Below are 56,193 nucleotides of genomic sequence, written 5' to 3'. Positions count from 1 at the left end.
GCAGGGCATCGGATTGGCGAAATAAGCGAACGCGCGCCGGAACAGCCCCGGCGCGCGCCTTGTGACGTCAGGCCGCCGCGCGGTCCATGTCGCGCAGGGCTGAAAGCATGTGCTCGGCCACCCCGGCAGAGGAATCGGGGTTCTGACCGGTCACGATCCGGTCGTCGCGCACCGCGAAGCCGCAGAAATCCTCGACACCGGATTCGAACTCCGCGCCTTGTTCGCGCAGCGCATCTTCGAGCAGGTATGGCACGACATCGGAGAGGCCCGCGGCACGCTCTTCGGAATTGGTGAAGCCGTTGACGCGCCGCCCCTTGATCAGCGGTGTGCCATCGCTGCGCTTGGCCTCGATCAACCCGGCCGGACCGTGGCACACCGCACCCACAACGCCGCCGTTTTCATGCACTGTTGCAACCGCCTTGGCCACCGCAGGGGTCTGGCGCAGATCCCACATGGTGCCATGCCCGCCGGGCAGGAACACCGCGTCATAATGTGACGCATCAACCTTGCTCACGGCGGCGGTGGCGTTCAGAGCCTGCATGGCCTGTTTGTCCTGCATGAACCGTGTCACGGCTTCGGCGCGCGCGCTCGGGTCCTCGTCGGATGAAGGATCGGCCGGGGGTTGACCGCCAAGCGGACTGGCCAGATCGACCTTATAGCCCGCATCGCGGAACGCCCAATATGGCACAGCCATCTCCTCCCAGTAAAAGCCGGTCGGCGCGCCGTCCTCTCCCATTCGGTCGCAGGATGTGAGGATCATCAGTATGCGTGTCATCTTGAACACTCCTTTTCGGTTCGGTTGGTTGTGTGACACCCGGGACTAGCCGTGGGCGTGATCTGTGTTGCGTGGGTCCATCATGCCTGCCTTGACGCCGAGGCGGATCAGGATGACGTTGACCGGGTAGGCGGCGATCAGCCCGCAACTCAGCGAGACGATCATCGAGGACCAGAACAGAACCTGACCTGGTCCTGCACTGCCTGCGAGCGTCAGGTCTACGCCAATCGCCACGATCTCCATGATGGTGATGCTTGGGGTTTCCGAATAGACCGCATCACGCGCCGCCTGACCAAAACTCGTGCCCTCCTGCATGAGCGGGCCGACGGTCAGCGCGAAACCCGCCGCGTAGGCAAAGGCAAAGGTGATGAGCGCGGTCGCCACGGTTGGTGCCGCCAGCACACCGACCGCCAGCGTGAGACCCACGATCTCACCCAACCCGCAGCCGGAATAGCAATGCGCCACCGACCGCGCCGCGCGGCGCCATTGGCCATCGGTGGCGATCTCCTTGCGACCCGACCACCAGTAGACCGAGAGGCCCAGAGGCCCGGAATAAAAGACCGTGAGCGCCCAGACCCATTTCATCAATGGCATGAGATGCGCATTGCGCATCCTCAAGTCTCTGATCACGATGGCGAGGCTGGGCACCATCAGAAGGGCCCAGGCTACCAGAAACCAGGGGCTTTGCAGAAGAGTAACGAATTCTGTGTAACTCTGCTTCATGTCCCGTCACGTAAGCAGGCACGCAGGTCTTTAAACCCTTGGGCAGACGTGGGGCGGATATGCGCTGATCACGCTTTTACCGGATCATACGAAACGCCGCGCTGGCCCGGTCGCTACGGAATACCCCGCGCGGGGCGTCCGCGCGGGGGCCAAAGCCCGGCAGGCCGGGCAGGAGGAGGACCGGTACTCGCCTAGGATGAACGCGCGCTCAGAACCGATACTTCAACGGGGCTTGGAACGAGGCTGGTCAGCGCGGCTGGATCGCTTTGACCCGGCGTGTCCCGCTCCTGATACGCAACACTCCCCATGATCATAAGACCTCCCAGAAGAAGTAACCTGACGGTGTTCTTGACCCGCATGACCGCGCTCCTCTTGATCCTGGCGTCACAGACCTGCACGTGGCAGGTGAGACCAGATTGTGGTGGCGCGCGCGGACAGGCAATAACGCGGGGTTGATATTGGATAACACAGGGTCTTTTCGCCGCGGTGCAATAGTTTATCTATGCTTTAGGAGATTGCCGATGCGCCTTGTTTTCATGACCCTTCTTGCCTGTCTGGTCTGTGCCATGCCCGAAACACCCCATGCCGGCCCAGACGTGAGCGGCTATGCTCCGCCGCCGCTTGGCGAATACCGTTTCATCAGTGATCAGGTGATGGGCGGTGTGTCCGAAGGCGAGGCGCAGGTCGAACGGGAGGGCGGCGTGCCGTATCTGCATTTGACCGGCACAGTCAGCACCGCCAATCGCGGTGGCTTTTTGCAGGCGCGGGTCAAGCTTGACGCACCGATTCCGCAGGAGGCACGGGGCGTTGTGTTGCGTGTCAGGGGTACGGGCGGGCGATATTTCGTGCATTTGCGCACGCGCGGCACGCTATTGCCCTGGCAATACTATCAGGCTGGTTTCGAGACGACGTCCGACTGGCAGGAGGTTCGCATTCCCTTCACAGCCTTTGCCGCCTCGGGTGCGCTCTTGCGCGATACGCCTGACCCCACGAGCGTCACCAGCCTTGCGGCAGTGGCCTATGGACGGGATCACGTGGCGGATTTGTCGTTTCGGTGGGTTGGGCTGTATTGAGCGGCGTGTGCACGGCGGACCGTGCCGGCGTCAGGTGAATTGCTCGCGCAGCAGCCTTTCCTCCAGACCATGGCCCGGATCGAACAGGATTCGATGTGTGACGCGGGTTTCCGAGCGGATTTCCACCCAAAGCACATTTTCGACCCACCGGCTGTCGGCATCCGCCATGACCGGGCGCTTTTCGGGGTCGATCACATCGAACCGTACCTGCGCGGTTTTCGGCAAGAGCGCCCCACGCCAGCGGCGCGGACGAAAGGCCGCCACCGCCGTCAGCGCAAGCACGTCCGAACCGATTGGCAGGATCGGACCGTGGGCGCTGTTGTTATAGGCTGTCGATCCGGCCGGTGTGGCGACGAGCGCGCCGTCGCAGACCAGCTCTTCCAGCCTTAGACGCCCGTCGATGCTGATCCGCAGCTTGGCCGCCTGCGGGCCTGCGCGCAACAGCGACACCTCATTGATCGCCAGCGCCTCGTGGATCGTGCCGTCGGGGGATTCCGCCGTCATGCTCAGAGGGTTGATTACCTCTTCTTCTGCAGCCGTAAGCCGCTCCATCAGGTCGGTTTCGCTGTATTCATTCATCAGAAAGCCGACGGTGCCGCGGTTCATGCCGTAAACCGGTGCGCCCAGGCCCTGGGTGCGGTGCAATGTGTGCAGCATGAACCCGTCGCCGCCAAGCGCCACGATGACATCTGCGTTCTCTTCAGGCACATGCCCAAAGCGTGCAACAAGCGCCGCGCGGGCGGTTTGTGCGACGGGCATGTCGCTGGCGACAAAAGCGATCTTGCGGCTCATGCCAAAGTCCTGTTTCCCAAAGGCGATGCATTGGCGTGGATCGAACCACAATTCCCGCACCAAGACCAGCCGTGCCGGTCCTGCAATTGAATTCGTCGCTTTACATTCTTTCAAAACGGACGAGTTTCCTTTAGGAAATCGAAAATTCACCCTCTGCCGGAGTTGTTCACATGCCCCATGACGGAAATCAGCCTGTAGCGGATAAAGGCTTTTTCACTGAATCTCTCGCCTCTCGCGATCCCGATCTTTTCGGGGCGATCCGACAGGAGCTGGGTCGTCAGCGCGACGAGATCGAGCTGATCGCCTCCGAGAACATCGTCTCTGCCGCCGTGATGGAGGCGCAGGGCAGCGTGATGACCAACAAATACGCTGAAGGATACCCGGGTCGGCGCTACTACGGTGGCTGTCAATATGTCGATATCGCAGAAAACCTCGCCATCGAGCGGGCCTGTGAACTGTTTGGCTGCGGTTTCGCCAACGTGCAGCCCAATTCGGGCAGTCAGGCCAATCAGGGCGTGTTCACGGCCTTGCTGAAACCCGGCGATACCATTCTGGGCATGAGCCTTGATGCCGGTGGGCACTTGACCCATGGCGCGGCGCCGAACCAGTCAGGCAAGTGGTTCAACGCGGTGCAATACGGCGTGCGCCGCCAGGATAACCTGATCGACTATGATCAGGTGCAGTCACTCGCCACCGAGCATCAGCCCAAGCTGATTATCGCCGGTGGCTCGGCCATCCCGCGCCAGATCGACTTTGCCAAGATGCGGGAAATCGCTGACTCGGTCGGGGCTTACCTGCATGTGGACATGGCGCATTTCGCCGGTCTCGTGGCCGCGGGCGAGCATCCCAGCCCGTTCCCGCATGCGCATGTGGCGACCACCACGACACACAAGACGCTGCGCGGGCCGCGCGGCGGCATGATCCTGACGAATGACGAGGCGCTGGCCAAGAAATTCAACTCGGCGATCTTTCCCGGCATCCAGGGCGGGCCGCTGATGCATGTGATCGCGGCCAAGGCCGTGGCGTTTGGAGAGGCGCTGCGCCCCGAATTCAAGACGTATATCCAACAGGTTGTCAAAAATGCGCAGGCGCTGTCGGATCAACTGATCAAGGGCGGGCTGGATACGGTGACCCACGGCACCGATACCCATGTCGTTCTGGTTGATCTGCGTCCCAAGGGCGTCACCGGCAATATCGTCGACAAGGCACTGGGCCGCGCGCACATCACCTGCAACAAGAACGGCGTGCCGTTCGACCCGGAAAAACCCACTGTGACCAGTGGGATACGGCTTGGCAGCCCGGCGGGCACGACGCGTGGTTTCGGCGAGGCGGAGTTCCGTCAGATCGCGGACTGGATCATCGAGGTGGTCGATGGTCTGGCGGCGAATGGCGAAGAGGGCAACGCCGCGGTCGAGTCCAAGGTGAAGGCCGAGGTCGAGGCGCTCTGCGCGCGCTTCCCGCTTTATCCGAACCTCTGAACCGGATCATAGATGATAAAACCCCGCGCTGCCTCTGTGCTGCGCGGGGTTCTTTTTATCTCAACGTTGAATTGCAGGTTTCCTAGCCTGCGCCCTGCCAGCGGATGAGGGCATAGATCAACCCGCCCAAGACCATCAGGTTCAGCACGATGCCACCCAAGAGACGCAAGACTGCCGTCTTACGCGCCTCGCGCGGGTCCAGCGTGTCGAGATAGCGATGCATATCGGTGAAGGCATTGTTCACGCCCGACATATCCAGAACCCGGGCAAGTTTGGGATGGGCCATCCAGTCTTGCGCGCCGAGGATAATCTGACCGGCCCGGCGTTGGCGACGGGGCAGACGCCGCCCGGCGCGGCGCAACTGTCGCTCGAGCGTCGCACCGCGCAGGCGCATCCTGTCCGATAGTGCGGTTTGCAGTCGCACAACTTTCGCCTGAAACTCTTCTGTATCAATCACTTGGTCGCCCCTTTGGCCAGAGTGTAGCGGTCTGTTGCGGGTCGCTCAAGGGGGCTGGTCATTGATCCTGCGGGGCGATATTCAAGTCCTATGTTGAACCGGATCGAACATGGTGCACCGACTGACAGGCCCGGTCTAGTGATCGTTCACGGACTTTATGGCTCGGGTCGGAACTGGGGGGTGATCGCGAAACGCCTCGCGGACAGCCGTCATGTGGTTGCCGTGGATCAACGCAATCACGGGGCAAGTCTCTGGTTTGACACGCACTCCTACGAGGACATGGCCGCCGATCTGGCCGAGGTGATCGAGGATATCGGTGCCCCCTGCGACGTCCTGGGGCATTCGATGGGGGGCAAGGCGGCGATGGTGCTGGCGCTGACGCGGCCCGATCTGGTCAACAGCCTGATCGTGGCAGATATTGCGCCTGTCGCCTATGAGCACACCCAGATACAGTATATCGAGGCGATGAAAGCGGTGGATCTGTCGCGGGTCGAGCGGCGCTCTGACGCCGCCGAACAATTGCGCGAGACGGTGGACAACCCCGCGCTTGTCCCATTTTTCTTGCAGGCGATCGACGTGACCGAGAAACGCTGGTTGCTGAACCTCGACACGTTGGCGCGCGAGATGCCGAAGATCCTGAGCTTTCCCGAGATGTCAGAGTCTTATGACGGGCGCACCCTGTTCCTGAGCGGCGCGGAGTCGGACTATGTCGGGCGCGCGCATCGCGACCGGATCAAGGCGCTGTTCCCAGCGGCGCAATTCGCCAAAATCCCCGGCGCGGGCCATTGGCTGCATGCCGAGAAGCCGCGCGAATTCGAGGCGGCAGTGCGCACATGGCTTGAGGGCTGAGCGCGGTGATCAGCCGTCCTCGTAGAGCATTTTCGTCACCACCCATGTCACCGGAATGGCCGCGATAAAGCCGAGGGCGGCGGCGATCAGGATCGGGATCAGCGTGTCCTGTCCTATCACGAGAGCCGCGATGACGGCGGATCCCGCGATGGTGGAGCCGATGAAAAGATGCAGGATGAAACCAAGGCGCAGCATGGGGTTCTCCGGGTCTGAGGATCGTTGCGGCGATTATTAGGCGCGGTTTTCGGTGCGCGCCTTGATCTGGGTCACGATTGTCCGGATTTACAGGCGCGGGTCGCGCGGGCTATCCTTGTCGGATTGCTACATGCGGGAGACGCCCCATCACCGATAAACGCAGCCATGTGGACAAGGTCCTCGAACAGTCGCAATCGGCCTCGGCCCCGGCGCGGTCGCGGGTGGTTGCGTCGTGGCGGCGCTCGATGCTCACGCATGGGCTGGACCCCGCAGAGCGGCGCGCGCCCGAACGGGTGGAGGAGACCGAGTTGCGGCAGCGGCAGGCGGGGTTGGAGCAGTTCCTGCAAGTGGCCGCGCCGAAGCTGGATCAACTTTTCGGTCTGCTGGGACATTCGGGCTGTGCGGTGCTGCTGACCGATGCCGAGGGGGTTGTGCTCGATCAGCGCTGTGCCGAGGGAGATGCGTCGATCTTCGAGGATTGGGGGCTGTGGCAGGGGGCCGACTGGTCCGAGGCGGCAGAGGGCACCAACGGGATCGGCACCTGCATCGCCGAGGATCGCCGCGTCATCATCCATCGCGACGAGCATTTCCTGGCGCGCAACACCGCGATGAGCTGCATGGATGCGCCGATCTACGGGGCCGATGGCCGCATCATGGCGGCGCTCGACGTGTCCTCGGCGCGGTCGGATCAGACCGAGGCATTCAACCGGCTGATTGGCGCAATGGTGGCGCAGACCGCGCGGCAGATCGAGGCCGACAATTTCCGCGCCGCCTATCCGCGCGCCCGCATCCTCTATGCCGACCATGACGACAGCGAGGCGGCGATGCTGCTGGCGGTGGATGGCGACGATATCGTCGTGGGGGCCACACGTGCCGCGCGCAAGGCGTTCGGTCTGGGGCAGGCGGTGGCGATCCGACCGGTGCCCGCGAGCGATATTTTCGGCCGTGAGGACGGGCCACGCGGCTTTGAGAAAGCCGAGCGCGCGGCGGTGATTCGGGCGCTGGCACGGGCCGGGGGCAATGTCTCGGAGGCCGCGCGCGCGCTCGGGATCGGACGCGCGACGCTCTATCGGCGGATGAAACGGCTGGGTTTCAACGAAAGCATCGGCGACCTGTCTCAGGATTGAGACAGGTGCGCCCGCCCGTCCTCCGCGCATGGGGTGACGCGGGGTGGTGTGGTGCGCAGGGTAGCCTCATTCCCCGGCGGAGGACCGGGGACAACCGGAGGAAACCCAATGAACGAGATGACACAGGTGGCGGGCCAGCAGGGCGCGCCCTTCAAATCCCATTACGACAATTTCATCGGCGGCGCGTTCGTGCCCCCCGTGAACGGGCGCTATTTCGAGAATATCACGCCCATCACCGGCGCGGTCGTCTGCGAGGTGGCGCGCTCGGACGCGGCGGATGTGGAACTGGCGCTCGATGCCGCCCATGCCGCAAAGGACGCCTGGGGCCGGACCTCGGCCACCGAACGGTCGAACATCCTGCTCAAGATCGCCGATGTCATGGAGGCCAATCTTGAGATTATCGCGCAGGCCGAGACATGGGACAACGGCAAGCCCATCCGCGAGACGATGGCCGCCGATATTCCGCTGGCGGTTGACCATTTCCGCTATTTCGCAGGCGTTTTGCGCGGGCAGGAAGGCAGCATGTCCGAGATCGACCAGGATACGGTCGCCTATCACTTCCACGAGCCGCTTGGCGTCGTGGGGCAGATCATCCCGTGGAATTTCTCGATCCTGATGGCGGCGTGGAAGCTCGCGCCGGCGCTGGCGGCGGGCAATTGCATCGTGCTGAAACCGGCGGAACAGACGCCTGCCGCGATCATGGTTCTGGCCGAACTGATTGACGATCTGCTGCCTGCGGGCGTGCTCAACATCGTCAACGGCATGGGGGCCGAGGTGGGCGCGCCGCTCGCGAGATCGCCGCGCATCGCCAAAATCGCCTTTACCGGCTCGACCGAGACCGGGCGCAAGATCATGCAGGCCGCGACCGAGAACCTCATCCCCGTCACGCTGGAGCTGGGCGGCAAGTCGCCCAACATCTTCTTTTCCGACGTGATGGCGCAGGATGATGCCTTCCTCGACAAGGCGGTCGAGGGGTTCGTGCTTTTTGCCTTCAATCAGGGTGAGGTCTGCACCTGCCCGAGCCGCGCGCTTATTCAGGAGGATATCTACGAGGAATTCATCGCCCGCTGCATCGCGCGCGTTAAGGCGATCAAGCAGGGCGATCCGCGCGACCCCGAAACGATGGTGGGCGCACAAGCGAGCGCCGAGCAGCAGGACAAGATCATGTCCTACCTGACCATCGGTGTCGAAGAGGGGGCCGAGGTGCTGGTCGGCGGGCAGGCCGCGCGCTTCGACGGTGACCTCTCGGGCGGCTATTACGTGCAGCCCACGATTCTCAAGGGGCACAACAAGATGCGGGTGTTTCAGGAGGAAATCTTCGGCCCCGTCGTCAGCGTCACCACCTTCAAGGACGAGGCCGAGGCGCTCGCCATCGCCAATGACACGATGTACGGGCTTGGGGCCGGTGTCTGGACCCGCGACGGCAGCCGCGCCTACCGCTTTGGCCGCGCGATCGAGGCGGGGCGTGTCTGGGTCAACAACTATCACGCCTATCCGGCACATGCGGCCTTTGGCGGCTACAAGCAGTCTGGCGTCGGGCGCGAGAACCACAAGATGATGCTCGACCACTATCAGCAGACCAAGAACATGCTGGTCAGCTACAATCCCAACAAGCTCGGTTTTTTCTGAGGCTGTAAGCGTAACGAGTGCTGGCCGTCGGGGAAACCCGGCGGCCTTTTTCGTGGGGCGGCATGGGGGTTTGCGGGCCGTGCTGCGGGGCTATAAAGAAGACAAAGACAAATGGGAGAGACGCGACATGAAATGGCTGATGATCGGGCTTGTCGCCTGCACGGGTCTGGCTGCCTGCGAGACGGTGCAAGGTGCCGGGCGCGACCTGCAGAACGCAGGCCGCGCGGTGGAGCAGGCCGCAGAGTAAGCCGGTCTCAGACCTCGGGTTTCGAGGGATCTGGGATCAGGCCGCCTTCTTGGGTGTGATCGAAATTCGGGTCCTTGCGCTTGACCCGGCGGGAGATCAGATAGGCCAACGGCCATGCGGCAAGCGCGCCCACAGCGGCAGCGCCGCCAATGGCGGGCCAAGTGTAGTAGCCGAATGCCATAACGGTGATGACCAGCCCGCCTACGGTTACGGGCCCGGTGGCAAGGGTGAGATACAGACTCAGACGGTCCATGATGGTCCTCCTTTCGCTGTACCCTTAGACGTGGGAATGTAGGAGGGGCCGTGTCAAGGGGGGCGCTAGATGCGCTTCTTGACGAACTCCGTCAGGATCACGATGCGCTGGCCTTCGACGCGGCCTTCGATGTGGGCCGGATTGTCGGGAACAAGCGAGATGCCGCGTACCGCCGTGCCGCGCTTGGCGGTGAAACTGGCGCCTTTTACGGGCAGGTCCTTGATCAGCACCACGGTATCGCCCTGCATCAGCGGTACGCCGTTGCTGTCGCGATGGCCGCTATCACGGGCGATGTTCTCGACCCAGGCGCGGGTGTCGTCATCGAGCCAGAGCTGCCCCGCCAGATCGCGCGCCCAGTCGTGCTCTGAAAGGCGGTCCAGCATGCGCGCGGCGAGGACCTGCGTGGCGGCATTCTCGGACCACATCGCGGCGGCAAGACAGCGCCAGTGGTCGGGGTCGGGCGTACCCGTGATCTGGTCCGTACAGGTTCCACAGAGCGCGGCACTCGCCCCGTCCGGGCCGCCGGTCACGGGGGTGTCTGTCAGCGGGGCATCGGCAGAGCAAAGCGCACAGGTCATGGGAGAGATGTCCGGGATACGGGATGTGTTGCCACCGCTATAGGCGCAATGCAGCGGCGGGGGAAGGGGATAACCCACCTATGCGAGCGGTGCGGGATGGCGGTTTGGCAGCCATCCTAAAGGGGCGTTGGACATCCGTGACATCACGCCCCCAAACCCTCAATCATCCATCTTCAATGCCGAAATGAACGCCTCCTGCGGGATCTCCACCCGTCCGAACTGGCGCATCTTCTTCTTGCCGGCCTTCTGCTTTTCCAGCAGCTTCTTCTTCCGCGTGGCATCGCCGCCATAGCATTTCGCCGTCACGTCCTTGCGCAGCGCCGAGAGTGTCTCGCGGGCGATGACCTTGCCGCCGATGGCCGCCTGAATGGGGATCTTGAACATGTGGCGGGGGATCAGGTCTTTCAGTTTCTCGCACATCGCCCGCCCGCGCTGTTCGGCGCGGTCGCGGTGGACCATCATCGACAACGCATCGACCGGCTCGTCATTGACGAGGACCTGCATCTTCACGAGATTGTCGGCGCGGTAGCCTTCGAGCTGATAATCGAAGGATGCATAGCCCTTGGTCACCGATTTCAGCCGGTCGTAGAAGTCGAACACCACCTCGTTCAAGGGCAGGTCGTAGACCACCATCGCGCGGGCCCCGGCATAGGTCATATCAAGCTGAATGCCGCGCCGGTCCTGGCAAAGCTTGAGCACGTCGCCGAGATACTCGTCGGGCACCAGGATCGTCGCCTTGATGCGCGGCTCCTCGACATGGTCGACATGGCTGGGGTCGGGCATGTCGGCGGGGTTGTGCAATTCGCGTTCTTCGCCATCCTTCATGAAGAGGTGATATACGACCGAAGGCGCGGTGGTGATCAGTTCGATATCGTACTCGCGCTCGACCCGGTCGCGGATCACCTCAAGATGCAGTAGCCCCAGAAAGCCGCAGCGGAAGCCGAACCCGAGCGCGGCGGAACTTTCCATCTCGTAGCTGAAGGAGGCGTCGTTCAGCGCCAGTTTCTCGATCGCGTCGCGCAGGTCTTCGAACTGCGCGGAATCGACCGGGAAGAGGCCGCAGAACACCACCGGCACCGAGGGTTTGAAGCCCGGAAGCGCCTTGTCGCAGGGGCGTTTGACATGGGTGATTGTGTCGCCGACGCGGGTGTCGCGGACCTGCTTGATCGAGGCGGTGATGAAGCCGATCTCGCCCGGACCCAATTCATCGACCACGGTCATGGCCGGGCGGAACACGCCGATGCGCTCGACATTGTAGGTGGCATCGGTCTGGAGCATGCGAATCCGGTCGCCCTTTTTCATCACGCCGTCCATGATCCGCACCAGCACGACCACGCCAAGATAGAGGTCGTACTTGCTGTCCACCAGCATCGCCTTGAGCGGCGCGTCGCGGTCGCCTGCGGGCGGCGGAAGGTGGGCGATGATCGCCTCCAGCACCTCGCGGATGCCTTGGCCCGTCTTGGCTGAAACCGGTATCGCGCCCGAGGCGTCGATGCCGATCACCTCTTCGATCTGTTCCGCCACCCGGTCGAGATCCGAGGCGGGCAGGTCGATCTTGTTGAGCACCGGCACCAGCTCGTGACCCGCGTCGATCGCCTGATAGACATTGGCCAGCGTTTGCGCCTCGACACCCTGCGTGCTGTCGACCACCAGGAGCGAGCCCTCGACCGCGCGCATCGAGCGGCTGACCTCGTAGGAGAAATCCACGTGACCGGGCGTGTCGATCAGGTTGAGCACGTATTGCTGACCGTCGTCGGACGAATAGTCGATGCGGACGGTGTTGGCCTTGATGGTGATGCCGCGCTCGCGCTCGATATCCATACTGTCGAGCAACTGCTCTTTCATGTCCCGTTCGGCGACCGTGTCCGTCATCTGGATCAGCCGGTCGGCAAGGGTGGATTTACCGTGGTCGATATGCGCCACGATGGAGAAATTGCGGATGTGCGAGAGCGGTGTCATGGCTCTCGCATATGTATGGGAATGGGGGGTTGGTCAAGGTGGATTGCGGGAATGGGGCGCCTGAGCCGCATGGATTCCGCGCGCGTCGGAGGGGCGATATGTGATAGGCTCGGATCAGGCAGACAAGGAGGCGATCATGGCGGAGGTCAAGGCGGTGTCGGTGCGTGTCGAGGGCCGGGTGCAGGGAGTGAGCTTTCGCGCCTGGACGCAGGTCGAAGCGCAGGGGCGCGGGCTGTCTGGCTGGGTGCGCAACGCGGCCGATGGCTCTGTTCTGGCGCATCTGGAAGGGCCGGGCGCAGAGGTCGACGCGATGCTTGCGGCGCTGCACAAGGGCCCGCCTGCGGCGGTCGTGCGTGCGGTGACGGTGGATGACGCGGCACCCGAGGGCGCGTCGCATTTCGATATCCGGCGGTAACGGTGGGGAGTCGGGCGGTGGGTCAGTTTGGCCTGAACCCGACATACGCACCACCCGCGCGAAACGCACCGAAGGTGCCGCGCGATCGCAGGGCCGTCCCGCGGCCTGGCGATTTGATAGCTTGCGCAACGTGTTGAGTTCAGGATGACTTGGCTGGGATAAAGTGCGGGCATCAGCCGTTGCGTCGCCAGTCCCCGGCCCTGCGACCGCGCGGCACCTTCTGGCGGGGTGCTATGTCCGCTTCAGGCCAACACCTCCCTCGCCGCTCAGTCCCGCGTGCCTGAGAAACGCGCCTGCCAATCCTCGCGCTGATCATCGGCGATCTTGGAAAAGAGCACCTCGGGCACCTCGAAGGCATGGCCGGGGGCGAGGACACCAAGCTTGCCGGGCACGTCATCGGGCCAGTGGGTATCCTCGGTCTTTATCGCCGCCAGCATTGCGGCGGCGGCATCGGGAATGAACGGGGCCGAGAGCACCGCGTAAAGCCGGATGAGGTTGAGCGCGAGGCGAATCTGCATCGCGGCCTGTTCGGGGTCGGTCTTGAAGGTGGACCACGGCGCGGCCTCTTGCAGGTATTCGTTGCCCTCAACCCAGATCGCGCGCAGCGCGGTGGCGGATTTACGCACCTCCATCGCCTGCATGTGGCCCTCGTACTCGCGGATGCGGTTGGTGAGACGTGCGATCAGCGCTTCTTCCTGCGCGCCGTAAGCCCCGCCCTCGGGCACCTCTTCGCCGAATTTGGAACGGCAGAACTTGGTCACGCGGGAGACGAAATTGCCAAGGACATCGGCCAGATCCTTGTTCACCGAGGCCTGGAAATTCTCCCATGTGAACTCGGCATCCGAGCTTTCGGGCGCGTGGCTCAGCAGCCACCAGCGCCAGTAATCGGCGGGCAGGATTTCGAGCGCCTGATCCATGAACACGCCGCGCCCGCGCGAAGTGCTGAACTGGCCGCCATCGTAATTGAGGTAGTTGAACGACTTGATGTAATCCACCAGCTTCCAAGGCTCGGCTGAGCCGAGGATCGTGGCCGGAAAGCTGAGCGTGTGGAACGGCACGTTATCCTTGCCCATGAACTGGGTATAGGTGACGTCATCGGCGCCCTTGTCGGTGCGCCACCAGCGTTGCCAATCGGTGCCGTTGCCCGCTTCGACCCATTCCTGCGCGCAGGCGATGTATTCGATGGGGGCGTCGAACCAGACGTAGAACACCTTGCCCTCCATTCCGGGCCAGTCTTCGTCTCCACGCTTGACCGGAATGCCCCAGTCGAGATCACGGGTGATGCCGCGATCCTGTAGCCCGTCGCCATCATTGAGCCATTTCTTGGCGATTGAGGTGGTGAGGATCGGCCAGTTTGTCTTGCTATCGATCCAGGCTTCCAACTCGTCTTTCATCTGCGACTGGCAGAGATAGAGATGCTTGGTCTCGCGCATCTCCAGATCGGTCGCGCCCGAGATCACCGAGCGGGGGTTGATCAGATCGACGGGATCAAGCTGCTTGGTGCAATTGTCGCATTGATCGCCGCGCGCGGACTCGAAGCCGCAATTGGGGCAGGTGCCCTCGATGTAGCGGTCAGGCAGGTAGCGCCCGTCGGTGGGTGAATACATCTGGGTTTCCGAAACCTCGCGGATCAGCCCCTGTTCATGAAGGCGCTTCGCGAAATACTGGGTCAGGCGATGGTTCTGCGGGCTCGACGAGCGACCGAAATGATCGAAGCTCAGGCGGAAGCCGTCGGAAAGGCGCTTTTGCACCTGCCACATCTCGGCGCAATACTCGGCCACCGGCTGGCCTGCCTTTGCGGCGGCGAGTTCGGCTGGGGTGCCGTGCTCGTCGGTGGCGCAGAGGAACAGCACCTCATCGCCGCGCGCGCGGCAGTAGCGGGCGAAAAGATCCGCAGGAAGCTGCGAACCCACCAGATTGCCGAGATGCTTGATCCCGTTGATATAGGGAATCGCCGAGGTGATCAGATGACGTGCCATCGGGTGTGTCTGCCTTTGCCGGACCGCGTTCTTGCCCACGCGTTTACCTGTCTCGCGCCCAAAGGGCCAGAGGGCGCGCCCGGGCGTGCCGCATATTTGCGCAAGCCGGTGATTTGCCGGGTTAGGAGCCGCGAAACCGGTTTGACGCGCGCGCCCGGTCAGTGGTAGCGGCGCCGGCATACGGGCGGCGCGCGCCCGCAATGTCAGGCAAGAGGAAAGCCCGCCATGTTCAAGGTTCTGGGATCGGTCTGGGCGCTGTTGCTGGGCATGACACTGATCATGATCGGCAACGGCATGCAGGCCACGCTGATGGGTGTGCGCGGCGGCATCGAAGGTTTCGGCACGCTGCAACTGTCGGTCATCACCTCTGCCTATTTCCTTGGCTTCCTGGTGGGCAGCCGGGTGACGCCCGAGATGATCCGCCGGGTTGGGCATGTGCGGGTCTTTGCTGCGCTCGGGTCGTTCATCTCGGCGGGGCTGATTGCCTTTCCGGTGCTGACCGATCCATATAGCTGGACGGTGATCCGCATCCTGCTCGGGTTTTGCCTGTCGGGCGTGTATGTCACCGCCGAAAGCTGGCTTAACAATGCCGCGACCAACACCACCCGGGGCAAGATCCTGTCGGCCTATATGATCGCTCAGACCACTGGCATCATCGCGGCGCAAGGGCTGATGAACCTGGGTGAGGCGGCCGGATATTTCCTTTTTGTTGTGCCGTCGATCCTGGTGTCGCTGAGCTTTGCGCCGATCCTGTTATCGGCGACGCCGACGCCCGCCTTCGAGACCGACAAGCCGATGACCCTGCGTCGGCTTTATGAAAGCTCGCCGCTGGCCAGTGTCGGGATGCTGATCCTTGGCGGGATTTTCGCGGCGCAGTTCGGCATGGCCTCGGTCTATGGGGCCGAGGCGGGGCTGAGCGTGGGGCAGATCAGTGGATTCGTGGCGTCGATCTTTACCGGGGCGATGGTGTTTCAGGTGCCGGTGGGCTGGCTTTCGGACCGGCTGGACCGGCGGCTGCTGATCCTGGGCGTATCGGCGGTGGGCGCGGTCAGCACCGGGGTCGGCGCGTTTCTGGGGGTGGATTTCGAAACGCTGCTGGTGCTGGGCTTTGTCATTGGGGGCATGGCGTCGCCGCTTTATTCGCTGTTCATCGCCTATACCAACGATTTCCTCCAGATCGAGGACATGGCCGCCGCCTCGGGGGGGCTGGTCTTCGTCTACGGGATGGGGGCGATTGTCGGACCTGTGGCCACCGGGCAGTTGATGAACGTGGTCGGGCCGCACGGGTTCTGGCTGTTTCTTGCGGGGCTGTTCACGCTGATCGCGGTCTATGCGGCATGGCGGATGACGCGGCGGCCCTCGGTGCCGGTGGACGAGACCGGCGCCTATCTCGGGGTCAGCCCGACAGGCTCGCCGGTGGCGCTGGCCGCAGCACAGGAGTGGTATGTGGATACGGCCGAAGAGACCGCTGAGGACGAGGCGCGCGAGGTGTGAGGCGCGCGCCGGCAAGCGGCGAATGGCCGTCGCCGCGAACGATGGTCAGGGCCCGGACATCACCGTGATCTGCATCGCGATGGCGCAGGCGTAGAGGCCGAGCAGCGCCATGCTCTCGGCCCCGATCCGGGCCGGTCCGACGCGTTGGCGCAGGACCAGCCCCCCCAGCAGGACGGCGGTCATCAGGATGGCGGTGAGGTTCCAGAACTGGTCCCCTGCGCCTGCCGCATGGTAGAGCGAGCCATCGCGGAACGAGATATCCGCCGCGCTCAGGAACAGCGTGTCGAAGCTGTTGCCGCCGATGATCCCGCCGACCGCCAGTTGCAACGCGCCGCGCCGCACAGCGGCGACGGTGGTCACGAGTTCTGGAAAGGACGTCACCACGGCAGTCGCGAGGGCCCCGACCAGCGATTCTGACAATTCGAGGCGCCCGGTGAGTGTCCCGGCTGTCTTGGCGATGACCCATCCGGCGATGCCCATGATCAGCATGAGCAGGGCGAGGTCGAGGAAAAGCCGCCCTGTGCTTTTCCGGCGATCGGCTTCGGGCTCTGGTTCGGGCAGGTCCTCGCGTGTCTCGGCGGTGGATACGGGCTGCCACATTGGCTTTTCGCGCAGCGCGCGGGTGGCAATGAGCCCGCTGACATAGACAATCGGTATGATCAGCGAGACCGGATGAATGGCAAGAAACGTGGTCTCTGCCCAGTTTGATGCGAGCAGTGGCAGCGTCAGCAGCACGATCAGCGTGATCGACTGGAAAATATTGCCGAGATCGGCCGCAGCATGTTCCAGATTGGCCTTGCGATAGACCAGATCGGCGATGGCGAGAAAGGCGGTCTGGGCGGCAATGCCACCGATCCCGTTGGAATAGGCAAGCGACGCCTGCCCGTCGAGCGCGGCGGTGATCGACACGATGGTGCCGCTCAGGGACGTAGCCGCGCCTAGCAGAACAGCGCCGGCGAGGGCCTCGCCGATGCCGGTCCGGTCGGCCAGTCTGTCCACCAGCCGGGTGATGCGAAGGCCGGTGAACAGTACGATAACCGCCCCCAGCAGGAAGCCTGCGACCAGATATGGGGTCGACCAGCTGGCAAGCATCGGGCGCGGTCCTTTTCCGTCTCAAGCATGGGCGAGCCTGTCCGGCATTCTCGAAGCAGCCGGTTCCATGCTCAGCGTATCATCCTTGTGCATTGGCTTGAAGATCGTCGATGCGACGGGTGCGCCGTGAGGGAGGGCGGTGCGGATCAGATCAGGGTGCGTTCGCGGCTGATCATCGCCGCGTGCGCGCGATTGCGGGCACCCTGTCGGATCGCATGGACGAGATGCGCCGGGATTTCGACTGGCTGGTCAGCGACCGCATGATCGAACAGGCGGTGGACATGGCGCGTCTTGGCCAGAGCCATGACAGCATCGCACAGACCACCGGCGTCAGCAGCGCCGAACTTGACGCGATCCGGAAACTGCGTCGTCACTAAGCCATTATACGGTCGGCCCCAGACATGGCCGGCAGTCCTGCCTGAGGATCGCCACCCGCTCTGCCATTGCCTTTCGGAGAAAAGTGAACTTATCTCCCCGACAAGGTAGCAGCGACAGGAAAAGGGAGGGCTGACGTCATGGCGCGCACGGTTATTATCGAAGAGGCAGGCGGCCCCGAGGCACTCAAACTCGTTGATCGCAAGGTAGGTGAACCGGGACCGGGCGAAATCCGCATTCGGCACAAGGCCTGCGGTCTGAATTTCATCGATGTTTATCAGCGCACCGGTCTCTATCCGCTTACCCTGCCGCATGCGCTGGGAATGGAGGCCGCAGGTGTTGTCGAGGCCGTGGGCGAGGGCGTCACCCATCTCAAGGAAGGCGACCGCGCCGCCTATGCCGCGACCCCGCCGGGGGCCTATTGCGAGGCGCGGGTCATGCCCGCTGCACAGGTCTGCCCGCTGCCGGATGGCATTTCGTTCGAGGACGCGGCTTCGATCATGTTGCAGGGGATGACGGTCGAATATCTTTTTCACCGGGTTTGGCCACTGGAGACAGGGCAGACCGTGCTCTTTCATGCCGCCGCCGGCGGCGTGGGCCTTCTGGCCTGTCAGTGGGCGCGCTCTGAGGGGATCAGGTTGATCGGAACTGCGGGAACAGACGAGAAATGTCAGCTTGCACTCGATAACGGCGCCTCGGCCTGCATCAACTATCGCGACAAGGATTTCGTGGCCGAGGTCAAGGCGCTGACCGATGGCGTAGGTGTCGATGTGGTGATGGACGGCGTCGGCAAGGATACGTTCGAGCGCTCGCTTGATTGTCTCAAGCCGCTCGGGATGATGATGTCCTTCGGGAATGCCTCGGGTCCGGTCGAGCCGGTGAGCCTTTTGACGCTCGCTGCCAAGGGATCGCTGAAACTTACGCGGACCACGCTGTTCACCTTCCTTGCCGATCATGCGCGCTGTCAGAACATGGCGCAGCATCTCTTCGACAAGGTCGAGAGCGGGGCGATCAACGTCAATATCGGGCAGACCTTTCCGCTCGAGGAGATCACCGAGGCGCATCGCGCGCTCGAAGGGCGGCTAACCACCGGATCGACGATCCTGACGCTTTGATTGAACCGTGCTGAGATCAATGCCGATCCGACGTTGCGGCTGGAAGGGATGGTGCCCGGGTGTCAGCTCGCCCGGCACCTCCCAAATCTTCGATAACATTCTGTAAGATATGGTGAGTATGCTGCGCCCGCTCGTGATCATGTTACGGGTTGGAAACCATTTGTTACATAAACTGCAAGATGTTGCCGATGTCTTTTGGCGGCAATATCGGAGGGTTTAGGCATGCGCCCACGGCGCGCGATGCTGGGTGTTGGGCGGGGCTGTCGGGTGTTGTCCTGAACGGTGCCGTTATGGCCCGCCATGCGGATTTCCATCGCAACTGGACGCGGCTTTGACGGTGGCGGCGCAGGGCCTGATGGTCACTGGCAATTTTACAAGATTGCCCCTGCTTTGGTGGTCCCGGGAAGCCGCCTGTTGAGCCGGATTAAGTAACTGTAATATAATACAATATATGATTTCTTTGTGGCGGGGTATACTACTGGAAACACGCGTTTCGCGGGTCACGCTGATGGTGCCGCACGCGGTGGAAAGGTGCATGATCCGGTGGGCCAGGGGGCATCAGGTTTGCGTTTCGGGGGCGTGGTCGTGGCATTCGCATGCGCCCGCTCGGAAGGCGGAGCAGCGGCCGACAGTTCGGCACCGTGCCCGATCGCCTGCTGCGTGCTGGTTTCGCGGCTTTTTCGTGACGCGCCCGGCCCGATTGAGCCCGTTGGCCCTGACTTGACCTGAAACCTCGGCTTGTGCCAGTAGAACGCCACATGCGATACACTTGGTGTTATGACGTGAGAACCGAAGATATTCGGAAACCAAACAAGGATAATTGAGATGCAGGCGACAGGCAGTTCGCACGCCCTCGCTTTGCGACGGGCAGACTTCCCGACTCTGAAAGAGGCACTCGACTATGCCGCGCAGGGGACGACCGGCGTCAACTTCTACAACGCCAGGGGCGAAGTCTATGCCAGTTCGACATATGCCGACCTTCAGCAAGACGCCATCGCGCTTGCGCGTCGCCTGCTGGGACTGGGCCTAGAGCCCGGAGCGCGGGTCGCGCTCGTTGCAGAGACGTCACTGCATTTCGTGCGGTTTTTCTGGGCCTGCCAATATGCCGGGCTGGTGCCCGTGCCGCTGCCTGCCACGATGCATATCGGTGGTCACGCGGGCTATGTTGCACAACTGCGCGGCCTGATCGAGAATTGCGGCGCTTCGGTGGCGATGGCCCCCGCGGAATGGATGCCATTCCTCGAAGAAGCGAAGGCCGATATCGACCTGACCTTTGTCGGCACGCCCGAAGATTATGATGAGTTGGTTTCGGCCTCGCAGGACCTGCCAGAGATCGCCCCCGACAGTATCGCCTATATCCAGTACACATCAGGTAGCACCCGTTTCCCGCGTGGTGTCGTGATTGATCAGGCCACCGTGCTGGCGAATATCCAGGACATGTCGACCCACGGCCTGAAGATGACACCCGAGGATCGGTTCGGTTCGTGGCTGCCATTCTATCATGACATGGGCCTTGTCGCCTTCATCATGATGCCGATGGCGACGCAACGGTCGGTGGATTTTCTTGGCACCCAGGATTTCGCGATGCGGCCGCGCAAGTGGTTGGAAATGATGTCGGCCAACCGCACCACGATCACCTCCGGCCCTCCGTTCGGCTATGATCTGGCCGCGATGCGGGTGCGCCCGAGCGATGCTGAAAAGTGGGACCTGAGCGCGCTGCGCGTTGCCTGCGTGGGCGCCGAGATGATCAATCCCGAGCCGCTGCAACGCTTTGCAGAGGCGCTGGCGCCTGCCGGGTTCAAGTCGACCGCGTTCCTGCCGTGCTACGGCATGGCCGAATGCTCGCTTGGTATCAGCTTTGCCGGGTTGGATGAGGAACTCAAGATCGACTACGTCGATGCCGAGAACATGCAGCATGAGAATGTGGCAGAGCCTCTCAACCCCGAAGCGGCTCTGAAGGAAAAGCGCCGCGTCGCGCGCTACGTCGATTGTGGCGCATTGCTGCCCAGCTTCGACATCGCGATCCGCGACGAGGATGGCAACGACCTGCCCGAGCGTCGTGCCGGTGTTGTCCACCTGCGCGGCCCCAGCGTGATGAGCCGCTACTTCCGCGAAGAGGCGATGACGCGCGAGACGCTGAGCGCGGATGGTTGGCTCAATACCGGGGACATCGGGTACATGGCCGATGGCCGTCTGTTCGTGACCGGGCGCAAGAAGGACATGATCATCATTCATGGCCGCAATATCTGGCCAGAGGATCTGGAATACATCGCCAAGACGCAGCCCGGTGTGAACTACACCGACGCCGCCGCGTTCTCGGTGCCGTCGGAGAAGGATCAGCAGGAGACCGCTGTTCTTGTGGTGCAATGCCGCGAGCGTGACGAGATCAAGCGCGCGCGTCTGGTCAAGACCATCGCGTCGCTGGTGCGTTCGGAATACGGGATCGACTGCATCATCGAACTGGTTCCCACCCGCACCTTGCCACGTACCTCGTCGGGCAAGCTGGCGCGGGCGCGGGCGCGGCTCGATTTCCTTGGGCGGCGACGTGCAGCGGGAGTGGAGGTCAAACCCGAGGCCATCGACACCGCGCCGGTGGATCACGACAGGGCACCGATCCGTAATATCGCATGAGCACAGCCGTTGCCGTGACCGGTGCGTCAGGCTTTGTCGGGCAGGCCCTTGTCGCACATCTGCTTGCGTGTGGGCGTCCGGTCAGGGCGCTGGTGCACCGGCAAGCTATTGCGATCAGTCACCCTGATCTGGTGACCGTGACAGGGGGGCTTTCTGACGCGGCGGCGCTCGGAGATCTTATGGATGGGGCCGGTTCGATCATCCATCTCGCCGGGCGTGTACGTGGCCGCGATGACGCGGATTTCATGCCCGTCAACGCCGAGGGCGTCGCGCGTGTTGCCAGCGTGGCGCGGGAAAGTTCATCAGTCGCGCGCTTTGTCCTGGTCTCGTCATTAGCCGCGCGTGAGCCCGCGCTGTCCCCCTATGCGGCAAGCAAGCGGGCGGGCGAGGCGATGCTGGCAGAGGTCGCCGAAGGCAGTGAGCTGCGCTGCGCGGTTCTGCGCCCCCCAGCGATCTACGGACCCGGCGACAAAGAGCTTTTGCCGCTCTTGCAATTGATGGCGCGTGGGGTCGTGCCGATGCCGGGGGTCGTGGGGGCGCGTGCCTCGCTCTTGCATGTCAACGACCTGGCGAACGCCGCGGTCAAACTTCTGGACAGCCCGGCGCAGGGTACTTATGAACTCCACGATGGTCACGATGCCGGATACAGCTGGGAAGAGATCGCGACGATCGTCGAGAGCGTGGCAGGTCGGGGTCGCGGCTGGCACCTGAAGCTGCCCGAGGGCGTACTGCGATCCGTTGCCGCGATAAATCTGCTAGCGGCCCGTCTCTTCGGCTACCTGCCGATGATGACGCCCGGCAAGATCAACGAGCTTCGTCACCCTGACTGGGTGTGCGACAACACGGAAATAACACTGGCCACCGGCTGGCAGCCGAATATCTCTCTGCAGGACGGTCTGTCTCCGCTCTTGCCGGGACGCACTGTGAAACCCTTGTGAAGGTAAATCGAATGTCACATGAGACCCAAGACCTAGACCAGGAAATCATGCAGACGCTGCTGACGCATCTGGCGCGGTTTCCCACCAAATCGGACGAGCTGAACGCACAGACCGACCTTGCCGCTGACATGAACATCGACTCGGTCAACATGATGGAGCTGCTGATGGAAATCGAGGACACGTTCGACGTCAGCTTTCCGTTGAACATGATGGCCAACGTCAATACGGTTCAGGATCTTGCCAATCAAATCAAGCAACTGGTTGAGAACAGACCATGAGTATTTCAGACCGCTTCGCCGAACTTGCGCATATTCGGGATTCGCTGGGGGCCGTCGAGGCCGATCCCAGCAGGATCGTCATGGAAAAGATCCTGTCGCCTACCGAGGCGCTGATCGCGGGTAAGCGCACAATCCTTGTGGGTACCAACAACTATCTTGGCCTGACCTTCGAGCCCGAGTTGCTCGATGCAGCCTGCGCCGCGATGCATGAGCAGGGCAGCGGCACCACCGGGTCGCGCATGGCCAATGGCAGCTTTGCCGGTCACGCGGCGCTGGAACGCGACTTCGCGGAGTTCTACGACGTGCCGTCGGCGATGATCTTCTCGACCGGTTATCAGACCAATCTGGGCCTCTTGATGGCCATCCTGCGCCCGGGCGACAAGGTCGTGCTCGATAGTCACAGCCATGCCTGTATTTATGACGGTTGCCGGATCAGCGGCGCCGATTTCCTCGCGTTCCGGCACAATGACCCCGAAGACCTGCGCAAGCGCCTGCGCCGTCTTGGCGGCGACGCCGAGGGTGCGCTGGTCATCGCCGAGGGTCTTTACAGCATGCTGGGCGATATTGCCCCGCTGGCCGATCTGTGTGCCGTGGCCAAGGAATACGGCGCATGGTTCATGGTCGATGAGGCGCATTCCTTCGGCGTTTACGGCGAAAGAGGCCTTGGCCTTTGCGAAGAGGCGGGCATTCTCGATCAGGTCGATTTCATCACCGGCACGTTCAGCAAGAGCCTCGCCTCGCTCGGTGGTTTCTGTGTGAGCCGCCACCCCGAGATGCAGCTTTTGCGGTATGGCAGCCGCCCCTATATCTTCACCGCGTCGTCAAGCCCGGCCAATATCGCCGCCGCCGACGCCGCGTTGCGCGCGATCCGCACCCGCCCCGAGATCAAGGACAAGCTCTGGGCCAATGCCAATCGGCTCTATGATGGGCTCAAGGGGCTGGGCTATGAGCTTGCCTCGACCGTCAGCCCGGTGATCGCGGTGCGCGTGCCCTCCAAGGAAGAGGGCGCGCGGCTCTGGAACGCGCTGCTCGACGAGGGGGTCTATGTCAACCTGGTCCTGCCGCCCGCAGCGCCGGACTCTGCGGCACTCTTGCGGTGCAGCCTGAGCGCCGCGCACAGCTTTGAGCAGATCGACGCCATTCTGAGCGCGTTCAAAGCGGCCAGTGCCGGATCGGACAGAGCCGTCGGCGCAAGCGCGCATTAGGCATCCGGCCCGCGCGCCCGGCGCGCGGGACCCGTTTCGGAAATGGTGGCGATGGCAATGCAGGGACCCGAAAGCAACACACCCGCAGGGGTGACGCTCGCGCATATTTCGGACCCGCATCTGCCTTTGCCGGTGACGGTGCCGTTGCGCGAGGTGCTGAACAAGCGCCTTCTCGGGCTGCTGTCCTGGCGCACCAAGCGGCACCGCCGCCACCGCCCCGAAATCCTGGCGCGTCTCATCGCGGATATGCAGGAGCATGCGCCGGATCTGGTCATGGTCAGCGGTGATCTGACCAATCTCGGCCTCGATAGCGAGTATCGCGCGGCGCGGCACTGGCTGGACGCCTTGGGCGATCCGGCCCGCGTGATGACGATTCCCGGCAATCACGAGGCGCTGGTGACCGGGTCCTGGGACAAGGGCGCCGCGCAATGGCAGCCCTATTGGCAAGGCGATGCCGCACCTGAAAGCGCCGATGTGACATGCGCCTTTCCGGTGTTGCGCCGCCGTGGTGCGCTTGCTCTGATCGGCATATCCAGCGCGGTGGTGTCGCCGCCGGGGTTCGCTGTTGGAGAGGTGGGGGTCGCACAACGTGACCGACTTGCCGCGCTCCTGCGCCAGACGCGGGAGGAGGGATTGTTTCGCCTGATGATGATCCATCATCCGCCGCTTCTGGGTACGGTGTCACCGCGCAAGCACCTGCGCGATCACGTGGAGTTCTGCGCGCTGCTTGAGCGTGAAGGTGTCGAGATGGTCCTGCATGGCCATAGCCACCGCAGCCATCACCAGAGCTTGCCCACGCGCGACGGACCGGCCCCGGTGATCGGCGTGCCGTCGGCCTCGTCGATGCATCACGAACCGGCAGCCTACAACCTCTACCGGATCACGCAGAGCGCTGACGGTTGGGAGGTCGAATTGAGCGCCCGGCACGTGGGCGCGGATCAGCGCATGGAGACAGGTCGATGTGCCACCATGGCAATCGCACGCGGGCACGCAGGATGAGGCGTGACGCGCGGTTTCATGCCCCGCGCAGGCGCGTGAAAGTGGCGGTCGCTTTGATCTCGTGTTACCGACGCGCAAGACTGGCGCACCGCGTGCGTCAGATGTCCGGCCAATTGACGAAAGACCACCCATGCGCCTGATGATCGATCTCTTTCGCGCCTATCCGATGGCCAGTTTTCTCATGGTCCTGGCGCTGTTCTTTTCCGGTCTGGCCGAGGGGCTGGGCCTCTCGGCGCTGCTTCCGATGCTCAAGATCGCACTCTATTCCGGCGAAGACGCGGCGACAGCCGAGCCGCCGGGCGAATTGGAACAGGCGGTCATGGACATCATGATATGGCTGGGCATTCCGGTCACGCTCGGCGCGTTGCTGATCGTGATCGTGGTCGCCGCCTTCTTCAAGGCGATTCTGCTTTTGGTGGCACAGCGTCAGGTCGGCTACACCGCCGCGCAGATCGCCACCGATCTGCGGCTGGAAACCCTGCGCAACATGATGCGTAGCCGTTGGCGTTTTTTTCTGCATCAGCCTGCGGGCAGGCTAACCAATGCGCTGGCAACAGAGGCGCAACGCTCGGCCGACGCCTATATGTATGGGGCGACTGCGCTGACGTTTCTCATTCAGGCGCTGGTATATGGCACCGTCGCCGTTCTGGTGTCCTGGGAGGCGACGCTGCTGGGGCTGGTTGGCGGGACGGTGATCATCTGGCTGTCGCATTTCCTGGTACGCGTGACCCGCAAGGCGGGCAAGAAGCAGACCGATCTGATGGTGTCGCTGATGTCGCATCTGACAGATACGCTGCAATCGGTGAAGCCACTCAAGGCGATGGCGCGCGAGAACCTCGCCGATCAGCTTTTGCATCACGAGACCAACCGCCTCAACAAGGCATTGCGCCGTCAGGTTCTGGCAAGTGCAGGGCTCAATTCCGGGCAGGACCTGATGTTCGTGATCGTCATCGCCTTCGGGATTTACATGGCGTTGGGTGTGCTTTCCATGGAGTTTGCAACGGTGCTCATTCTTGCGGTGACATTGGGGCGGGCCTTCAATTTCATCGGAAAGGTTCAAAAGCAGTACCAGAAGCTTGCGCAGAGCGAGAGCGCGTATTGGTCTTTGATGGAAACCAACCGCCGCGCGCAGGAAGAGCTGGAACATCTGGGCGGGCATGTGGCACCGGCTCTGAAATCAGGTCTCGTGCTGCGCGACATCGGCTTTTCCTACGATGGGCACCCGGTGATTTCCGGCCTCGATCTTGATATTCCCGCACACCAGATGACGACGCTCGTGGGGCCCTCGGGATCGGGCAAGACCACGATCGTCGACCTTGTGATCGGGCTCTTGCGGCCCGACGCAGGCGAGATCACCGTTGATGGCGTTCCGTTTCAGCAGATTGATCTCAAGGCCTGGCGGCGGATGGTGGGATACGTGCCGCAAGAGACGGTGCTGCTGCACGATACGATCGCTCACAACGTCACGCTTGGTGATCCAGAGGCGACGCAGGCGCGTGTTGAAGAGGTTTTGAAAAAGGCCGGGGCCTGGGGCTTCGTCAGCGACCTGCCCGAGGGGGTTCACACCGTGGTCGGGGAACGGGGCGGGCGGCTTTCCGGCGGGCAGCGGCAGCGCATCGCAATCGCGCGGGCCCTGATCAATGACCCGAAGCTGCTGATCCTGGATGAGGCGACAAGCGCACTCGACGTCGAAAGCGAGGCGGCCATCATCGAGACGCTACGCGCCTTGCGGGATCAGTTGACGATCCTCGCCATCACCCATAACAGCCGCCTTTCGGATGCCGCCGATATCGTGCATCAGTTAGAGCCCGGGGGCGACTTCAAAGCTGGCTGATGCGTTCCGCGCGGTGACTTTCTCCGGGCGTGCCGGACGGCTCGGTTTCCATAAGCTGACCGATGCGGGCAATGGCGCGTTCCATATCGCTTGGCGGCGGAGTATGCTGTGGCGCCCTCGGTGCCGGGTCTCCCAGCCAGCCCATGCGGCCGGACTGCACCAACCGCAGGTGCATCTGGCTGATGTCGCGTGACAGGTGCTGCCAGCCCCACCGCATCAGGGCACGATAGGCCAATGGGCCAAGTGCCAGGTCGGGGCGATCTCTGTCATCTCGGGCCAGGGTTTGTGCGCGCTCCGTCTCGCCAAGGGCCAGCGCCATGTCGCGGCGCATGCTCAAGTGTCCTGCGCCCGGATCGAACATATGGACGGGTTTGCCTGTGGCATAGGCCTCTGACAGCATCGAGATGCTGTCTGCCGTGACGATGATCTCGTCCGCGAGGGCCAGAAAACCCAGATAGGGATTGTCGGGGTCACCCGGTTGCCAGCGATAGAGTTGCATCGGTACCTCGGACTGAGCGGCAAAGGCGGCAATGGCCGGGGCCGGTGTCCGTGCGCTCGAGCTGATCAGAAGCGATGCACCGCGTTGTCGCGCCAGGGCCAGGGTGTCGCGCACTAGCCGCTCTGCGGCGCGCGGGCCAAAAGCATAAGGCCCGCTGGTGCCGCCGATGTTCACCGTCAGATAGGGGCGCGGAAGATGTGACAGGGCCGGACCCCAGCGGGCTGCGGCCTTGGCCATTGGTCCGGGACCCAGAGGGTGTAGCGGCAGGGCATTCCGCAAGACGTTGGGCCGATCCGGCACACGGTATTGCGGAGTGGTAATCACCAGGTCGAACTGTTCAGGGTCAGACCAGAGACGGCCGAGAAAGACCAGCCGCGTGCGCCCACCCGACTGGTCGCGTATCCAGCGCGCGACCGGTTCGTTACGCATGCCCATCGAGAGCACGAGATCGGGCCAGGGAGGCGCGAGCGCGTCGGAATTTGCGCGGTCCACGCCGCGCAGGTCGCTGCCGCGCAACAGGTTGGTCCGCATCTCGAACTTGCGATAGCGCAGGGTCTTTATCTCATAGGGCCAGCCCAGCCCCTCAGCGAGCGCGCGCAACTGCGTCTTTTCGCCGGAGCGGTGGGAGTCCACGACCCAGACGCGCGGGGGGCTTTCCTGCTTATACATCGGGGGATTGGGGCACGACGGCGGCCTTGGGCCAGCGCCGTTTCATGCACAGCCATTGGTCGGGATACTCGCTGATCCAGGCCTCGAACCGCTGGTTGAGTTGATGGGTGAGATCAATGATCTGCTCTGCACGCGGGGCTTGTGGGTTGCGCGGCGAGAGCGGGGCCTCGACTTCGATCAGGAACCGCCAGTTTGGCAAACGCACCGTGCGAATGGGCAGCAAGGTATAGCCGCGCATGGCCAGCATTGCGGGCAGGGTGCTGGTCGGGGTGGGGATGTCGAAAAACGGCACCATCTCCCCCTGATCGATCCGGGTATCAAACGCCGCGCCGACCGAGTTTCCGGCGGCCAGTTCGCGCAGGAAAGTGCGTGCGCCGCCAGCACTTGGCACCATCGGGCCACCAAATGCGCGCCGCCTGGCGAGAAAGAAACGGTGCAGCCAAGGGTTGGCTTCCTGTGTGTAGATTACCGAGATGGCCAATTCGTGCTCGCGACCGATCAGGTTGCAGAGCTGCCAAGCGCCGACATGTGCGGTGGCAAAGATAATCGCCTCTTTCCGGGCGATGATGTCCTGTGCCTCTGGATGAATCGAGAATTCAAGATAGTGCGCTCGCCGCCGCCAAATCCGTCCGAGCAGGAACAGTTCGGCTGCCGCGAGTCCGGTGACGCGAAATATCCGCCGTACCACGGTCTCGCGCTCGCGCTCGCGGGTCTGTGGCAGAACTACGGACACGTTGCGTCGCACCACGCGGCGCTTTTGAGCATTCCGGTAGCCAAAGCTGCCAAGAAAACGTCCGAATATCGTCGCGACGACCGGAAACGGCAACGCTTTGGCAAATCCCAGAAGCATATAGAATGCCGCCGCCTCAACCAGCCAGATCGGCGTCTGCACCCAGTTAAACCGGTTCACCAGCCCTTTGGGCAACAGATAGTTCTTGGCCATCGACAGACCCCAACCCGGAGCGGCGGTATGGAGAAGAGAGAGGCGGGCGGGCCCTAGCCTCTGTTCGGTTTCTCCGGCTTGGACGGGTAGGTGTTGAACACCCAGTCCCAGAACGGGGTGCTGACCCCGTAGCGCCCGTCATCATCCGAGAAGTGATGCCGCATGTGGTAGTGCTTGAGGAACTTCAGCAGTGGATGCCGCATCGGAAAGTGATGCGTCGCATAGTGGATATAGTCGTAGATCAGGTAACCGATGATGAAGAACCCGGTAAAGGGCTCGGCCCAGGGGTAGGGCAGGACCAGCCAGAACATCAGGTAAAGCACGGCGATGATCGGCAACGCACCGGCGGGCGGCATGAGCAGGCGCGTCTTGTCCTGCGGCGTGTCGTGATGCACTCCGTGGAACAGGTAGATGAACCGTCGGCCCAGATCGGTCTTTGGCTCGAAATGGAACAGGTAGCGATGCAGCAGGTATTCAGCCAGTGTCCAGGTCAAAAGCCCCGCAACCCCGATCACCGCCATACCTGCAAGACCGATCTGATGAACCGTCACCGCGCGCACCAGAAGCCAGATCGCGACGGGTCCCCAGACCAGAAGCGGGACAATCGGGTGAACATGGCTCAGTTTCTCGAGGATCGGATTCTTGAACAGGCGCACCGACTCGTCGACGCGGTGGGTGCGACTCGGTTGATGGTTCGACATTGTGAAACTCCAGTTATTCGGCTGCTCTGCGCACTTCCGTATATATGTCTGTTTTAGCTTGGAGAACAGCAGATGGCCAGATTTTGCTGGTGCAAAGCCATTCGCCGGGGCGGGCTGTGATCCACTGTTCAAATTTGTCGTTGACCTGATGCGCAAGGTCAACGGCCTGATCGTCGCGATCGGCCTCCGGATCGCGGGGGTGCAGGGGCGCGTGAAAGCGCACGCGAAACCTGGCACCGGGCAGACGCATGGCCTGAACCGGCACCAAAGGCACGCCGAAGCGAAGGGCAAGACGCGCGGGCAGGATGGACGATTCCTTGTCTTCGCCGAAGAGCGGGATCTGTTTGCCACCCTCTATACGCCTGTCCGTGATGATAATCGGCGATTTTCCGGCTTTGAGCGCATCGAGGAATCCCCGTAGCCCCGCGTCACGCGAGATCAGCTCACAGCCGAGCGCGTTGCGATAGCTGCGCATCTTGCGGTCAAGCCATGGGTTCGAGAGCGGTGCATACATCGCGCAGGACGGGATGCCAATCCGGGTGATCGCGGCACCGATCACCTCCCAATTGGCCAGATGCGCAGCCACGAAGACCACCGGACGGCCGGAGGTCTGATCGGCGGAGATATGCTCATCGCCCTCGATTTCGAGCCGGTCACGGCGCGGATCCCCGAAGGCGGGAAGATTGGGGTATTCGGCCATCACCGCGCCTGCGTTCTCCCATACCTCCTGCGCCAGCAGGTCAATCTCGGCCGGTGACTTGTCGGGTAGGGCGAGCGACAGGTTGGCACGAATGTGCCGGGTCCGTTGCTTGGCGATCCTGCCGAAGATGCGACCGACGCGGGCCCCGAGCGCAGACCCCCAGGTCACGGGCAGCACTCGGAAAAGCCCCAGAACCGTGCCCACGAAAACGAGATCGGCGAACCACAGGATGTTTCGCGCGAGTGCGTTGTTGAACGCTGTGTTCCGATGTGCATTTCCGAGGATGAATTTGGCCAAGGAGACTCGACTTCTTCTTTTTCAAAGTGGATAGTTGCGCCGTTATTTGAGGTTGGGTGCGGGAATTGCAAGCAGTTTCCAAGGTTTGTCTGTCCGGTTCCAGTGCAGGAATGCTGGCCTGTGCGCAATGCGACCTCAACGTGTCCCGGACTATATCGTGGACGCCTAAGATAGTACCTTTTGTCGGCCTGTCGTGCAAATGCGCGTAAGGTCACAGTCACTGCAAGAAAGGCCCCCCATGTCATCCGACACGTCTGATCGCGATCAGATTACTCTCGTCGAGGCCAAGAGCCGTCAGACGGTAAATGACTTCCTGCACCTGCCAGAGCGGATTTACGCCGGTGATGCTGCTTGGGTGGCACCGCTGATGTTCGAGCAAAAGCAGCGCGTGTTCGAAAACAAGCCGCTTTTCGCCCATTGCGAGGTCGCCGCCTGGGTGGCTTACCGTGACGGCACGCCCGTTGGGCGGATCACCGCGCAACTCGATCAGATGCAGCCCGAGGACGCGGCGGGCAAGATCGGCTATTTCGGGATGCTGGAGGCGATCGACGAGAGCGCTGTCTTCGATGCGCTGTTCGAGACGGCACAGGACTGGCTGCGCGCGCGGGGCGCGGCCTCGGTGCGGGGGCCCTACAACCTGTCGATCAATGAAGATCTTGGCCTTCTGGTCGATAATTTCGAAGATCCTCCGTTCATCATGATGGGCCATGCGCCAAGGTATTATTCCGGGCGGGTGGAGGAGCAGGGCTTCGAGGCGGTCAAGGACCTGCTTACCTACAAGGTGCGCCCCGATTTCGTGGCCCCTGATGTGATGCAGAAACTGGCCACCCGTGCCAGCCGGACCGTGAAGATCCGCACGCTTGACCGCAAGAACAAGGTCGCCGATTTCGAGGCCATGCGTGATATGTTCAACGATGCGTGGTCGGACAACTGGGGTTTCGTGCCCTTCACCCACGAGGAGTTCGAAGAAACAGCCAAGGTATTGTCTCTGCTCTTGCCTGACGATTTCATTCAGATCGCCGAGATTGAGGGACGCCCGGTCGCCTTTATCACCGCGTTCCCGAACATCAATGAGTTGATCGGCGATCTGCGTGGCAGGCTGCTGCCGTTTGGCTGGGCGAAACTGCTGTGGCGGATCAAGGTTACGGGCGCGCGCAGCGCCCGGGTCGCGCTGATGGGCGTGCGCAAGGAATACCAGTATTCGCGGCTTGGTCCGACACTCGCCTTTCTGGTCGTTGACGCGGTGCGCAAGGCGATGGTGAAACGGAACGTCACATCCGTCGAAATGGGCTGGGTTCTGGAAGACAATGATGGCATGCGCCATATCATTGAGGCGGTCGGCAGTACGATCTACAAGCGGTATCGCGTCTACCAGAAAACCTTGTAGGTCGACCGAGAGCAGACCAAGATCGCAGCCGCTAAGAAAGTGAGACCGTGAAAGACTTTACCTCCGTAATTCTAGCCGGTGAGAGAGCCGATCGTGATCCGCTGCGCGATGAAACCGGTGTCGCCTGCAAGGCGTTGCTCGATATAGATGGAACGATCATGATCCGGCGTGTGATCAACGCGCTGGACGATGCGGCGTCCATTGGCTCAATCCATCTGAGTGGCCCCACCGCGGCCTGCGTCAAGAGCGATGCCGGGCTTGTCGACCTCATCGACGAGAAGCGTATCGACTGGACCCCGCCCGGCCCCTCGCCAAGCACCAGCGCCTATGACATGCTGGGCCGGTTTCCAGAATCCCAACCGGTTCTGATCACCACCGCTGATCATCCGCTGCTGACCGGCGAGATCGTCGATCATTTCTGCCGCGACAGCGCGCAATCGGGCTGCGACGTTGTCGTCGGTCTCGCCCCTTATGATCTGGTCCGTCAGACCTATCCCGATCTCAAAAAAACGGTTCTGAGATTCCGGGATGGTGGGTATTGCGGCTGCAACCTCTTTGCCTTTCTGACGGCGGACGGGCGGCGCGTTGCCGATTTCTGGCGGCAGGTCGAAAAGGACCGCAAGAAGCCGTTGGTGGTCATTCGCCTGTTGGGGCTTTGGGCCCTGTTGCGCTACAAGATGGGGTGGCTGAGCCTCGATGCGGCGCTCGCAGGTCTGTCGCGCCGGGTCGGGCTGCGCATCGGTGTGGTGATCCTGCCCTATGCGCATGCCTCGGTGGATGTGGATTCGGTGTCGGATTACCTGCTGGTTCAGCGTTACAGCAAGGAAGCTTCGGCGCAGGGGGCGCAGGCTGAACCGGGCGTGGGCTGATCGGTCCCCACTTTCGTGAGCGTTGACCTGTGTGGTGGGGTAGTTGGCCCGAAGCTGACATCAGTTTGACGCAGCCGCGCGCAAAGCAACCGCGTCGCAGCCCCCGTCAGGGAGCGTTGTAACCAAATGACGGGTCCAGCGCGTCATTGACCATCGCATCGACAATCTTCACTTGCTCAGGCGTGAAATAGTCGCGGTAGCCGCCGACCTTGCCGCGCCGGACCTTGAAGGAATCGGGGTTCGCCGTGTCGCCGGGTTTGACCCGCTGACCGCTGCCGCGCATGCCGTCCTTCTTGGCCTCGCGCTTTTTCATGTTCTCGTAATCGGCATACTCGCGGGCGGCCTCGATATGCTCGGGGCTGCCTTCGGTTCCGGTAAAGGCCACGACCTGGCGCAGCACCTCGGCGGGGTCGCGACGCAAATCCTCGTAGCGAACAAGCAGCACGTCATCACCCAATGCCGGCATCGAGCGGGCCCAGGTGTTGAACGCCTCGACGATGCGGGGAATACCGCAATCGCGATTGCAGACGAAATCGAAGATGTCGACATCCGTTCCATGGGCCGGATAGACGTTCAGGGCCTTCTTGCGCGGGCGCATGCGGTAGCGCCACTGGAAATACTGCGACACCGCCACGTCGCGTGGATCACGCACCAGCAGGACCAGTTTTCGCCCTTTGTAATAATCCAGATTGTCCCATGCGCCGAGATAGTCGCGGATGTAGTTGTTATGGCTGAACAGCACCTTGGGGGCCTTTGGATCCATCTGATGGAAATTGTCGAACTCCAGCATGTAATCGGTGTCGAGCCCGAAATGCAGTTGGTAGAACCGTGACAGCATCACCCGAAACCAGGTACGCCCGCTCTTGCCCCATGACACGAGCGCCCAGTCGGCCTCTTGCAGGTACGCGTATTCCTGTTTGCCGCGCAGGCGGCGTTCCAACGCGATCTTTTTGGCCTTGGGCAGAAAGAACAAGGCGGTGAGGATCAGGTGGCGCGTGGCAACGGCCGATGCCTCGCGATAGGAGACGTTGAACATGGGCGGGCAATCTGGTCTTGGGTCAGGGTTTCATCCCCTGCTCTTAGAGGGTATCGCTCCGGGTTTGTATGGGTAATTTTGCGCGTGGCTGTTTCAGGCTGAAATTTGTGGCATTGACCGCGCAACAGGGCAGGATGGCGGGCGTGGTCCGCAATAGCGAAAATGAGTGAGGCTTTGGACAAGGACGGAACGGTGAAACCGGCAAAGGTCTGGTGCCTGCTGGGGCGTAAGGCGGGCGACAACACGCAGGTGTTGGCGCTGGCCGAGGCGTTGGAATGGCCGTTCGAGGAGAAACGCATCCTTGCGCGCAGTTGGGAATTGCTGCCGCATCTGCTGTTGGGAACTACGCTGATAGGGATTGACCGGCAGGCGTCGAGCCCCCTTGGGTCGCCATGGCCGGATCTGGTGATCAGCGCCGGGCGTCGCAACGAGCCGGTCGCGCGCTGGATCAGGCGACAAGCGTGCGGCGGCGTGCGGCTGGTGCATGTCGGGCGTCCCTGGGCCCCGCCTGACTGCTACGACCTGATTGTCAGCACGCCGCAATATTTCCTCGACCCTGCGCCCAACATCCTGGTCAATCCGCTGCCGATGCACCGGTTTACCCGTGCGCGCGTCGATGACGCCGCGCAACTGGCAAGGCCGATGCTCGCGCAACTGCCTCGCCCCTTCACCTCGGTTCTCATCGGGGGGGATAGCGGGCCGTTCGTTTTCACCCCTGCCAAGGCGCGCCGTCTGGCGGAGGGGGTTAACCGGCTGGTCGGCGCAAGCGGGGGTGCGGCCCTTGTCACCGGCAGCCCGCGCACGCCACCTGCCGTGGCGCAGGCGTTTTGCGACGCGCTCCACGTGCCTGCGCAAACCTATTGGTGGCATGAACGCGTGGGCTCAGAGGGGAACCCCTATTCCGCCTTTCTGGGCCTTGCGGATCGGTTTGTCGTCACCGGCGAAAGCATGTCGATGCTGGCCGAGGCGGCGAGCCTTGGGCGGCCGCTTTATATCTTCGATCCCGGTGATTCGCCGGGCAGTTGGTGGAGCCATCCCCATAATTTGCGGCACAAGCCGCTGAGCCATGCGCTGGCGATGCGCCTTGCGCCGGTGCGGATGCGGCGGGACATCGCGCGCATTCAGGATGCATTGGTGCGCGACGGGCGGGCGCGCTGGCTCGACGAGGCCCCAAAACTGGTGGCGCAGGGCGAGGGATGGGCAAAAGAAATGCGCCCCGACCCATCGGGCGGAGCGCAGGACGCGAGCGACAGGATTCGCGCGCTGTTTTGATCGGCGCGGGCCTGGGCCCGCACCCATGTCTTGATCAGGCCGCCTTGGCCAGATTACCGGTGCTCAGCGGATGCGCGGTGCCTGCGGGCAGGTCTGGCACATTCTTGAGAATCTCAAGCGCATCGTGGCGGACGTGGTTTTCTTCCATTTCCTTGCGCAGGAACTCTTCGGTGAGCTTGCCCTCTTCAACGCATTCCTTGACCAGTCCCCAGAAGAAGTTCTCCTGGTTCTTGTCGGGATGTTCCTTGTAGTTGCCCATCAGGCCGTATTCGCCAAAGATCTTGCGACGCATACGAAGCACCCACGCCGCTGGCGGGAATAGGCGGAATTTCTCTGCGGGGCGCCAATCGACCGGCAGGCCGGTCTTCCACGGCTGGGTCTTGCGGCGGGTGGTGTGTAGCATCTTGGTGTCGGTGTTGAACTTGTCGAAATCGTTCCACTCGTTCTCGATGAATTCGATCTTGCTGGGGTCTTCGTTACGCAGACCGATCCAGCGCGAATAGTCATGATCACCGTCGAACATCGCGTTGAACTGTTCTTCTACCTTCCAGTGGGTCAGCTGGGCGCAGTCGAGCAGCATCACCGAGCTGGCATAGGCCTTGTCGATCAGGCCCTTGGTGCCCGAGCGCATGCGCGCCATGATCGCGTTGCCCTTCATGTCACGATTCAGCAATTCCCAGATATCGGCGCAGGCGAACACGTCGGGGTCGATCACCACGGCACGCCCCTCATAGCCCATCAGTTCGGGCGGCATGAAGCGGGTGGGGGTGAAAGATTGCAGGTCTTCGTTCAGCCAAACCCGCTTGACCCCGTCGCGCATGTATTCTTGGCCTTCGCGGGCCAGAAAGAACGGGTAGTCCCGGCTGTTGACGATATGCACCTCGAACTTGTCGTTGTTGGTGGAATAGCGGCGCAGCGCGTGCTCTGCGGCAATCGCGCCGACGATCTGCTTGTGGTTTGACTGGATGAATACGGCGTGTTTCATGATGTGTATCCGCAACCTCGATTTTGTTTTTTCTGCGGCGCTCTATACAGGAGAATTCCGGCAGACGCCATGTCTCAGGAACACAATTGAACACCTGACGGTTTTGATCTGGATCACGTAAAAGCCGAAAAACGTCGTGAAACTGTCATTGTGTTTCAGTTTGTGCGCGGATTCTTGCGTGGGTCTTGCGGCAAACGCCGGGTCAGCGAAAAACACCCCGGGCATAAAGCTGGCGCATGAAGCCCCAGATATGGATCAGCGGGCGGCGGCGGACCTTGTCGGGGATCACCACCTCTTGCCCGGAATGGCGCGACAGTTTCCAGGCGAGGTAATCGAGCCCGCCTTCGAAGGTGAACAGCCCCTTGATCAGCCTCGCCACCGAGAGCGCCTTGCCCTGCACCCGCCGCAGTGCCCAGAGCATCGGGGCAAGGCGGCGGGCGGGGCGGCTTGCGTGGCTGCGATAGTGCGGGGTGCCATCATATGTCTCGATCTCAAGGAGCCCCCCAAGGCGCGGCTTGAGGCAGCGGCTGAGCGCCCCGAAGAACGCCTGCCCATGCCCGGCGAGTTCGGCGGCACGGCCCTGACTTTCGGCGCGCAGTTCTGTGGCATAGCTGAGTGCCAAGGCCCCTCGCCACAGGTCCGACAGTCGTCCCTCGGGCGGCAGCGCCGGGATGGCGCGGCGCAGCAGGGTTTCGCCCGCGCGCAGAAAGGCCGCGTGCAGCCGGGCGCGAGTGGCGGGACTGTCGCACCAGACCGGTTTCACGGGCTGCGCAAAGCGCCCCCAGAGATAGGAATGAAACCAGCCCGGTCCGGTGCCGCGCTCGAATTGCGTAAGGCTCAGCACCGCGTATTTACAACGCACGGTCTGATCGCCCAGAGGGGTTTCGAGGTAATAGACATTGGGCGGCAGGATACGCCCGCCAAGCCGTAGCCAGAGCCGGGGTTCGGCGCGCGGCGTGTTCTCGACCAGCACGTAGAAATCCACGAGCCCATCCAGAAGGTCGGTGCTGCGCAGGCAGGAGCCGTAGAGGATGACTGCCTGGAGCCCGTCGCCGAAGCGTTCTTGCAGCGCCGTGACCAAGACGCGCAGGGGGGCGGAGGTCTCAAGATCGGGGCCGTCCGGGGTGGGATACTCTGCCGGTGTCTGCGGGCCAGTCATGGGATGCGTGTGCCTTGCATGAAAAATCACCTGCCTTCTATAGGCCCGGGGCGGGCCGGCAAACAAGCGCCGCGCCCTAGCGCGGGCGCAGAAAGCGCAATGGTCCCTCGGCGGTGATCACGAGCGGGGCATCGGGGCCGGAACTGGCGAACAGCTCTCCGTCGAGGTTGAGTTCCCCCTCGAAGCGGAGTGCGATCTGCCCGGCGCGAAAGCTCTCATAGCCGTTTTCCGCCGTCACATGGCGGTTCGGATGCCCGCGCAGCACCGACGGGAAGGCGCGGGCAAAGCGCGCGGCGCCGCCACGGATCGTGGTGAGGCCGATGGGGGCCTTTTCGCTGGCCCAGAAGGGTCGGATGCCAAGAAACAGCCGTTCGAGCGTGCTGGCCACGAGGATCAGCATCGGGGCTTCGTCGCGGCTGATCTGAGTGCCGTCCGGGCCGGTCATACGCATGGCCACATGGGTCGGCTGGTAGAACTTCGGGTCCTGACGGATCAGCCCCCAGACCGAGCGGATCAGGATCATCCCGAGACTGATTTCGCCGCCTAGGCCGCGCGAATGCACCTCGCTATGGGCGAATTTCGTGGCCTGCATGATCGCCCCGGTTCCCATGAACATGCCGTAGCGCACCTGCCCGTCGGCGGCCCCGTCGACGCGCATGATGTGACGCTCGCGGATATCGCCGTCGAGCGGTGCGCCCCGGTCGAGCCAGGCAAAGAACCGCTTGAGCGCACGGCGGTGCGAGGACGCTGTGCCGATATCGCCCGCCGTCATGTTCGCGGTGCCTCCGGGCAGCACGATGATCAGGGGCAGGCGATCGGGGACCCAGTGATCGAGGATCATGCCAAGCGCCGCCGCGATGGTCCCGTCGCCGCCATTTATGACCACCACGTCGGGCTGCATCGCCGCCAGTTCCGGAACCAGCGCCTCGGCCTCTTGCGGGGAGCGGGTGACATGGTGGCGGACATGGTCGTAGCTGGCGAGGCGGGCCTCGATCCGGGCCTGCCATTTGCGGTTGTTGCCGCTGGTCGGGTTGCTGATGACGCAGATGTTGGGATGGGTCATGTCACACCCCGCGCAAGAGCGGGTCGATCCGGGCGAGGATGCGGGTCACGTCATCCGCGCTGGCCGTCGGGATCGGTTGATCGGGGGCTGTGTCCGCCTCGGCGTCACTGGCCCAACTGGCCAGACCCCGGTCGATCAGGATCTGGTGGAAGCGCGGGAAATGCCGGGTTTGCTGCATCAGCCTGAGATGATAGAGCCCGCGCGCCATGGCAAGGCGGGCGGTCTCGAAGGTGTGATCGTCGCGCGCGGGTTGGAACATCCACGCCGCGAGCCGCCGCCGCGCATCGTCGAGCCGCCCCAGCCAGCCGAAGGGCAGGGGCAGGATCTCTAGCGGCTTGCCGAGCCGGGCCACCTCAACCTGCATTGAGATGCTGTCGCCTGTCACGATGAACCGATCGCCGAGGGCAAGGAGGCCGGTATAGGGGTTCTCGCCCTCGGGGCGGGCCCAGTCGAAAACGCGCAGGGTGTCGGGGAATCCCGCTTGCAGGCGATCCAGAAACCCGGGCGGCGTGCGCCGTGAGCCGACGAGATAGGGCGTGCCGCCTCGCGCCAGAACCTGTGCAATGCGCGTGCGCAGGCGGGTCTCGGCCTCGGAGTTGTAGACATAGGGGCTGGTCGGCCCGCCGATCAGGAACACCACAAGGGGGCGGGGCAGGGCGTCAAGTCGGCCCTGCCATTCCGCGCGCCCCGTCGCGAGCCGGTCGGCCCCGATCTGCATCAGCGGCAGGTCGATCTGCATGACGTTGGCAAAGGGTGGGGGCAGGGTTTCGGAACTGGTGATGATCAGGTCGAACTGCGACATGTAATGCGACAGCCAGCCCGCGGGCTTGCCCAGAAGCACGATACGCGTGCTCCCGCCCGATTGTTCCTTGATCCAGAGCGCGACATTGGACGGCCGACGCCCTCGCGTCAGTATGAGGTCGGGCCAGGGCGGCTCCAGAGCGTCGCTGCGTGCGCGGTCGATATGGTGCAGGGTGGGCGCGACGCGCGGCTTGCCCTTGACGTATTCCGGCAGCATCTCAAGGTGACGCAGGTCCGACGTCCAGCCGCGCGTCTGTTCAAGCGCCTCGGCGATCACTTCGACCTGGCTGTTATCGCCCTTCTTGTCGCCCAGAACCCGCCAGATGCGAGGGGATGTTTCGCGCGGCGTCATTTTGCCTTGCTGTCGGCTGTGGCGTCCGCGTCGTAGCGATAGACGGGGTCGAGGGTCCTGGCCATGAGCGCGTTGATCGCCGCGATCTGGTCATCCTCGAAATAGTCGCGAAAGCCGCCGACCTTGGCGCGGCGGGTCTTGTAGCTGTCAGGATTGCTCTTGTCGCCCGGGGCCACGCGCGCGCCGCTCATGCGGAAGCTGCTGTCGGCCTCTTTCTTTTTCATGTTCTCGAAGGAGGCGTAATCGACCGCCTCCTGGATGCGCGCAGCATCGGCGGGGATGTCGAGAAAGCGCGCGACCTGTGTCAGCGTATCATGCGGATTGGCGCGCATGTCCTCGTAGCGGATCACTGACAGCGCGCGCAGGTTGTCACGCTCGCGGGCCCAGATGTTCATGAACTCGATGACCTTGGGCAACCCGCCGCCATCGTGCATCACGAAGTCAAAGATCGAACTGTCATCGCCATCGGGCAAATAGTCGTTCAGGGCCTTTTTCTCGGCGGGCATGCGAAATTTCCACTGGAAGAACTGCGAGACCGCGACGTCGCGCGGGTCGCGCACCATCAGCAGCACCTTCTTGTCGTAGAAATCGACCTTGCTGTCGGTATGGCCGGTATAGTCGCCGATATAGTTGTCATGGGTGAAGAACAGCCGCGGCACCCGGCCATCCATGTTGTGGAAATTGTCGAAGCCGATCAGCGTATCCTCGGGCAGGTCATAGACCTGCTGATAGAGGCGCGAGACCATTACCCGCAGCCAGGTGCGCCCGCTCTTGCCGAAGGACACCACCACGGCGTCGGCCTTCTGCAGGCTGGAATATTGTTCGCGCCCGCGCTGGTAGCGCTCGGCGCGGATGCGCTTGGCCTGATCCGCTCCGGTGAGGTCGAGCCTGAGCTTGAGCAGGCGGCGGGTCGCCTTGCGCCAGACAACCTTGCTGGCCTCTGGAAAGCTGGCGCGGAGAATTCGTATCGTGTCGTTCATGTGCTGATCAAGAGGCGGACGGGGTTCGGGGTCCGGTCCGCGATCTTGCCTTTTGCGTGCCATCCAGCTCGTGTCGTGACAATCCCTTGGCCGTCTGGGTCGGGCATGTCACGCAGGGCCACTGGCCTGTTCGGTTTCACCGCGTCCATCCGGCCGGGCATTGTCTTGCGGTGTGGATTACTCATTTCACCGCGAATTTGCCACCTCAAAAAAATAACGGTTTCATCCTGACATGCACCGTGAACACCGGAGCGCGCCGCAACGCCGGAGGGCGACGGGGCGGTGGTCGACCAGGGTCGCGGACCTGCCGGGCGCTAGCCTGCCTGACGCGCCAGATACGCCTCTGCGTCGGTCAACGAGAACCGCCCGAAATACGTTTCCGGCCCAAGCTCTGCGAGGTCAACGTCGATGTACTTCTTCACGATTTCATCGTAGCGTTCAAACAGGGTGTTGTTGGACGGGTCGAGGTTCTCGATACAACCGAGGCCGGTCGCCTCGGCGTTGAGAATGTTGATGTCGAGGTCGGGGCGATAGTCCAGAAGGGCCGCGATTACCTTCCAGACATCGCCCGTCCAGGGACGTTTGAGCACGTTGGTGTAGTCGGTATCGCGCGTTGTCATGGCGGCATTGTAGGGGCTGACGTCATGCAGGCAGACGAGGCCACCCGGTTTCATGTTCCGTTCGCAATTCATGAAATCCCGCAGGGCGAATTCGAAATGGTGCAGGCCATCGACGAATGCCAGATCCGGTGTGATGTCGTTGCGCGACAGGAACCCGGACGCGAAGAAATCATCGCTGCTTTGCTGAAAGAACATCATCTGCTGCGCGGAGTTGAACGTGTCGTGCTCGACCTTGAACTCGATATCGATCGCGATGTAATTGCATGGACACAAGGACAGGGAGCGCCCGTCGCGCGAGCCGATTTCGAGATACCATTCCGGTGCGCGAAGCTTGAACAGGTTCTCCAACACCTTGCGGTAATGCGTGCCTGTATTCTCGCCGAACCCGGCCTCCTTGTGACGTCCCGGTTTCTTTTTCTTGAAAAGTGCCATTTACCCTATCCCGAATTCCTTGAGTGCTGTGCTCATCTGTTGCGCGAGCGCCTTGGGTGATACCCGCGTCTTTACGCTTTGCATGATCGATTGCGCCCTGAGCCAATCCGCATCGCCATAGCTGTGTTTTGCCCGCTCTATCATTGAGAAGACTTCGTCCGGTGTGTCGCCGTCAACCAGAAACGGGTAGTCTGACCCGAGGAATTCCTCGACATCCTCGGTGCGCCGGTGCGCGATGACATTGGCCCCGCAGGCCGCTGCCGTAAAGCCCTTGGTGAAGGGTTTCGAGGACAGCGGGGCGGCGATGTCCTGGTTTCTTATGCAATAGTGCAGGTTGTAACCCGCGAGGCGTGGCAGCACCGCCTGCATCTCGTCGGATTCGGAGATCTCGATCACATCCATGGTTTTCTCTATCCCGGCCTCAAGTTTCGCGTTTCGCGGGTCGCCGAAATAGACCATTCGCGCATGATCCAATTTGCGCGGCGTGAAGTTTTCGAGCCGCAGATCATAGCTGTGCAAGAGCAGCATCGGCTCGCCCTTGTAGCGCGGGTTTTGCCGTTTGTGGTGGCGCAGCTTTTCCAGCTGGGCATACGAGCTGCAGAACTGAATGTCGGCATAAAGGCGCGAGGTGGAACCGTGATCGTTGTCGACCTGGTCAAAGCAGATCAGGCTGCCGCGCTGGCGTAGCCACCAGACCGTGCTTGCGAACAACTTGTTGATGGCGGCCTTGGAGAAGACGAAAATCGTGCTGGGTGCCTGGCGTCTGGCCCAGAGCACCTGCTTGAACGGCGAATTGCCGTCCGGCATTTCGAGCAGGTCGATGTCGAAGCGATCCTCGAGATAGGGCCGGATCATGGCGCTGAGCTGGAAACACCGCATGAAGGTCGAGCCTTGCGACTCTTTTCCTGACCTGTACACAAATCGTATTGATGGTTTCGTTTGCATCTATTTAATCATCATCGGCTACCGCAGCTTCATTCGTTTTGTGCCCGCGTGTCCTCATCAGGTCGGGTCGTAGGGCGCAGGCCCGTAGGTGGCGCATGATCCCGTGGGTCACTTCAATACTCGCTAGGTCTGGATTTCGCGCACTAGCCAGGCCGCACATAGCGCTCATAAAGCGTAATCAGCGGTGTTTCGACATCAAAATTGTGTGCTTGGCCATCAATTAGAGGAATGGCGCACCGGGTTGTGCGTCTTTGGCGTGTCCTGCAGGCCAATTTCTGCAAGTCTTCACACGGGCTTGGGCGCCATTTGCTAGGCAGCGGACTCATGAAACTCGATCCACAGCCTGACCGATGCCAGTTTGATCATCGACAAGAAAATTTGACCTGCCCCCTGAAGCTCCCTCATTCATACCGAGAGTTTGCGGGTTTGGATTTCATATTCTTCGTCGTCAGTTTGGGCAAGCGCGTCGGGCGCGGAGCCCTCAAATTGCTCAAGCGCTCGACGCGCGTCAGCAGGTGTTTCATTCCCAAGAGATGAATGCGGCCTGACGTTGTTGTAATCGTATCGCCAGATCGCCAGTTTTCTTCGAGCGTCATCCAGGCTGTCGAACAACTCCTCATTCAGCAGCTCATCCCGTAGGCTACCGTTGAATGACTCGATGAAGGCATTCTGCTGCGGCTTGCCGGGATCGATGTAGTGCCAGTCAACGTCGTTGTCGTTTGCCCACTTCAGAATTGCCCGGCTTGTGAACTCTGTCCCATTATCGCTGACAATGCTGGCAGGCTTGCCATAGAGACGTACCAGCGCATCCAGCTCCCGCGCGACACGGGCACCGGATATGCTGGTGTCAGCCATCAGACACAGATTTTCACGGCAGCAATCATCGTTCACGGCCAGAATGCGGAACTTGCGAGATGCGCCGAACGTGTCGGACAGGAAGTCCAACGACCAACGCTCGCCTGGCCGCAACGCCACCGGCATTGGTGTCCGCGATCCACGCGCCCGCTTGCGGCCCCGTCTTCGGCGTACGCCCAGTTTTTCCTCAGTATAGAGGCGGTACAGCTTCTTATGGTTCATGATCATGCCTTTGCGCTCCAGCATCACGCCGATCCGCCGGTAGCGAAACCGACGGCGCTTGTGCGCGATGGCTTTCATCACCTCTCTGATTTCGGGATTGTCCGGCGGGCGTTCACGCCGGACGGTTTTGGGATCAACACCGACAAGTCGGCAGGCCCGGCGCTGCGAGATATCGTGATCCCGCACCGCGCGTAGCGCTGCCTCTCGCCGCTCAATCAGCGTTGTCAGCTCTTTCCCAGGAGGTCCTTCAGCACGACGTTGTCCAGCATGGCATCGGCCAGCAGGCGCTTTAGCTTGGCGTTCTCATCAGTGATGGCACGCAGTTTCGCCGCGTCCGACACTTCCATGCCGCCATACTTCGATTTGAACTTGTAGAACGTGCCCTGGCTCAGACCATGCTTTCGGCAGACCTCGACTGTCGGCATCCCGGCCTCCTGTTCTTTGATCATCCCAATGATCTGGGCTTCCGTGAAACGGCTCTTTCGCATCTGTTTGCTCCTTCGAAACGTTGAGCAAACTCTACATTAAAACGCGGGAAGTTTCGGGGGGCAGGTCAAATTGCGTGAGGTGTTCTCGTATCGGGTTGCGATACGGCGGAACGAGGCTTTCAGCCTGCCAAAGAAACGCTCGATTTTGTTGAGTTCCCGGTAGATTTCAGCATCAAATTCGGCGTGCAGTTTACGAATGGCCTCGGGAGGGATTACGTCGATAGCCCCCTGTTCCTAGATCATATCCCTGATCCAGTCCGCGTCATATGCATTATCTGCGAGCACATCTTGTCTAGGTTGCAAGTTGTCCAATAGCGTCTTGCATGGCGGCACGTCATGGGCTTGGCCGGGTGTCAATTCATATCGGATCGGCAGACCATCCTGATTGGTAAGCGCATGTATTTTTTCCCCTAATCCGCCCCGTGAGTGACCTAAACAGTGGCGCGGGTCTTTTTTAAGTGTCGTGGTGGAATGATGCGTGCGTACGCTGGTCCCATCGACCATAACTGTGTCCACGTTATTTGCGTCGGCTATGGCATCCATGATCCGGTCCCAGTGACCCGCATAGCTCCAGCGTTTGAAGCGGTTGTAGACCGTAGTCGGCGGGCCGTATTCGCTGGGAAGATCAGCCCAAGGGGTGCCCGTGCGCAAGACGTAGAACATGCCGTTGATCACGCGGCGGTCATCAACCCGTTTCTTGCCACGCGTTTTGTTGGGCAAGACAGCTTTGATGAACTCCCATTCCGGATCACTCATATCTGATCGCGCCATTTGCATTCTCCCGCCCGGTTTTGTGCGAAAGGGAATCACAAACTTATGCTCCTAAACAAGAATTAATGAGTGTGCTGCCTAGCTACGGTGCAAAGGGGAGTGTGAGAAGACGATGGCCTGAATGGGCAAAACGATCGAACAGATCCGGATCAGGAAAACCAGTGCTGGAATACGAGCTGAAAGCTCGAGAAGTAGCTTTGGACCCGATCCGCTGATTATCATCCCGCCCCGCGGCTTCTGGAAATGTCGCACATTGAGGCCTGACAGAAGTTCGCACTCGATCACATGCCTGAACGGCAAGAAACTTCTTGCACTATGGGCGGCAACCACAGAGGCGGCCGCCGCCGGGCATGTGGTGCGCTTTGACGATCACACACCGCTGCGCTACGGCAAGGACGGCTTTGCCAACCCGTTCTTCATCGCCCATGCGCCGGGCATCGACCTCAAGAAAGCCTGAAATGAGCGTTCTCATCGCCATCCCCGCCCGCTACGCATCAACGCGCTATCCCTGCAAGCCCCTCGCCGAGTTGCGCGGGACAAGCGGAGAGGCCCGGTCGCTCATCCGCCGCTCATGGGAGGCCGCCTGCGCGGTCTCGGGCGTCGACAGGGTGGTGGTGGCCACCGATGATGACCGGATCAGAACCGCCGCCGAGGCATTCGGTGCCGAGGTGGTGATGACCTCGGAGGAATGCGCCAACGGCACCGAGCGTTGCGCAGAGGCGCATGCCGCCCTTGGCGGCGGCTTCGATATCGTTGTGAACCTGCAGGGCGACGCGCCGCTGACCCCGCACTGGTTCGTCGAGGACCTGGTGGCGGGCCTGCGCGCCGACCCCGCGGCAGAGGTGGCAACGCCGGTGCTACGGTGCGATGGCGCGGCGCTCAACGGGTTTCTGGCCGACCGCGCGGCGGGCCGCGTGGGCGGCACGACCGCAGTTTTCACCCGCGACCGCCACGCGCTCTACTTTTCCAAGGAAGTGGTCCCCTTCACCTCTCAGACCTATGCCAACGATGCGCAGACCCCGGTCTTTCACCATGTCGGCGTCTATGCCTACCGCCCCGAGGCGCTCGCCGCCTATCCCGGCTGGGCGCCGGGGCCGCTCGAAGGGCTCGAAGGGCTGGAACAGTTGCGCTTTCTGGAAAACGGCCGCGCCGTACTCTGCGTCGAAGTCGAAGCCCGCGACCGCCAGTTCTGGGAGTTGAACAACCCCGAGGACGTGCCTAAGATCGAAACGATGATGCGCCAGATGGGACTGGACTGACTGCCTCACCGATAGGAGGCAGGGCGTCACGACAAGACTATCGTGTTTGCATTGAACATGACGAAGACTTAAAGGTCGGCAGCCCAAGCTGTGTGATGTGACCCAAAGACATTCGGATAGATACGCCGTGACATATATCCCCTCTTCTACTCAAGACCCATGTGCGCGCCAGCCCGGTCTGTGTTCAGTCGTCTGTACCACCTACAACCACGCGAAATACGCAAGGGCCGCAATCGAAAGCATCGTGGCCCAGGACTACAGGCCGCTGGAGATTATCGTCATCGACGATGGCTCGACTGACGACAATGTCGCGGTCATCGAAGCGGCGTTGTCGGAAAGCGATGTGCAATCCACGCTCATCACCCAGCAAAACACGGCCAATATCGCCGGAAACGTGAATCGTGCGCTGGCTGCGGCGACGGGTGACTTCGTGCTGCCCACATCACTTGATGACCTGCTCTTGCCGGGCTGCATCTCGTCCAAGATGCCCCTTATGCTCGAAGATCACTGCTTAGTGATGGTCGGGAATTCCACGATGTCCGAGATGGACATGTCCGGCAAGATCACTCGTGCCGAGGTGCGCAATCCCGTCTTTGGCCACGAGACAGCTAGTTGCCATGATCTGCTGGAAATCGAGTTTGCCACCGCCGGGGCCTTTTTCATGCAGGGCACTGTCCTGCGGGCCGATTGCGTCGAGGCTATCGGCGGCTACGACGAGGATATCGCAGGTGACGATTTGATCCTGCGCACGAAACTCTGGAAGTACCTGGTCGCGGATCCCACCTTGCGCTGCGTCTTTCTGCAAGAGCCCGGTTTCGTCTACCGAAAGCATGGCGAGAACCTGCACCGTAACACGCTCCGGTGGAGTGCCCCCACTGAAGTGGTCCACCAACTGGGATAGTATTATCCCATTTCAGGAGGAGCAGAGATGGCTGGAAAGAGAGACAAACCCGAAGAGATCGTGCTGAAGCTGCGGCAGGTTGAAGTGTTGCAGGGGCAAGGCAGCTCGATTGCCGATGCCGTGCGCCAGATTGGCGTGACGCAGCAGACCTATTATCGATGGCGCAAAGAATATGGTGGCATGAGCCGGGATCAGCTCAAACGTTTGAAGCAGTTGGAGACCGAGAATACCCGGCTCAGGCGTGCGGTTTCAGATCTGACGCTGGATAAGATGATCCTGGCCGAGGCTGCACGGGGAAACTTTTAAGCCCTTCCCGTCGCCGTCAGTGCATTGATCATGTGCAGCAGACCCTTGGCGTATCTGAGCGCCGGGCCTGCCGTACACTCGGACAGTATCGTTCGACACAACGCAAGGTTCCTTGCGGTTTGCCGGACGAAGAACGGCTGACTGAGGACATCATTGAGTTGACGCGAGAGTTTGGGCGCTATGGATATCGCATGATTACCGGGATGCTGAACAACAGCGGCTGGCATGTAAATCACAAGCGCGTCGAACGCATTTGGCGGCAGGAAGGGCTGAAAGTCCCGCAAAAACAACCAAAGAAGGGGCGGCTCTGGCTGAACGATGGCTCATGCATCCGGCTCCGACCTGAGCGCCCAAACCATGTCTGGTCCTACGACTTCGTCCAGGATCGGACCCACGACGGACGGGTATATCGCACGCTCAATATCATCGATGAGTTCACGAAGGAGGCCCTGGTGATCCGCGTCAAACGCAAACTCAATTCCGTCGATGTGGTCGACGCCTTGACCGACCTGTTCATCCTGCGCGGTCCGCCGGAATACATAAGATCCGACAATGGCGCGGAATTTATCGCCAAAAAGGTACGCGCTTGGATCGGCGCGGTGGGCGCCAAGACGGCCTTTATTGCGCCAGGATCTCCGTGGGAGAACGGCTACTGCGAAAGCTTCAATGCCAGGTTCCGGGATGAGCTTCTGAACGGTGAGGTCTTCTACTCGCTACGCGAGGCCCAGATTCTGATCGAGAAGTGGCGCCGCCACTACAACACAGTCAGACCGCACAGCGCTCTGGGATACCGCCCACCAGCGCCCGAAAGCATCGTTCCGATAGACCAAAGGCCGACCATGCACTAACATTTAAAACGGACCACTCAGTGGGGGCAGACCACAGGTGCGGATCGTCGGGCTGGTGGTGGTCATCGTGCCGGTGATCGCACTGGTCTGGATGCTGATCCAGCATTGGGCGCAGGCACCGGTGCGGTCGGTGATGCGCCGGGTCGGTGACTATGTGACCAAGGAACTGCCGGGCTACCGCGAAGAGCTTACGCTTTTGATGATGGCGGGATATATCGGTACCGTCGGGTCAGCCCTGCTCGGGCCGCTGATGCAGCGCGCGGGGCTAGATCTGTCAGTGTTGCCGCCCTGGCTGCTGCTGGTGAGCTTTGTCTGGCTCATTCCGCTTGCCGGGCAACTCGGCATGAACCCGATTCTGGCCGTAACGCTGCTCGCGCCGCTTATCCCCGGTGCCGAGAACCTTGGCGTGACGCCGACCGCGATCGTCGTGGCCCTTGCAGCGGGATGGGCATTGAGCGGGGCCAGTTCACCCTTTACCGCAACGACACTGCTGATCGGCTCCTTCGGCGGCATCAGCGCGCTACGCGTCGGTTGGCTGTGGAACGGCGTCTATACCCTGCTCTGCGGGGTGATGCTGTCGCTCTGGGTGGTGGTTTACGCGTTCGTCTTGTGACGACACCAAGGCCCATGACTACGGTGATGCGATGACCAGGGATTTTTTCGCCAACATGAGCTGTCTTAGACGGGCTGCCTCGCCGACCTACATGGAGCCCTGTAAAGGAGAAACGAATGTCCCTTCTCGTCCTCGTCCTGGTGACCGGCGTGATCTTCCTGATCGCCGACGCGATCATGCTCTCGACCGTCATGAAGCCGCTCTTCGCTCAGCACTTGGGCGAGACGCTTCGTGAGGGTATACGGCCCCTCCCGGCCGTACTGTTCTATCTCATCTACATGGCCGGTGTGGTCTGGTTCGCGGGCTGGCCGGCGCTGCGCGATGGCACGCCCGTCACCGCGCTCGTGAACGGCGCAATCCTGGGTCTTGTCGCCTACGGCACCTACGAGCTGACCAGCTGGACGGTGATGCGCGACTGGCATCCGTCGATGGTGGTCGCCGACATGGCTTGGGGCGCGACAGTCACTGCGGTGTCGGCTTGGGGCGGGGTCTTGGCAGCAAGGGCAATCAGTTAGTCAGACAAGCGCGCCCATCAAGTGCCAGCGCCGCGTCCGAGGACGAACCTCTCCCACTTATCCATCATCTCACGCCGCCGCTCCAGCATATCGCTGCGTCTATATCGGGGCACTTTCCTCGCGGTTTTCCGCCGAGGGCCGCATCGGTTTAAAGCTGAGGAGGTTTTGGCTGGGGTGGTAGGATTCGAACCTACGGTACACGGTACCAAAAACCGCTGCCTTACCACTTGGCTACACCCCAACGTGCCGCGCTAATTACTCTGGACCTTCGTGCGGTTCAAGAGTGGAAAGTAAAAAATATGACAGCGTCGCCGGAGGCTCTGAATCAATCCAGCGTTTCATCCGGCTCGACGCCCCAAAGTGCCGATTTGGGTGCCCAGCCGTCATAGCCCTGGGTGGAAACCTCGCACCAGTCCGGGCCGCATTCCGACAGACGGGTGATCACGCCCTGTTCCAGCCGTGCAACCACCATTGCGCCGGGTTCCGGACGGGACAGCATGTCGAGCATCTCAGCCTCGACGATGGCGGTGCGCACGCCCGACAAAAGCGTGTAGTGCACCCATCCGCCCGCGCCGTCGCGATCCTGCACGCGCCGCCAGTGGCCGTATTCGGCGGTGATCATCAGCGGCATGTCGCGGCGCTTGAACACCCAGTCGATCCGGTGCGTCAGGCTGGGTCCGCGCCGCACATTGGCCTCGGAGGCCTTCATCGACACGTAGCGCGGAAGCGGCAGGTTGGTCACTGGCCCGCGGTCCCCGGCACCTGCGCAATAGGGCCACAGGACCAGCGCAAGCGCCGCCAAGCCAGGTGATTTCATCACAGCCATTCGATTTCTGCCCGTCAATCTGCAAGCGGGTTCTTGTGCCTCGCTCTTTCCTGCGCCACTCTGGCAGCAACGTGCGAGAAATGAAAGCTTGAGGAGGCGCTTCATGCCATCTGCCCGCCTGAGTGTTGTCGTGACGCGACGCCTGCCCGAGCCGGTCGAGGCGCGGATGCGCGACTTGTTCGATGTCACCTTGCGCGAGGATGACGCGCCGATGAGCCGCGAGGAACTGGCGCGCGCCATGCGTGAAGCGGATGTGATCGTGCCGACGCTCTCGGACCGGATCGATGCGGGGCTGATCGCGCAGGCGAGTGACCGGCTGAAGCTGATCGCGAATTATGGCGCGGGTGTTGATCATATCGACGTCAATACGGCGCGGCAGCACGGTATTCTGGTGTCGAACACGCCCGGCGTGCTGACCGATGACACCGCCGACATGACCATGGCGCTGATCCTGAGTGTCACCCGCAGGTTGCCCGAGGGGCTGGCGCGGATGCAATCGGGGGAATGGCAGGGCTGGTCGCCCACGGCACTTCTGGGCGGGCGGGTCGCGGGGCGTCGCCTTGGGATTCTCGGCATGGGCCGGATTGGTCAGGCGGTGGCGAAGCGCGCGGCGGCCTTTGGCATGCAGGTGCATTACCACAACCGTCGCCGGTTGCGTCCCGAGATCGAGGAGGAGCATGAGGCCACCTATTGGGAGAGTCTTGATCAGATGGTGGCGCGGATGGATGTGCTGAGCATAAATTGTCCGCATACCCCGTCGACTTTTCACCTGATGAACGCGCGGCGGTTGAAACTGATGAAGCCCGAGGCGGTGATCGTGAATACCAGTCGAGGTGAGGTGATCGACGAGAACGCGCTGACCCGGATGCTGCGCGCCGGAGAGATCGCGGGGGCAGGGCTCGATGTCTACGAGCACGGGACCGAGATCAACCCACGCCTGCGTGAATTGAAGAACGTGGTGCTGTTGCCGCATATGGGGTCGGCCACGGTCGAGGGCCGGATCGAGATGGGCGAAAAGGTGATCATAAATATCAAGACATTTGACGACGGCCACCGCCCGCCCGATCAGGTCGTGCCGGCGATGCTGTGATCCTGCATTGAGCCAGCCCGCGCCTTTCGAGATCTTCCTCGCCGCCCCGCCGGGGCATGAAGCCGCCCTTGCCGAAGAGGCGCGCGAGGCTGGGTTCGGCCCCGCAACCGTGCTGCCCGGCGGGGTCAGTTTCATGGGCACATGGCCCGATGTCCGGCGCGCCAATCTGGAATTACGCGGGGCCGGGCGGGTGCTGGCACGGATCGGCTCGTTTCGGGCGTTCCACCTTGCCCAACTCGACAAGCGGGCGCGCAAGTTCGATTGGGCCGCGCATCTGCGTGCAGATGTGCCGTTGCGGGTCGAGGTGACCTGCCGCAAATCAAAAATCTACCACGCCGGGGCGGCGACTCAGCGGATCACCGGCGCGCTCACCGAGGCATTCGGGGTGGAGGTGCGCGACGATGCCGAGCTGCGCCTGATGGCGCGGATCGAGGATGATCTGGTAACGTTCAGCGTTGACACCTCGGGCGAGCCCCTGCATCGGCGCGGTTATAAGGAGGCCGTGAGCAAGGCCCCGATGCGCGAGACGCTGGCGGCGCTCTTTCTGCGGCAATGCGGCTATGATGGGTCCGAGCCGGTACTCGATCCGATGTGCGGCTCGGGCACCTTTCCCATCGAGGCGGCGGAGATCGCTACAGGGGTGCGGCCCGGGCGTGCGCGACGCTTTGCCTTCGAAGATCTGGCGGGGTTCGACGCGCAGGCATGGGCGGCGATGCAAGGCGGGGCTGCGCCGCGCGAGATGCCATTGCGGTTTTACGGGTTTGACCGCGATGCAGGGGCCGTGCGCATGGCGACTGACAATGCCGCCCGCGCCGGGGTGGGAGAGATCACGCAGTTTGCCTGTCAGCCGATTTCGGCGCTGACCCGGCCCGAGGGGCCGCCGGGGCTGGTGATGATCAACCCGCCTTACGGCGCGCGGATCGGCAATCGCAAGCTGCTTTTCGGTCTTTATGCCAGCCTTGGCGAGGTTCTGAGGCGTGAGATGAAGGGTTGGCGCGTGGGGCTTGTGACCAGCGACGCAGGCCTCGCAAAATCCACCGGGTTGCCGTTCTTGCCAGCCGGGCCGCCAGTGGCGCATGGTGGGCTCAAGGTGACGCTCTGGCGCACCGATCCGCTTTAGGAGGGTTTGGCACATGCGCGCGCTGTTTCTGGCCTTGGGGATTGGTCTGTGCACTCCGGTTCACGCGCAGCAAGCGGCGGATACCGTCGCCCCGGAAGGGGCCGGGGCAGGGGGCTTGCAGGTGCCCGGCCTTCTGGCGCGCGCACAGGCGGCCAAGGACGCGGGACGCCCGGTAGAGGCTGAGAACTGGATGATCGCGGCAGCGCACCCTCTGGCGGTCGAGGCCGGCGCAACGGTGCTGCGCGCGGGTGGCACGGCGGCGGACGCGATGGTTGCGGTGCAGGCGGTGCTGGGGCTGGTGGAGCCGCAAAGCTCCGGTCTGGGGGGCGGGGCGTTCCTTGTCTGGCATGACGGGGCAAGTGGCGAGATCACGACATTGGACGGGCGTGAGACTGCGCCGCTTGATGCCACGCCGACCCTTTTTCAGGACGCGTCGGGCCAGCCGCTGGAGTTTTTCGACGCGGTGGTGGGCGGGCGTTCGGTGGGCACGCCGGGCACGCCAGCGCTCCTCAAGGCGGCGCATGACAGATTGGGGCAGGCGGCGTGGCCGGGGCTTTTCGCAGATGCGATCCGGCTGGCTGAAGAGGGATTTGCAGTCAGCCCGCGTCTCGCTTCGCTGGTGGCGGGGGATGCCGACCGCCTTGCACGGTTCCCGGCAACGCGCGACTATTTCCTGCCCGAGGGGGAACCGCTCGCCGTGGGCGACCGGTTGCGCAACCCGGCCTATGCCGAGACGTTGCGCGCCCTTGCGACCCATGGCCCACGCGCCTTTTACACCGGTGAGATCGCGGCGGATATCGTGGCCACGGTGCAGGGCGCGCCGGGCAATCCGGGGGTGCTGACCGAAACCGATCTGGCAGTTTATAGGGTAAAGGAGCGGCCCGCGCTTTGTGTACCCTATCACAGCTATGAGGTCTGCGGGATGGGGCCGCCCTCATCGGGTGCCTCGACCGTGGGGCAGATCCTCGGGCTGCTCTCGCCGTTCGATCTCGCGGGGCTTGGCTCCGATGATCCGGAGGCGTGGCGGCTGATTGGCGATGCAAGCCGTCTGGCCTTCGCCGACCGTGGGCGTTACCTGGCCGACAGCGATTTCGTGCCGGTGCCACTCAAAGGGCTGCTGGCCTCGGATTACCTGAAATCGCGCTCGGATCTGTTGCGGGGCGACGATGCCCTGCCAGAGATCGCGCCGGGCAGGCCGGAATTCGATCACGCGCTGAACCGGGGTGACGACCAGTCCATCGAGTTGCCGTCGACCTCGCATATCTCGATTGTCGATGGCTATGGCAATGCGCTGAGCATGACCACGACCATCGAAAATGGGTTCGGCTCGCGGCTCATGGTGCGGGGGTTTCTGCTCAATAATGAGCTCACGGATTTCTCTTTCGCCAGCCATGACGAGGGGCGTCTGATCGCCAACCGGGTCGAACCGGGCAAGCGCCCGCGCTCCTCCATGGCGCCCACCATCCTGCGACGGGACGGCGCGCCAGTGCTGGTTCTGGGCAGTCCGGGCGGCAGCTTGATCATTGGTTACGTGGCCAAGACCATCATTGCCTGGGTGGATTGGGGGATGGATGTGCAAGAGGCCGTGGCCCTGCCGCATCTGATCAATCGCTTCGGGCCCTATGATTTGGAAGAGCCGCGCCTCGCCGCGCCGCTGCGCGCCATGGGCTACGAGGTGACGCTGCGCGATCTGACCTCGGGCTTGCATGCGATCGAGATCGGGGAGGTGTTGCAAGGCGGGGCCGATCCCCGCCGCGAGGGGCTTGCTTACGGTGAGTGAGGCTTTTTGAGTATTTTCACCAAAAAGAAACCCGTCATGTTTCTTCTGGCCTTAAAACATCCCGGGGCTCAGCCCTTGGCCAGATCACTCAGGATCGGGCAATCGGGCCGGTTGTCGCCCGCGCATTCCCGGACCAGATGCTTAAGCGTGGCCTGCATGGATTGCAGCTGTGCGATCTTGTCCTCGATCTTGTCCAGATGGTCCTGCGCCACCTGCTTTACATCGGCGCTCGCGCGGTCCTGATCCTCGTAGAGTGCCAGAAGCGTGCGGCAATCCTCGATGGAAAAGCCAAGCGTGCGGGCGCGGCCGAGAAAGGCGAGTTTATGCACGTCGCTGTCGCGGAACACGCGATACCCGTTGTCGCCGCGCATCGGGCGGATCAGGCCGATCTCCTCGTAATAGCGGATTGTCTTGGGAGGCAGGCCGGTGTCGCGGGCCACGTCAGAGATGTTCATGAACTTGCCTCCATCGCAGGGCGCACTCCGCGCAGGCGCAGCGCGTTCGACAGCACGAAGACCGAAGAGAGCGCCATCGCGCCCGCCGCCAGCATCGGCGAGAGCAAGAGCCCCGTTGCCGGGTAAAGCAGCCCCGCCGCCACCGGAATGAGCGCCGCGTTATAGGCGAAGGCCCAGAACAGGTTCTGCCGGATGTTGCGCAGGGTGCGGTGCGACAGGTCGAGCGCGTTGATCACCCCCGCCAGATCGCCGGACATCAGCACCACATCCGCCGATTCGATGGCGACATCGGTGCCGGTGCCCACGGCGATGCCGATATCGGACTGTGCCAGCGCAGGGGCGTCATTGATCCCGTCGCCGACGAAGGCGGTGGCGCCAAAGCGGTCCTGTAGGCGGCGCACGGCATCGACCTTGCCCTCGGGCAGCACCTCGGCCTCGACATGGTCGATGCCAAGCTCATCCGCGATGGCCTGCGCCGTGGCCGTGCTGTCGCCGGTGATCATCGCGATCCTGAGGCCGCGCGCATGCAGCGCCTCGATCACCGCCCGGCTTGAGGGTTTGGCCGCGTCGGCGATGCCCAGCACGGCGGCAAGGTGACCGTCGATAGCGACGTAAATCGCGGTCTGCCCTTCCTCGGCCAGATCCTGCGCTGCGGTCTCAAGCGCGCCGATTTCGATCCCCTCGCTCGTCATCAGACGGGCCGCGCCGATCAGCAACCTGTGCCCCTCGACATCGGCCTCGATCCCGTGACCGGCGATGGCGTGGAAGCTCTCCACCGTTGGCAGGCTCAGGTCTTTCTGCTTGGCGGCATCCTCCATTGCGCGGGCGATTGGGTGCTCGGATTTGCCCTGTGCCGCGGCCGCGAGGCGCAGCACCGTGACCTCATCCCAGTCGGCGCTTACCGTGATCCGCGTGACGGCAGGCTTGCCTTGGGTGAGTGTGCCGGTCTTATCGAAGGCCACGACGCGCGCCTCGTCGAGCCGTTGCAGCGCTTCCCCCTTGCGAAACAGCACACCGATCTCGGCGGCGCGCCCGGTGCCCACCATGATCGAGGTGGGGGTGGCCAGCCCCATGGCGCAGGGGCAGGCGATGATCAGCACGGAGACACCTGCGACCAGCGCATGGGTGAGGGCCGGGGCAGGGCCGACCATCAGCCAGACCGCAACCGTCACCAGCGCCACGGCGATGACGACGGGAACAAAGACGCGGACGACCCGGTCGGCCAGCGCCTGTACCGGCAGTTTCGCGCCCTGCGCCTCTTCGACCATGGCCACGATTCGCGCCAGCACCGTGTCTCGACCCACGGCGGTGGCGCGAAAGCTGAGCGCGCCATCGCCGTTGATCGTGCCGCCCACGACCGTGTCGCCGGGGCTCTTGGCCACCGGGGCGGGCTCTCCGGTGATCATCGATTCGTCGATATATGATGTGCCCTCGGTCACTTCGCCGTCGATCGCCACCTGTTCGCCGGGGCGCAGTTGGAGAAGATCACCGACTGTGACCTCCTCGATCGCCAGATCACGTATCTCGCCGTCGCGCTCGACCCGGGCGGTCTTGGGCTGCAACCCGATCAGCCGCTGAATGGCCGCGCCGGTGCGCCCCTTGGCACGCGCCTCGAGCCATCTGCCCATCAGAATCAGCGTGACGATCACCGCCGCCGCCTCGAAATAGACCGCGCGGGTGCCCTCGGGCAGAAGCGCGGGGGCAAGGAGTGCGACCGTGGAATAGGCCCAGGCTGCGCTTGCGCCCAGGGCCACGAGGCTGTTCATGTCCGGCGCGCCCTTGAGCAGCGCCGGCACGCCCAACCGATAGAATTGCCGCCCCGGCCAGATGAGAACAGCCGTGGTCAGCACGAATTGCACCATCCAGGATGCGCCCATGCCAATGGTCTCGGCGATCAGCCCATGCAGACCCGGGATGACATGGCTACCCATTTCCAGAACGAAG

The 56,193-nt window shown here is 62.5% G+C and carries 55 protein-coding genes, 1 tRNA gene and 1 pseudogene (2 of these 57 running past the window's edge); 29 read left to right on the top strand and 28 right to left on the bottom strand.

What is annotated here, in order from left to right:
• Positions 1-25, top strand: partial view of a propionate-CoA ligase PrpE gene (gene prpE, locus PVU19_RS17800; RefSeq protein ID WP_050661529.1) — the final stretch only. It extends 1,865 nt beyond the left edge of the window; only the last 25 of its 1,890 coding nucleotides appear in the window; its start codon lies beyond the left edge, outside the window; its stop codon occupies positions 23-25.
• A gap of 42 nt (positions 26-67) precedes the next feature.
• Here the strand turns inward: prpE and PVU19_RS17795 are convergent, their stop codons facing one another.
• Complete coding sequence (locus PVU19_RS17795) at positions 68-775, bottom strand: type 1 glutamine amidotransferase domain-containing protein (RefSeq protein ID WP_050661528.1); 708 nt, start codon at positions 773-775, stop codon at positions 68-70.
• A 45-nt stretch (positions 776-820) separates the two neighbouring features.
• Positions 821-1,498 (bottom strand): DUF4396 domain-containing protein, encoded by a 678-nt coding sequence (locus PVU19_RS17790; protein WP_050661465.1) that lies wholly within the window; start codon positions 1,496-1,498, stop codon positions 821-823.
• A 536-nt stretch (positions 1,499-2,034) separates the two neighbouring features.
• Between PVU19_RS17790 and PVU19_RS17785 the strand changes: the two genes are divergently transcribed.
• Positions 2,035-2,571, top strand: a complete 537-nt coding sequence (locus PVU19_RS17785) for a CIA30 family protein (protein WP_274789832.1) — start codon at positions 2,035-2,037, stop codon at positions 2,569-2,571.
• 30 nt (positions 2,572-2,601) lie between these two features.
• On the opposite strand, the gene PVU19_RS17780 is transcribed toward PVU19_RS17785, so the two are convergent.
• The gene (locus PVU19_RS17780) at positions 2,602-3,363 is read right to left on the bottom strand and encodes an NAD kinase (RefSeq protein ID WP_050661527.1); all 762 of its coding nucleotides are present in this window, start codon (positions 3,361-3,363) and stop codon (positions 2,602-2,604) included.
• Between the two features lie 170 nt (positions 3,364-3,533).
• Between PVU19_RS17780 and glyA the strand changes: the two genes are divergently transcribed.
• Positions 3,534-4,841 (top strand): serine hydroxymethyltransferase, encoded by a 1,308-nt coding sequence (glyA, locus tag PVU19_RS17775; RefSeq protein WP_050661463.1) that lies wholly within the window; start codon positions 3,534-3,536, stop codon positions 4,839-4,841.
• Positions 4,842-4,923: 82 nt separating this feature from the next.
• On the opposite strand, the gene PVU19_RS17770 is transcribed toward glyA, so the two are convergent.
• Positions 4,924-5,298, bottom strand: a complete 375-nt coding sequence (locus PVU19_RS17770) for a hypothetical protein (protein ID WP_050661462.1) — start codon at positions 5,296-5,298, stop codon at positions 4,924-4,926.
• A gap of 90 nt (positions 5,299-5,388) precedes the next feature.
• Between PVU19_RS17770 and PVU19_RS17765 the strand changes: the two genes are divergently transcribed.
• Positions 5,389-6,147: an alpha/beta fold hydrolase gene (locus PVU19_RS17765; protein WP_050661461.1), complete on the top strand. Its 759-nt coding sequence runs from the start codon at positions 5,389-5,391 to the stop codon at positions 6,145-6,147.
• A gap of 9 nt (positions 6,148-6,156) precedes the next feature.
• Here PVU19_RS17765 and PVU19_RS17760 read toward each other — a convergent pair whose 3' ends face one another.
• Positions 6,157-6,342 (bottom strand): hypothetical protein, encoded by a 186-nt coding sequence (locus PVU19_RS17760; RefSeq protein ID WP_050661460.1) that lies wholly within the window; start codon positions 6,340-6,342, stop codon positions 6,157-6,159.
• 245 nt (positions 6,343-6,587) lie between these two features.
• Here PVU19_RS17760 and PVU19_RS17755 point away from each other — a divergent pair, with 245 nt between their 5' ends.
• The 3 genes from PVU19_RS17755 (at position 6,588) to PVU19_RS17745 (ending at position 9,345) form a co-directional block, all read left to right on the top strand.
• On the top strand, positions 6,588-7,469 hold the full coding sequence (locus PVU19_RS17755) for a GAF domain-containing protein (RefSeq protein WP_050661526.1): 882 nt from the start codon (positions 6,588-6,590) through the stop codon (positions 7,467-7,469).
• Positions 7,470-7,577: 108 nt separating this feature from the next.
• Positions 7,578-9,098 (top strand): aldehyde dehydrogenase, encoded by a 1,521-nt coding sequence (adh, locus tag PVU19_RS17750; protein WP_050661459.1) that lies wholly within the window; start codon positions 7,578-7,580, stop codon positions 9,096-9,098.
• Between the two features lie 127 nt (positions 9,099-9,225).
• Positions 9,226-9,345, top strand: a complete 120-nt coding sequence (locus PVU19_RS17745) for an entericidin A/B family lipoprotein (protein WP_139194539.1) — start codon at positions 9,226-9,228, stop codon at positions 9,343-9,345.
• Between the two features lie 7 nt (positions 9,346-9,352).
• On the opposite strand, the gene PVU19_RS17740 is transcribed toward PVU19_RS17745, so the two are convergent.
• The 3 genes from PVU19_RS17740 to lepA all read right to left on the bottom strand — a co-directional run bounded on the left by PVU19_RS17740 (position 9,353) and on the right by lepA (position 12,135).
• Entirely contained in the window at positions 9,353-9,598 is a 246-nt protein-coding gene (locus PVU19_RS17740) for a hypothetical protein (protein ID WP_050661458.1), read from the bottom strand.
• Between the two features lie 65 nt (positions 9,599-9,663).
• Positions 9,664-10,176, bottom strand: coding sequence for an alkylphosphonate utilization protein (locus tag PVU19_RS17735; protein WP_050661457.1), 513 nt, complete (start codon positions 10,174-10,176; stop codon positions 9,664-9,666).
• Between the two features lie 159 nt (positions 10,177-10,335).
• Entirely contained in the window at positions 10,336-12,135 is a 1,800-nt protein-coding gene (gene lepA, locus PVU19_RS17730; RefSeq protein ID WP_050661456.1) for a translation elongation factor 4, read from the bottom strand.
• Positions 12,136-12,271: 136 nt separating this feature from the next.
• Between lepA and PVU19_RS17725 the strand changes: the two genes are divergently transcribed.
• A complete protein-coding gene (locus PVU19_RS17725; protein ID WP_050661525.1) occupies positions 12,272-12,550 on the top strand; it encodes an acylphosphatase in 279 nt (92 codons plus the stop codon).
• 266 nt (positions 12,551-12,816) lie between these two features.
• On the opposite strand, the gene metG is transcribed toward PVU19_RS17725, so the two are convergent.
• Entirely contained in the window at positions 12,817-14,529 is a 1,713-nt protein-coding gene (gene metG / locus PVU19_RS17720) for a methionine--tRNA ligase (protein ID WP_050661524.1), read from the bottom strand.
• Positions 14,530-14,754: 225 nt separating this feature from the next.
• Here metG and PVU19_RS17715 point away from each other — a divergent pair, with 225 nt between their 5' ends.
• The gene (locus tag PVU19_RS17715; RefSeq protein ID WP_050661455.1) at positions 14,755-16,023 is read left to right on the top strand and encodes an MFS transporter; all 1,269 of its coding nucleotides are present in this window, start codon (positions 14,755-14,757) and stop codon (positions 16,021-16,023) included.
• A gap of 45 nt (positions 16,024-16,068) precedes the next feature.
• Here the strand turns inward: PVU19_RS17715 and PVU19_RS17710 are convergent, their stop codons facing one another.
• Positions 16,069-17,115: a sodium:calcium antiporter gene (locus PVU19_RS17710; protein ID WP_050661454.1), complete on the bottom strand. Its 1,047-nt coding sequence runs from the start codon at positions 17,113-17,115 to the stop codon at positions 16,069-16,071.
• Positions 17,116-17,234: 119 nt separating this feature from the next.
• Here PVU19_RS17710 and PVU19_RS17705 point away from each other — a divergent pair, with 119 nt between their 5' ends.
• The 8 genes from PVU19_RS17705 (at position 17,235) to PVU19_RS17670 (ending at position 26,490) form a co-directional block, all read left to right on the top strand.
• Positions 17,235-17,492, top strand: a complete 258-nt coding sequence (locus tag PVU19_RS17705; protein WP_200901840.1) for a hypothetical protein — start codon at positions 17,235-17,237, stop codon at positions 17,490-17,492.
• A gap of 138 nt (positions 17,493-17,630) precedes the next feature.
• A complete protein-coding gene (locus PVU19_RS17700; RefSeq protein WP_050661452.1) occupies positions 17,631-18,605 on the top strand; it encodes a quinone oxidoreductase family protein in 975 nt (324 codons plus the stop codon).
• A gap of 825 nt (positions 18,606-19,430) precedes the next feature.
• Positions 19,431-21,236, top strand: coding sequence for a fatty acyl-AMP ligase (locus tag PVU19_RS17695; RefSeq protein WP_050661451.1), 1,806 nt, complete (start codon positions 19,431-19,433; stop codon positions 21,234-21,236).
• On the top strand, positions 21,233-22,174 hold the full coding sequence (locus tag PVU19_RS17690; protein WP_074786395.1) for an NAD-dependent epimerase/dehydratase family protein: 942 nt from the start codon (positions 21,233-21,235) through the stop codon (positions 22,172-22,174). The genes PVU19_RS17695 and PVU19_RS17690 overlap by 4 nt, the downstream gene beginning before the upstream one ends.
• Positions 22,175-22,185: 11 nt before the next feature.
• Entirely contained in the window at positions 22,186-22,452 is a 267-nt protein-coding gene (locus PVU19_RS17685; protein ID WP_050661450.1) for an acyl carrier protein, read from the top strand.
• Positions 22,449-23,657, top strand: coding sequence for a serine palmitoyltransferase (gene spt / locus PVU19_RS17680; protein WP_050661449.1), 1,209 nt, complete (start codon positions 22,449-22,451; stop codon positions 23,655-23,657). The genes PVU19_RS17685 and spt overlap by 4 nt, the downstream gene beginning before the upstream one ends.
• 57 nt (positions 23,658-23,714) lie before the next feature.
• On the top strand, positions 23,715-24,656 hold the full coding sequence (locus tag PVU19_RS17675; RefSeq protein ID WP_074786664.1) for a metallophosphoesterase family protein: 942 nt from the start codon (positions 23,715-23,717) through the stop codon (positions 24,654-24,656).
• A 130-nt stretch (positions 24,657-24,786) separates the two neighbouring features.
• Positions 24,787-26,490 (top strand): ABC transporter ATP-binding protein, encoded by a 1,704-nt coding sequence (locus tag PVU19_RS17670; RefSeq protein ID WP_050661447.1) that lies wholly within the window; start codon positions 24,787-24,789, stop codon positions 26,488-26,490.
• On the opposite strand, the gene PVU19_RS17665 is transcribed toward PVU19_RS17670, so the two are convergent.
• The 4 genes from PVU19_RS17665 to PVU19_RS17650 are packed head-to-tail and all read right to left on the bottom strand — an operon-like array spanning position 26,477 to position 30,206.
• Positions 26,477-27,658: a mitochondrial fission ELM1 family protein gene (locus tag PVU19_RS17665; protein ID WP_074786392.1), complete on the bottom strand. Its 1,182-nt coding sequence runs from the start codon at positions 27,656-27,658 to the stop codon at positions 26,477-26,479. The genes PVU19_RS17670 and PVU19_RS17665 overlap by 14 nt on opposite strands.
• Positions 27,651-28,601, bottom strand: coding sequence for a lysophospholipid acyltransferase family protein (locus tag PVU19_RS17660; protein ID WP_050661446.1), 951 nt, complete (start codon positions 28,599-28,601; stop codon positions 27,651-27,653). Before PVU19_RS17660 ends, PVU19_RS17665 begins: the two co-directional genes overlap by 8 nt.
• A 53-nt stretch (positions 28,602-28,654) precedes the next feature.
• Positions 28,655-29,302 (bottom strand): sterol desaturase family protein, encoded by a 648-nt coding sequence (locus PVU19_RS17655; protein WP_050661445.1) that lies wholly within the window; start codon positions 29,300-29,302, stop codon positions 28,655-28,657.
• 13 nt (positions 29,303-29,315) lie between these two features.
• Positions 29,316-30,206 (bottom strand): lysophospholipid acyltransferase family protein, encoded by an 891-nt coding sequence (locus tag PVU19_RS17650; protein ID WP_235575665.1) that lies wholly within the window; start codon positions 30,204-30,206, stop codon positions 29,316-29,318.
• Positions 30,207-30,537: 331 nt separating this feature from the next.
• On the opposite strand from PVU19_RS17650, the gene PVU19_RS17645 reads away from it, so the two are divergent.
• Together PVU19_RS17645 and PVU19_RS17640 are read left to right on the top strand one after the other, a co-directional pair.
• Positions 30,538-31,686 carry a hypothetical protein gene (locus PVU19_RS17645; protein ID WP_050661443.1) on the top strand — a complete coding sequence of 383 codons (1,149 nt, stop codon included), beginning with the start codon at positions 30,538-30,540 and terminating at the stop codon, positions 31,684-31,686.
• A 47-nt stretch (positions 31,687-31,733) separates the two neighbouring features.
• Entirely contained in the window at positions 31,734-32,555 is an 822-nt protein-coding gene (locus tag PVU19_RS17640; RefSeq protein WP_050661442.1) for a nucleotidyltransferase family protein, read from the top strand.
• A gap of 106 nt (positions 32,556-32,661) precedes the next feature.
• Here PVU19_RS17640 and PVU19_RS17635 read toward each other — a convergent pair whose 3' ends face one another.
• Positions 32,662-33,591 (bottom strand): sulfotransferase domain-containing protein, encoded by a 930-nt coding sequence (locus PVU19_RS17635; protein WP_050661441.1) that lies wholly within the window; start codon positions 33,589-33,591, stop codon positions 32,662-32,664.
• A gap of 162 nt (positions 33,592-33,753) precedes the next feature.
• Here PVU19_RS17635 and PVU19_RS17630 point away from each other — a divergent pair, with 162 nt between their 5' ends.
• Positions 33,754-34,863: a mitochondrial fission ELM1 family protein gene (locus PVU19_RS17630; protein WP_082237370.1), complete on the top strand. Its 1,110-nt coding sequence runs from the start codon at positions 33,754-33,756 to the stop codon at positions 34,861-34,863.
• A gap of 34 nt (positions 34,864-34,897) precedes the next feature.
• Here the strand turns inward: PVU19_RS17630 and PVU19_RS17625 are convergent, their stop codons facing one another.
• From PVU19_RS17625 to PVU19_RS17585, 9 genes are all read right to left on the bottom strand, one after another.
• The gene (locus tag PVU19_RS17625) at positions 34,898-35,848 is read right to left on the bottom strand and encodes a hypothetical protein (RefSeq protein ID WP_050661440.1); all 951 of its coding nucleotides are present in this window, start codon (positions 35,846-35,848) and stop codon (positions 34,898-34,900) included.
• Between the two features lie 202 nt (positions 35,849-36,050).
• A complete protein-coding gene (locus PVU19_RS17620) occupies positions 36,051-37,007 on the bottom strand; it encodes a hypothetical protein (RefSeq protein ID WP_050661439.1) in 957 nt (318 codons plus the stop codon).
• A gap of 76 nt (positions 37,008-37,083) precedes the next feature.
• Entirely contained in the window at positions 37,084-38,070 is a 987-nt protein-coding gene (locus tag PVU19_RS17615) for a diacylglycerol/lipid kinase family protein (protein ID WP_050661438.1), read from the bottom strand.
• A gap of 1 nt (position 38,071) precedes the next feature.
• Positions 38,072-39,223 (bottom strand): mitochondrial fission ELM1 family protein, encoded by a 1,152-nt coding sequence (locus tag PVU19_RS17610; protein WP_050661437.1) that lies wholly within the window; start codon positions 39,221-39,223, stop codon positions 38,072-38,074.
• Positions 39,220-40,203 carry a sulfotransferase domain-containing protein gene (locus tag PVU19_RS17605; protein WP_050661436.1) on the bottom strand — a complete coding sequence of 328 codons (984 nt, stop codon included), beginning with the start codon at positions 40,201-40,203 and terminating at the stop codon, positions 39,220-39,222. The genes PVU19_RS17610 and PVU19_RS17605 overlap by 4 nt, the downstream gene beginning before the upstream one ends.
• Positions 40,204-40,517: 314 nt before the next feature.
• The gene (locus tag PVU19_RS17600; RefSeq protein ID WP_050661435.1) at positions 40,518-41,255 is read right to left on the bottom strand and encodes a class I SAM-dependent methyltransferase; all 738 of its coding nucleotides are present in this window, start codon (positions 41,253-41,255) and stop codon (positions 40,518-40,520) included.
• Positions 41,256-42,134, bottom strand: a complete 879-nt coding sequence (locus PVU19_RS17595; protein WP_152911579.1) for a hypothetical protein — start codon at positions 42,132-42,134, stop codon at positions 41,256-41,258.
• Positions 42,135-42,605: 471 nt separating this feature from the next.
• A protein-coding gene (locus tag PVU19_RS17590) for an IS3 family transposase (RefSeq protein ID WP_152911578.1) occupies positions 42,606-43,765 on the bottom strand; the annotation gives its coding sequence in 2 pieces (ribosomal slippage) (positions 42,606-43,516 and positions 43,516-43,765; 1,161 coding nt in all).
• Positions 43,766-43,999: 234 nt separating this feature from the next.
• Positions 44,000-44,521 carry an IS5 family transposase gene (locus tag PVU19_RS17585; RefSeq protein WP_160316348.1) on the bottom strand — a complete coding sequence of 174 codons (522 nt, stop codon included), beginning with the start codon at positions 44,519-44,521 and terminating at the stop codon, positions 44,000-44,002.
• A 349-nt stretch (positions 44,522-44,870) separates the two neighbouring features.
• Between PVU19_RS17585 and PVU19_RS17580 the strand changes: the two are divergent.
• The 6 genes and pseudogenes from PVU19_RS17580 to PVU19_RS17555 form a co-directional block, all read left to right on the top strand.
• Positions 44,871-44,993, top strand: a pseudogene (locus tag PVU19_RS17580) (3'(2'),5'-bisphosphate nucleotidase CysQ); the annotation flags it as partial.
• 1 nt (position 44,994) lies between these two features.
• The gene (locus PVU19_RS17575; protein WP_274789831.1) at positions 44,995-45,795 is read left to right on the top strand and encodes a 3-deoxy-manno-octulosonate cytidylyltransferase; all 801 of its coding nucleotides are present in this window, start codon (positions 44,995-44,997) and stop codon (positions 45,793-45,795) included.
• A 97-nt stretch (positions 45,796-45,892) separates the two neighbouring features.
• Positions 45,893-46,696, top strand: a complete 804-nt coding sequence (locus PVU19_RS17570) for a glycosyltransferase family 2 protein (protein ID WP_338049912.1) — start codon at positions 45,893-45,895, stop codon at positions 46,694-46,696.
• A gap of 27 nt (positions 46,697-46,723) precedes the next feature.
• Positions 46,724-47,850 (top strand): IS3 family transposase gene (locus PVU19_RS17565; RefSeq protein WP_274789758.1). Its coding sequence is split into 2 segments (ribosomal slippage): positions 46,724-46,988 and positions 46,988-47,850, totalling 1,128 coding nucleotides; the frame shifts between segments, so codons are not numbered across the junction.
• A gap of 37 nt (positions 47,851-47,887) precedes the next feature.
• The gene (locus PVU19_RS17560) at positions 47,888-48,463 is read left to right on the top strand and encodes a hypothetical protein (RefSeq protein WP_235575907.1); all 576 of its coding nucleotides are present in this window, start codon (positions 47,888-47,890) and stop codon (positions 48,461-48,463) included.
• Between the two features lie 116 nt (positions 48,464-48,579).
• On the top strand, positions 48,580-48,978 hold the full coding sequence (locus PVU19_RS17555; protein ID WP_050664363.1) for a DUF2177 family protein: 399 nt from the start codon (positions 48,580-48,582) through the stop codon (positions 48,976-48,978).
• 166 nt (positions 48,979-49,144) lie between these two features.
• Here the strand turns inward: PVU19_RS17555 and PVU19_RS17550 are convergent.
• Positions 49,145-49,219, bottom strand: a tRNA-Gln gene (locus tag PVU19_RS17550).
• Between the two features lie 84 nt (positions 49,220-49,303).
• The gene (locus PVU19_RS17545) at positions 49,304-49,804 is read right to left on the bottom strand and encodes an SH3 domain-containing protein (protein ID WP_050664362.1); all 501 of its coding nucleotides are present in this window, start codon (positions 49,802-49,804) and stop codon (positions 49,304-49,306) included.
• 103 nt (positions 49,805-49,907) lie between these two features.
• Between PVU19_RS17545 and PVU19_RS17540 the strand changes: the two genes are divergently transcribed.
• The 3 genes from PVU19_RS17540 to ggt are packed head-to-tail and all read left to right on the top strand — an operon-like array spanning position 49,908 to position 53,794.
• Positions 49,908-50,894 carry a 2-hydroxyacid dehydrogenase gene (locus PVU19_RS17540; protein WP_050664361.1) on the top strand — a complete coding sequence of 329 codons (987 nt, stop codon included), beginning with the start codon at positions 49,908-49,910 and terminating at the stop codon, positions 50,892-50,894.
• A gap of 7 nt (positions 50,895-50,901) precedes the next feature.
• Positions 50,902-52,014 carry a THUMP domain-containing class I SAM-dependent RNA methyltransferase gene (locus PVU19_RS17535; protein ID WP_050664360.1) on the top strand — a complete coding sequence of 371 codons (1,113 nt, stop codon included), beginning with the start codon at positions 50,902-50,904 and terminating at the stop codon, positions 52,012-52,014.
• Positions 52,015-52,027: 13 nt separating this feature from the next.
• Positions 52,028-53,794 carry a gamma-glutamyltransferase gene (gene ggt, locus PVU19_RS17530; RefSeq protein ID WP_050664359.1) on the top strand — a complete coding sequence of 589 codons (1,767 nt, stop codon included), beginning with the start codon at positions 52,028-52,030 and terminating at the stop codon, positions 53,792-53,794.
• Positions 53,795-53,862: 68 nt separating this feature from the next.
• On the opposite strand, the gene cueR is transcribed toward ggt, so the two are convergent.
• Together cueR and PVU19_RS17520 are read right to left on the bottom strand one after the other, a co-directional pair.
• On the bottom strand, positions 53,863-54,249 hold the full coding sequence (gene cueR, locus PVU19_RS17525) for a Cu(I)-responsive transcriptional regulator (protein WP_050664358.1): 387 nt from the start codon (positions 54,247-54,249) through the stop codon (positions 53,863-53,865).
• Positions 54,246-56,193, bottom strand: partial view of a heavy metal translocating P-type ATPase gene (locus tag PVU19_RS17520; protein WP_050664357.1) — the 3' portion only. 512 nt of this gene lie beyond the right edge of the window; 1,948 of the gene's 2,460 nt are visible here — the last part of the coding sequence; its start codon lies off the right edge, out of view — the gene reads right to left on this strand; its stop codon occupies positions 54,246-54,248. Before PVU19_RS17520 ends, cueR begins: the two co-directional genes overlap by 4 nt.

It is taken from the genome of Roseovarius tolerans, from assembly GCF_028885395.1.
GTDB lineage: Bacteria > Pseudomonadota > Alphaproteobacteria > Rhodobacterales > Rhodobacteraceae > Roseovarius > Roseovarius tolerans.
The sequence above is the reverse complement of the archived record's forward strand: the minus strand, read 5'-3'. Positions and strand labels throughout refer to the sequence as shown.

Excerpts from the sequence above, each read along its gene's own strand:
- PVU19_RS17665 (WP_074786392.1), bottom strand. The coding sequence starts at position 27,658 with ATGTATAAGCAGGAAAGCCCCCCGCGCGTCTGGGTCGTGGACTCCCAC.
- PVU19_RS17615 (WP_050661438.1), bottom strand. The coding sequence starts at position 38,070 with ATGACCCATCCCAACATCTGCGTCATCAGCAACCCGACCAGCGGCAAC.
- PVU19_RS17745 (WP_139194539.1), top strand. The coding sequence starts at position 9,226 with ATGAAATGGCTGATGATCGGGCTTGTCGCCTGCACGGGTCTGGCTGCC.
- PVU19_RS17660 (WP_050661446.1), bottom strand. The coding sequence starts at position 28,601 with ATGGCCAAGAACTATCTGTTGCCCAAAGGGCTGGTGAACCGGTTTAAC.
- PVU19_RS17545 (WP_050664362.1), bottom strand. The coding sequence starts at position 49,804 with ATGGCTGTGATGAAATCACCTGGCTTGGCGGCGCTTGCGCTGGTCCTG.
- PVU19_RS17605 (WP_050661436.1), bottom strand. The coding sequence starts at position 40,203 with ATGAACGACACGATACGAATTCTCCGCGCCAGCTTTCCAGAGGCCAGC.
- PVU19_RS17555 (WP_050664363.1), top strand. The coding sequence starts at position 48,580 with ATGTCCCTTCTCGTCCTCGTCCTGGTGACCGGCGTGATCTTCCTGATC.
- PVU19_RS17725 (WP_050661525.1), top strand. The coding sequence starts at position 12,272 with ATGGCGGAGGTCAAGGCGGTGTCGGTGCGTGTCGAGGGCCGGGTGCAG.
- PVU19_RS17715 (WP_050661455.1), top strand. The coding sequence starts at position 14,755 with ATGTTCAAGGTTCTGGGATCGGTCTGGGCGCTGTTGCTGGGCATGACA.
- PVU19_RS17780 (WP_050661527.1), bottom strand. The coding sequence starts at position 3,363 with ATGAGCCGCAAGATCGCTTTTGTCGCCAGCGACATGCCCGTCGCACAA.
- PVU19_RS17575 (WP_274789831.1), top strand. The coding sequence starts at position 44,995 with ATGAGCGTTCTCATCGCCATCCCCGCCCGCTACGCATCAACGCGCTAT.
- PVU19_RS17735 (WP_050661457.1), bottom strand. The coding sequence starts at position 10,176 with ATGACCTGTGCGCTTTGCTCTGCCGATGCCCCGCTGACAGACACCCCC.
- PVU19_RS17790 (WP_050661465.1), bottom strand. The coding sequence starts at position 1,498 with ATGAAGCAGAGTTACACAGAATTCGTTACTCTTCTGCAAAGCCCCTGG.
- PVU19_RS17700 (WP_050661452.1), top strand. The coding sequence starts at position 17,631 with ATGGCGCGCACGGTTATTATCGAAGAGGCAGGCGGCCCCGAGGCACTC.
- PVU19_RS17710 (WP_050661454.1), bottom strand. The coding sequence starts at position 17,115 with ATGCTTGCCAGCTGGTCGACCCCATATCTGGTCGCAGGCTTCCTGCTG.
- cueR (WP_050664358.1), bottom strand. The coding sequence starts at position 54,249 with ATGAACATCTCTGACGTGGCCCGCGACACCGGCCTGCCTCCCAAGACA.
- PVU19_RS17585 (WP_160316348.1), bottom strand. The coding sequence starts at position 44,521 with ATGAGTGATCCGGAATGGGAGTTCATCAAAGCTGTCTTGCCCAACAAA.
- PVU19_RS17600 (WP_050661435.1), bottom strand. The coding sequence starts at position 41,255 with ATGGCACTTTTCAAGAAAAAGAAACCGGGACGTCACAAGGAGGCCGGG.
- PVU19_RS17655 (WP_050661445.1), bottom strand. The coding sequence starts at position 29,302 with ATGTCGAACCATCAACCGAGTCGCACCCACCGCGTCGACGAGTCGGTG.
- PVU19_RS17695 (WP_050661451.1), top strand. The coding sequence starts at position 19,431 with ATGCAGGCGACAGGCAGTTCGCACGCCCTCGCTTTGCGACGGGCAGAC.
- PVU19_RS17620 (WP_050661439.1), bottom strand. The coding sequence starts at position 37,007 with ATGACTGGCCCGCAGACACCGGCAGAGTATCCCACCCCGGACGGCCCC.
- spt (WP_050661449.1), top strand. The coding sequence starts at position 22,449 with ATGAGTATTTCAGACCGCTTCGCCGAACTTGCGCATATTCGGGATTCG.
- PVU19_RS17785 (WP_274789832.1), top strand. The coding sequence starts at position 2,035 with ATGACCCTTCTTGCCTGTCTGGTCTGTGCCATGCCCGAAACACCCCAT.
- PVU19_RS17755 (WP_050661526.1), top strand. The coding sequence starts at position 6,588 with ATGCTCACGCATGGGCTGGACCCCGCAGAGCGGCGCGCGCCCGAACGG.
- PVU19_RS17670 (WP_050661447.1), top strand. The coding sequence starts at position 24,787 with ATGCGCCTGATGATCGATCTCTTTCGCGCCTATCCGATGGCCAGTTTT.
- PVU19_RS17610 (WP_050661437.1), bottom strand. The coding sequence starts at position 39,223 with ATGACGCCGCGCGAAACATCCCCTCGCATCTGGCGGGTTCTGGGCGAC.
- glyA (WP_050661463.1), top strand. The coding sequence starts at position 3,534 with ATGCCCCATGACGGAAATCAGCCTGTAGCGGATAAAGGCTTTTTCACT.
- PVU19_RS17740 (WP_050661458.1), bottom strand. The coding sequence starts at position 9,598 with ATGGACCGTCTGAGTCTGTATCTCACCCTTGCCACCGGGCCCGTAACC.
- PVU19_RS17625 (WP_050661440.1), bottom strand. The coding sequence starts at position 35,848 with ATGAAACACGCCGTATTCATCCAGTCAAACCACAAGCAGATCGTCGGC.
- PVU19_RS17595 (WP_152911579.1), bottom strand. The coding sequence starts at position 42,134 with ATGCGGTGTTTCCAGCTCAGCGCCATGATCCGGCCCTATCTCGAGGAT.
- metG (WP_050661524.1), bottom strand. The coding sequence starts at position 14,529 with ATGGCACGTCATCTGATCACCTCGGCGATTCCCTATATCAACGGGATC.
- PVU19_RS17760 (WP_050661460.1), bottom strand. The coding sequence starts at position 6,342 with ATGCTGCGCCTTGGTTTCATCCTGCATCTTTTCATCGGCTCCACCATC.
- PVU19_RS17765 (WP_050661461.1), top strand. The coding sequence starts at position 5,389 with ATGTTGAACCGGATCGAACATGGTGCACCGACTGACAGGCCCGGTCTA.
- PVU19_RS17635 (WP_050661441.1), bottom strand. The coding sequence starts at position 33,591 with ATGTTCAACGTCTCCTATCGCGAGGCATCGGCCGTTGCCACGCGCCAC.
- lepA (WP_050661456.1), bottom strand. The coding sequence starts at position 12,135 with ATGACACCGCTCTCGCACATCCGCAATTTCTCCATCGTGGCGCATATC.
- PVU19_RS17645 (WP_050661443.1), top strand. The coding sequence starts at position 30,538 with ATGTCATCCGACACGTCTGATCGCGATCAGATTACTCTCGTCGAGGCC.
- adh (WP_050661459.1), top strand. The coding sequence starts at position 7,578 with ATGAACGAGATGACACAGGTGGCGGGCCAGCAGGGCGCGCCCTTCAAA.
- PVU19_RS17540 (WP_050664361.1), top strand. The coding sequence starts at position 49,908 with ATGCCATCTGCCCGCCTGAGTGTTGTCGTGACGCGACGCCTGCCCGAG.
- PVU19_RS17675 (WP_074786664.1), top strand. The coding sequence starts at position 23,715 with ATGCAGGGACCCGAAAGCAACACACCCGCAGGGGTGACGCTCGCGCAT.
- PVU19_RS17795 (WP_050661528.1), bottom strand. The coding sequence starts at position 775 with ATGACACGCATACTGATGATCCTCACATCCTGCGACCGAATGGGAGAG.
- ggt (WP_050664359.1), top strand. The coding sequence starts at position 52,028 with ATGCGCGCGCTGTTTCTGGCCTTGGGGATTGGTCTGTGCACTCCGGTT.
- PVU19_RS17685 (WP_050661450.1), top strand. The coding sequence starts at position 22,186 with ATGTCACATGAGACCCAAGACCTAGACCAGGAAATCATGCAGACGCTG.
- PVU19_RS17690 (WP_074786395.1), top strand. The coding sequence starts at position 21,233 with ATGAGCACAGCCGTTGCCGTGACCGGTGCGTCAGGCTTTGTCGGGCAG.
- PVU19_RS17630 (WP_082237370.1), top strand. The coding sequence starts at position 33,754 with ATGAGTGAGGCTTTGGACAAGGACGGAACGGTGAAACCGGCAAAGGTC.